Origin of the sequence: Bacillus sp. TH50 (genome assembly GCF_016650565.1) — a bacterium.
Classification (GTDB): Bacteria; Bacillota; Bacilli; order Bacillales; family Bacillaceae_G; genus Bacillus_A; species Bacillus_A mycoides.
Genome location: NZ_JAEKFM010000003.1, coordinates 2,018,506 through 2,076,176, shown reverse-complemented (window position 1 = coordinate 2,076,176; position 57,671 = coordinate 2,018,506). Strand labels below are relative to the sequence as shown.

Here is a 57,671-nt window from a genome sequence, read left to right as displayed (position 1 = left end):
GTTTTGCATTAATTGTAGGGAATGAAGGAAGCGGCGTACGCCAAGAAATTCTTGCGAAAAGTGATCAAAACTTGTATATTCCGATTTACGGCGGGGCAGAATCATTAAATGTTGCGGTTGCAGCAGGGATTTTAACGTATTATTTACAAAGCCCAGTTGCGAATCGATAAAAAACTTCTTATAATAAGTTGAAGTACATGTTCATAAAAAAGTGGTGAAATGAGTATCGAACTTTTTTGAACATATAATAAAAGTATATTAATGAAAAACGTTGATAGAGAAGAGTAGCTTACAAAATCGCCATATAGGGAGAGAGTGCCGTAGACTGAAAGCATTCTTATGGTAGATGGAAGTGAATTCACCTCTGGAGTTGGCGCCAGGACCATTTATATGTAAAGGCGTTCCGGTCAGAATTGATCGTTATAACTAATGAGTGGGCAGACTTGTTCTGTCAATTTAGGGTGGTACCGCGAATTTACCTCGTCCCTTTTTGGGAGCGGGGTTTTTTTATTTTTAAAATTAGGAGGGTTCCAAATGGAAGCACGTTTAAAAGAGCTAAAGCAAAAAGCGTTAGAGCTTATTGAAGAAGCGAAAGAGCTAAAGGGCTTAAACGACGTACGCGTAGCGTATTTAGGGAAAAAAGGTCCAATTACAGAAGTATTACGCGGCATGGGAAAATTATCAGCAGAAGAGCGTCCACGTATGGGAGCATTAGTAAATGAAGTACGTGAAGCGATTCAAACGCGTCTAGAAGACAAAATTGGTAACTTAGAAAAAGCAGTAATTGAGGCGAAATTAGCTACTGAAACAATTGATGTTACACTGCCAGGTCGTCCTGTTGAAACAGGTTGTCACCATCCGTTAACAGCAGTTGTTGAACAAATTGAAGATGTATTCATCGGTATGGGTTATGAAGTAGCTGAAGGAACAGAAGTAGAAAAAGACTACTACAACTTCGAAGCATTAAACTTACCGAAAGATCACCCAGCGCGTGATATGCAAGATACATTCTACATTACAGAAGAAACGTTACTACGTACACATACATCTTCTGTGCAAGCACGTACGATGGAAAAGAATAAAGAAAAAGGACCGATTAAAATTATTTGTCCTGGTAAAGTGTATCGCCGCGATGACGATGATGCAACGCATTCACACCAATTCATGCAAATTGAAGGTCTTGTAATTGATAAAAACATTCGCATGAGTGACTTAAAAGGTACACTGCAAGTATTCGTGAAAAAGATGTTCGGTGAAGATCGTGAAATCCGTCTTCGTCCAAGTTTCTTCCCATTCACAGAGCCGTCTGTAGAGATGGATATTTCTTGTATGATGTGTCACGGTAAAGGTTGTGGCACTTGTAAAGGGACTGGCTGGATCGAAATTTTAGGAGCAGGTATGGTTCACCCGAACGTACTTGAAATGGCTGGTTATGATTCAAAAGAATATCAAGGTTTCGCATTCGGTATGGGCGCAGAGCGTATCGCAATGTTGAAATACGGCGTAGATGACATTCGTCATTTCTATACAAATGATGTACGTTTCTTACAACAATTCAAACGAGCGTAAGGGAAGGAGAGGATAAATATGTTCGTATCATATCGTTGGTTACAAGAGTATGTAGATATTAAAGATGTAACAGCACAAGAACTAGCAGACAAAATCACGAAAAGTGGTATTGAAGTAGAAGGTGTTGAAGTATTAAATAAAGGTGTAAAAGGTGTTGTAGTTGGTCACGTATTAGAATGTGAAAAACACCCAGAAGCTGATAAATTAAGCAAATGCTTAATCGATATCGGTGAAGAAGAGCCGGTTCAAATTATTTGTGGAGCTGCTAACATTGCAAAAGGTTTAAAAGTACCAGTTGCAAAAGTTGGCGCTGTACTTCCTGGTAACTTCAAAATTAAAAAAGCAAAACTACGCGGGGAAGCTTCTCACGGTATGGTTTGTGCTCTTCAAGAGCTTGGTATTGATGGGAAATTCGTTGCGAAAGAATATGCAGACGGTATCTTCATCTTCCCAAGTGATGCTGAAGTTGGTGCAGATGCACTTGAAATTTTAAATTTACATGATGAAGTACTTGAGCTTGGTTTAACACCAAACCGTGCAGATTGCTTAAATATGTTAGGTGTTGCATATGAAGTAGCTGCTATTTACGGCCGTGAAGTAAAACTTCCAGCTATCGACTTACAAGAAACAGCAGAAAAAACTTCTGATTACATTTCTGTAAGTGTAGAAGCGAAAGAAGAAAACCCATTATATATTGCAAAAATGGTGAAGAACGTAAAGATTGGTCCATCACCAATGTGGATGCAAACTCGTCTTATGGCAGCTGGCATTCGTCCAATTAGTAATGTAGTTGATATTACAAACTACATTTTAATGGAATACGGTCAACCGTTACATGCATTCGATTACGATAAATTAGGTTCAAAAGAAATCGTTGTTCGTCTTGCAAAAGAAGGCGAAAAGATTCAAACATTAGATGCTCAAGAACGTACGTTACAAAGCCACCACCTTGTTATTACAAACGGTGAAAAAGCGTTAGCTGTTGCTGGTGTAATGGGCGGAGCGGATTCTGAAGTTGATAGCGAGACAGTAAACGTTCTAATTGAGTCTGCATACTTTGCAGGTCAAACAGTGCGTCGTACATCAAAAGACTTAGGTCTTCGTAGCGAATCAAGTGCACGTTTTGAGAAAGGAATCGACCCAACACGTACATTTGAAGCAATTCAACATGCAGCTGCTTTAATGGCAAAATACGCTGGTGGAGAAGCGCTTGAAGGTGTAGTAGAAGCTGATAACTTACAAGTACAAGAACGTACAGTATCTGTTACAGCTGAAAAAGTAAACCGTGTATTAGGTACAGATATTTCTGCGAGTGAAATGGGTACAATGTTCACAAACTTAAAATTCCCATTCACAGAAGTAGAAGGAACATTCCATGTAAATGTACCAGCACGTCGTCCTGACATTACAATTTCAGAAGACTTAGTAGAAGAAGTAGGTCGTCTGTATGGTTATGATCACATTCCAGTTACATTACCATCTGGAACAATGACACGTGGTAAATTAACATCAGCACAAACGAAACGTCGTAAAGTACGCCGCTTCCTAGAAGGTGCTGGTTTATATGAAGCAATCACATATTCATTAACAAGCGCTGACAAAGCGAAACAATATATGATTGAGCCGAACGAAAAAGCTCCTGTAAATCTTGCGCTTCCAATGAGTGAAGAGCGTAGCCAACTTCGTTTAAGCTTAGTGCCACAATTGTTAGAAGCAGTTTCATACAATGTTGCACGTAAAAACGATAGCGTTGCATTATATGAAGTAGGTTCTATCTTCTTACCAACAGAAGCAGGAGAACTTCCGAAAGAAGAACAACATCTTGCAGGTGTTATGACAGGTCTTGCTCTTCACCATGCATGGCAAGGTGAGAAGAAAGTTGTAGACTTCTTCGTTGTTAAAGGTGTATTAGAAGGATTATTCGACGTACTTGGCGTGGCAAATCAAATCACTTATGCACCAACAAAACGTGAAGGTATGCATCCAGGCCGTACAGCTGACATCGTATTAGATGGTGAAGCAATCGGATTCATCGGTCAATTGCACCCGGAAACAGAAAAACAATTAGATGTGAAAAATACATTCGTATTCGAATTATCTCTTGCAAAAATATTCGGTGCAGACGCTGAGGAAACTTACTACTCAGCAATTCCACGTTTCCCATCTATGACACGTGATATGGCTGTTGTAGTAACAACAGAAACAAAAGCTGGTGAAATGAAGCAAGTCATTGCTGAAGCTGGCGGAGAACTTCTGAAAGACGTAGCACTATTCGACTTATACGAAGGTGAAAAAATGGAAGAAGGCAAGAAATCACTTGCATTCTCTATGAACTACTTCGATGCAGAACGTACATTAACAGACGAAGAAGTAACAGAAGCACATAATCGTGTATTAACAGCGGTAGAAGAGAAATTTGGTGCGGAGTTACGTAAGTAATAAAAAATTGCCGGATTAATTCCGGCAATTTTTTTATGGCACGATTGTCGGAAAATGTCGGTAAGTCGATATATTATAAAAATCGCTGATATATTTTCTGGCATCTTGCATCTTTCTCTCGAATGTAGTACATTAATTTTAGTTTAACAAAACGAAAGACGATGATAAGGAAAAGTAGTATATACTATAATCCAAAGCGAGTCAGGGACGGTGAGAGCCTGATGAGGCGGTATATGTGAAGAACACCTTGGAGTTGCTAACCGAAATTGAAGCTTGTATTCAAGAGTAGACTTAGACGGGAATCCGGCCTGTTACAAACCGGGAAGTATGTATTACATACGAGTTAAAGTTGGTCTTTATGACAAATTGGGTGGTACCGCGAAGTTTAACCTTTCGTCCCTTTATGGATGAAAGGTTTTTTTGTATTTAAATATATGAGTAAAGGAGAATTTTACTATGGAAAACACATTAGTAAAAAGTCTGTATAGAGATACAGATAAATACGCAGATCAAACAGTACAAGTATCGGGTTGGATTCGTAACTTACGTGATTCAAAAGCATTTGGTTTCATCGAATTAAACGACGGTAGCTTCTTCAAAGGTGTTCAAATCGTTTTCGATACAGAATTAGAGAACTTCAAAGAAATTGCAAAGCTTCCACTAAGCTCTTCAGTTAAAGTAGAAGGTAAAGTAATTGCAACACCTGGAGCGAAGCAACCATTTGAAATTAAAGCAGAAAAAATTGATATCGAGGGCTTATCAGATTCTGATTACCCACTTCAAAAGAAGCGTCATACGTTTGAATACTTACGTACAATCGCTCACTTACGTCCAAGAACAAATGCATTCTCAGCAACATTCCGCGTGCGTTCTATCGCAGCATTTGCAATTCACCAATTCTTCCAAGAGCGTGGATTTGTACATGTTCACACACCAATTATTACTGGTAGTGATACAGAAGGTGCAGGCGAAATGTTCCGCGTAACAACGCAAGATTTAAACAACGTACCAAAAGGTGAAGACGGACAAGTTGACGAATCAAAAGACTTCTTCGGCAAAGAAACAAACTTAACAGTAAGTGGACAGCTGAATGCTGAAGCTTATGCATTAGCGTTCCGTGATGTGTACACATTCGGACCTACATTCCGTGCAGAAAACTCAAACACAACTCGCCACGCAGCGGAGTTCTGGATGGTTGAGCCTGAGATTGCATTCGCTGAGTTAGGCGATGTAATGGATCTTACAGAAGATATGCTGAAATATGCAATGAAATACGTACTAGAGCATGCACCAGAAGAAATGGACTTCTTCAACAGCTTCGTTGATAAAACAGTTCTAGAGCGCATGAACAACGTAATCAACTCTGACTTCGGTCGCATCACTTATACAGAAGCAATTAAAGTACTTCAAGAATCAGGTGCTGAATTCAAATACCCAGTAGAATGGGGTATTGACTTACAAACAGAGCACGAAAGATACTTATCAGAAGAAATCTTCAAACGCCCTGTATTCGTAACTGACTATCCGAAAGACATTAAAGCATTCTACATGCGTATGAACGAAGATGGTAAAACAGTAGCAGCTACTGATCTTCTAGTTCCTGGCATCGGCGAATTAATCGGCGGAAGTCAACGTGAAGAAAGAATGGACGTTTTAGTAGACAGAATTAAAGAATTAGGTATGAACGAAGAGGACTACTGGTGGTACTTAGAACTTAGAAAATACGGCGGTACAAAACACGCTGGATTCGGTCTAGGTTTCGAGCGCTTCCTAATGTACATCACTGGCATGGCTAACATCCGTGACGTAATTCCATTCCCAAGAACTCCAGGTTCTTCTGAGTTTTAAGATGAAAAAAGCGAGAGCAACTGCTCTCGCTTTTTTTGTTTGGAAAAATGTTGTTCATAGGTTCGTTCATATCTCACATATAGTAAAACGAATGAAATATTTATGGGCAAGGGAAGGGGTTTTTGTACAATGGGGGAGATTCCAAGTCATACAAAGTGGACACTGCATGACAAGTATGTGGTGATTACTGGTGCAACAAGTGGTATTGGATTAGCGGCAGCTAAGACATTTGCAGAGCGCGGTGCCAAACTAGGAATCATTGCACGTAACGAGGAAAAAGCGAATGCTGCTATTGCTCAAATTAAGGATGTAACGAATGGGGATGTGATGATAGATCTATTTTTAGCTGATATGGCTTCCCAACAATCTATACGCCGGGTAGCTACTGATATTTTGGAAAGGTGTCCGAGAATAGATATATTAGTGAATAATGCTGGTGCTTTATTTCAAACAAGGCAGCTTACAGAGGACGATTTGGAGATGACTTGGGCGGTTAACCATTTAGGTCCATTCCTAATCACTAATTTGCTGTTGGAGCGTTTAAAAGAAAGTGCTCCTGCTCGTGTTATCACCACCGCATCTCACGGTCACAAAATGGCTAAAAAGGGAATTGATTTCGGTGATTTAGATGCAGAACAACTTTATCGTGGTGTTAAGAAATTTATGGGTGGTCCTACAATGCGTTATGCTCAATCAAAACTAGCAAATATTTTATTTACCGCTGAATTGGCAAAGAGGTTGGAGGGGACGGGTGTTAGTGCATACAGCTTCGATCCAGGGCTAGTGGCTACGAATTTCAACCAGGACAATGGTCTAGTTGCTCGCTTAACTATGGCAGCAATGAAACCTTTCTCTCGTACACCCGAGAAAGGTGCTGAAACTCTAATATGGCTAGCAGAATCAACTGAATTTACTGATCATAGTGGTTATTACTATGCCGATAAGCAAATAGGAAAAATGTCTGAAGCTGCCTTGGATAAGGATGCCGCAAAACGTCTATGGGACATTAGTGAAAAACAGACAGGAGGATAAAAGAGTAGCCAGTATATGTTCAGATGGTTATGCTGAATAGTTTTTTACTCTTAAGTGAAAAGTAATCTTGGGGGTGATTGTAATGAGTAAGAAAGTGAAAACAGACCATTCTAGATCAAGCTTAGGTTCTCCGGAAGTGGAAGGACAAGGAACGACTACGCATGAAACGGGTTCTTATAAAGTACCTTCATCAAATAAGAAGCAGAAACGAAGTTAAACATAAAAAGGGAGTCATGGAGACTCTCTTTTTTAGGTGAATAGTAAATGAATATATATCAGTCTAAATTTAAATATATAGATACACAGAATGAGTGCGGCGAAAATAGGAACGTGTGAGATCCTATTTATCCATTTTTCATTCATAAAAGGCGAAAAGAATTCAATTCTTTTCGCCTTGTTTAGTTCATCCATATCCTGTCGATACTAAAAAGTAGTTATTTTTTCAGTAACCGAAACGCCTTCTCTGTATTAGCAAAATGCACTTTCACAAATTCAGGTAGTCTTTCTTTACCGACTTTTTGAATTAATTTAGCAGCGGCAATATCAACTTGTTTACCAGCACCTTTCGGAAGTTGCATACCAGCTTTTTTGCTTAGTTCGTCAAATTGTTTTACGAATGAGTAACGAGCTAAAATGGAAGCGGCGGCTACTGCTAAATGGACACTTTCACCTTTTGTAGCGAAGTAAACATTTTCACGCTGTACCTGTTTTTGTTTCGCTAAATATTTATAGTATGTATCAGGCTGTGTAAATTGGTCGATTAAGATGCCTTCTGGTTTTGTAGGCGCGATTTTAGCCAATAAGTTTGTGATGGCTTTGTTATGTAGTAAAGCTTTTAGTTTACCTTGGTTGTTTCCTTTATCAAATAGCTCGTTATATTTTTCATTATGAAGAACGAGGGAGCTGTAAGGAACAACGTGAAGGAGTTGTTTTGCAATCTCAGCAATTTGAGCATCATTTAAGTTTTTGGAGTCTTTTACACCGAGTTCTTTTAAAAGTGGAATTTGCTTCGCATCCACATATACAGCAACAACTGTCATCGGTCCAAAGAAATCTCCAGTACCTACTTCATCGGACCCTAAAATCGACATTGTACCAATAGAAGAAGGTGGTGCATATTGATGCGAATTGACCGATTTTTTTACAGCGGATTTTGGTGTTTGAGAGACAGTTTGCCAACGAGAAGCCTCTGCTTCAGCACGTCCACCTTGAAACATTACTTTCCCTGATTTATAGGCTGTAATTGTGCAAGATGGAACCTTTGCCATAAAGATACCGCCTTGCGGAATTTTGGGGCTAAGTGCTTGTTTGTATTGTTGTTTCATGTCTTCAATTACTGTAGAACTTGTTTGTATTACGATAGAATTTGACAAAATGGTCGCTCCTTTTTTATGTTGTTATTTTTATCATATCGGATTGTTCTTTCTGTTTCCATATTATGATGGTTCATGGTATGATAAACTTTAGGATTCTGTACGTGATTGGAGGCCGGTGAGTTGTCACAACAAAAGGGAAATAAAAGTCGAATTAATGTAGAAATATATGGCCAACAGTATTCAGTTGTTGGCGATGAAAGTACAAGTCATATCCGCATGGTAGCAGCGATTGTGGATGATAAAATGCGCGAACTCAATGCCAAGAATCCTTCGCTTGATACGAGTAGACTAGCGGTATTGACGGCGGTAAACGTCATACACGATTACATAAAATTAAAAGAAGAACATGAGAAGTTGAAAGAAAGTATGACACAAAAAGGAATGGAATAAACATGATTGATATTATTATCATTTTATTGCTTGTTATGGGATTTTTCCTCGGTTTACGCAGAGGATTTATTTTGCAACTTGTAAAGTTAACAAGCTTTATTATCGCATACCTCGTTGCATACTGGTACTGTAAAGATTTAGCGCCAACGCTTGCGAAATTTATTCCGTATCCATTCGATAAGAATGTATCTGTTCCAGAATGGATAGATGCGAATAATATTGAGGGTGTCTTCTATCAAGCAATTGCGTTTATTGTATTATTTATTATTACAAAAATCGCACTTTCACTACTTGGTAATTTACTGAATATGTTTGCAGAAATCCCAGTTTTAAAGCAAGTCAATGCGGTTGCTGGGGCACTTCTTGGCTTTTTAGAAGTGTATATCATTCTGTTTGTCTTAATTATTGTTGGAACAATTCTTCCAATTGAACAAATACAAACACCATTACAAAAATCATCAATTAGCAAAATAATTGTAGACGATACACCGATTCTTTCTGAAAAGGTGAAGGAACTATGGCAGACAGGTAGCAGAGTGTAACTTCTCTTTTTTCGGAAAGAGAAGTTTTTTTCTATGAAAGAAAGGCGGGGAAATGATGAAAGTGAATAAAAAACAAGTTATCAAATTACTAGAGACAATCGGCCTATTTATGGAACTAAAGGGCGCGAATCCATTTAAAATATCTGCATTCCGTAAAGCGGCGGCAGCACTAGAAAGTGATGACCGTAGTCTTTCTGAAATTGAAGATTTCACAAAGATTCCAGGTATCGGAAAAGGAACAGCAGCAGTTATTCAAGAATATATAGAATCGGGAACATCTGAAGTACTACAAGAACTTGAAAAAGAAGTACCAAGCAGTTTATTACCACTATTAAAACTACCAGGCCTTGGTGGTAAGAAGGTGGCCAAGTTATACAAAGAACTTGGTGTTGTTGATATGGAAACGTTAAAAGCTGTTTGTGAAGAAAATAAAGTACAAGCTTTAGCAGGTTTCGGTAAGAAAACAGAAGAGAAAATATTAGAAGCAATTGATCAAGTAGGCTCTCGTCCAGAGCGTTTACCAATTGCGATGGTATTGCCTATTGCCGGGGAAATAGAGGAGAAATTGTCGAATGTTGCTGAAATAATTCGTTTCTCACGCGCTGGTAGTTTACGCCGTGTTCGTGAGACAGTGAAGGACTTAGATTTCATCATTGCAACGACAGAGCCAGCAGTAGTGCGTGAACATTTACTACAATTTGATAATATGATTGAAGTGATTGCAAGTGGAGATACGAAAGTATCTGTTCGTCTTCAATATGAATATGATATTTCAATTGACTTCCGCTTAGTAAAACCAGAAGAATTTATTACAACTCTTCACCATTTCACCGGATCAAAAGACCATAACGTAAAAATGCGCCAAATTGCGAAAGATAGAGGCGAGAAAATTAGTGAATACGGTGTGGAAATCTTAGAGACCGGTGAAGTGAAAACATTCGAAACAGAAGAAGCATTCTTCGCCCACTTTGGCCTTCCATTCATCCCACCAGAAGTGCGTGAAGATGGAAAAGAAATTGAATTAATTAAAGAGTATCCGAACTTAATTCAGTTCTCTGATATACAGGGTGATTTACATATGCATACAACGTGGAGTGACGGTGCTTTTTCAATTGAAGAAATGGTACAAGCGTGCCGCGCTCGTGGATATAAATTTATGGCAATTACTGATCACTCGCAATACTTGAAAGTAGCGAACGGTTTAACGAAAGAGCGTCTTCGTGAACAAGCGAAAGAAATTGAACGTATGAATGAAAAGTATCCAGACATTACAATTTTGCGCGGGATTGAAATGGACATTTTACCAGATGCGACACTTGATTTTGACGATGAAGTATTAGCAGAACTAGATTATGTCATTGGAGCCATTCACTCTAGCTTCTCACAAGACCGTGAAACGATTATGAAGCGTCTTCGCACTGCACTTGAGAATAAGCATGTCACAATGATTGCCCATCCGACAGGACGTCTTCTTGGGCGCCGTGAGGGTTACGATGTAGATACAGATTTATTAATCCAGCTCGCAAAAGAAACAAATACAGTTTTAGAATTAAATGCAAATCCAAACCGTCTAGATTTAAGCGCGAAATTACTAAAACAAGCACAAGATGCTGGTGTAAAAGTAGCGATTAATACGGATGCCCATACACTTGAAATGTTAGAAGATATGGAAACAGGTGTAGCAGCAGCGCGTAAAGGTTGGATTCAAAAAGATAACGTGATTAACACATGGGATATTGAACGTTTATTAGACTATATTAAACGTAATAAGTAATACAGGGGGGACCTGCAACATGTTAGAACGAACGTTGCGTGTATTAGAATACAATAAAGTAAAAGAACAATTACTTGAACATACAGCATCTTCACTTGGTCGTGATAAAGTGAAGAATTTAGTGCCAAGCACAGATTTTGAAGAAATTGTGGAATTGCAAGAAACAACGGATGAGGCAGCGAAAGTCATCCGTTTAAAAGGACATGTACCACTTGGAGGGATTTCTGATATTCGTGCAAATATTAAGCGTGCGAAAATTGGAAGTATGTTAAGTCCTCATGAATTAATTGAAATCGCAAGTACGATGTACGGTAGTCGCCAAATGAAACGTTTCATTGACGATATGATTGACAACGGTGTTGAGCTTCCAATTTTAGAAACACATGTCGCACAAATTGTGTCTTTATATGATTTAGAAAAGAAGATTACAAATTGTATTGGTGACGGCGGTGAAGTAGTCGATAGCGCAAGTGACAAATTGCGTGGTATTCGTAATCAAATTCGTACTGCGGAAAGCCGTATTCGTGAGAAATTAGAAAACATGACGCGTTCTTCAAACGCGCAAAAAATGTTATCAGATGCAATTGTAACGATTCGTAACGAACGCTACGTAATCCCGGTAAAACAAGAATACCGCGGCGTATATGGTGGTATTGTTCACGATCAATCTGCTTCTGGACAAACATTATTTATCGAACCGCAAGTAATCGTGGAATTAAATAACGCACTTCAAGAAGCACGTGTGAAAGAAAAACAAGAAGTAGAACGCATTTTAATGATGTTAACGGAAGAAGTAGCAGTGGAAGCTGATATTGTTTTATCAAACGTAGAAGTAGTTGCAAATCTTGATTTTATTTTTGCGAAAGCTCTTTATGCGAAGCGAATTAAAGCGACGAAGCCAATCGTAAATAATGAACGCTACATGGATTTAAAACAAGCACGCCATCCGCTTATTGATCCGGAAATTATCGTGCCAAATAACATTATGCTTGGTAAAGACTTTACAACAATCGTTATTACAGGACCGAATACAGGTGGTAAAACAGTTACACTTAAAACAGTCGGTATTTGTGTCTTAATGGCGCAATCTGGTCTTCATATTCCAGTAATGGATGAATCAGAGATATGTGTATTTAAAAACATCTTTGCTGATATCGGTGATGAGCAATCGATTGAACAAAATTTAAGTACATTCTCTTCTCATATGGTAAACATTGTAGATATTTTAGAAAAAGCTGATTTTGAAAGTTTAGTCCTATTTGATGAATTAGGTGCTGGGACAGATCCGCAAGAAGGGGCTGCACTAGCGATTTCTATTTTAGATGAAGTATGTAACCGTGGTGCTCGCGTTGTTGCAACGACGCATTACCCAGAATTAAAAGCATATGGATACAATCGTGAGCAAGTTATTAATGCGAGCGTTGAGTTCGATGTGAATACATTAAGCCCAACGTACAAATTATTAATCGGTGTACCAGGACGTAGTAACGCCTTTGAAATTTCGAAGCGTCTTGGTTTGTCTGATCGCGTTATTGATCGCGCTCGTAACCATATTAGTACAGATACGAACAAAATCGAAAATATGATTGCAAAGCTAGAAGAAAGCCAAAAAAATGCAGAGCGCGAACGAAAAGAAGCGGAAGAGCATCGTAAGCAATCTGAAAAACTTCATCGTGAATTACAACGTCAAATTATTGAATTTAACGATGAGCGCGATGAAAAATTATTAAAAGCGCAAAAAGAAGGGGAAGAAAAAGTCGAAGCTGCAAAGCAAGAAGCAGAAGGCATTATTCAAGAACTTCGTCAATTGCGTAAAGCACAGCTTATAAACGTGAAAGACCATGAGCTTATTGAAGCGAAGAGCCGTCTAGAAGGTGCAGCGCCAGAGCTTGTGAAGAAACAAAAAGTAAACGTGAAAAACACAGCGCCAAAACAACAGTTACGATCAGGTGATGAAGTAAAAGTGTTAACGTTCGGTCAAAAAGGTCAATTGCTTGAAAAAGTAAGTGATACAGAGTGGAGCGTACAAATTGGTATTCTGAAGATGAAAGTGAAAGAATCCAATATGGAATACATTAATACACCGAAGCAAACTGAGAAAAAAGCAGTCGCAAGTGTGAAGGGTAGAGATTATCACGTGTCGTTAGAGCTAGACCTTCGCGGCGAACGTTATGAAGATGCAATGATGCGCGTTGAAAAATATTTAGACGATGCACAGCTTGCAAGCTATCCTCGTGTATCAATCATTCACGGTAAAGGAACAGGAGCGCTTCGCCAAGGTGTACAAGATTACTTGAAGAAACATCGCGGTGTGAAAACCTACCGCTACGGTGACATGGGCGAGGGAGGCCTAGGCGTAACAGTTGTCGAATTAAAATAGCAAACAACCAAACAAAAGGGGAAACCATTATATGTTTATGGACAAACTTGCAAAAGTATTGTTAGCTTGTTGCGGAATATTTTTGGTAATTGGGGTTATTTATTTAGTTGTTTTTGCGAAGTAAAGGAGCGTCAATCTTGGCATAATGATATCGCCATGGATTGACGCTTTTAATCTATAAGAAAAGGAACAAAACATGAAAATCAACCAATACATAAGCGAAGCAAAATCCTGCTCAAGACGTGAAACAGACCGTCTCATTAAAGCAGGACGTGCCTGTATTAACGGTGAAGTATGTACGCACGGTGCACTCGTTAATGAAGGTGATATTGTAACGATTGATGGGCAAGTTATTGTAAAAGAAGAGAAAGAAAAGGTGTATATTGCCTTCCATAAACCAGTCGGAATTACTTGTACAGCAGCTGAACATATTGAAGATAATATTATTGATTATATCGATCATCCAGAACGAATCTTTCCTGTTGGACGATTAGATAAAGCATCGGTAGGACTCATCTTATTAACGAATGACGGTGCGATTGCGAATCAAATTTTGCACGGTGATCATGAGCATGAGAAAGAATATGTTGTCACTGTCGATAAGCCGTTTACAGATTGGTTTATTGATGAGATGTCCAGCGGTGTAAAGATTAAAGATGGAATGACGAAGCCATGTAAAGTGACGAGAGTTAATCAGTCTACATTCCGCATCGTTTTAACGCAAGGAATGAATAGGCAAATTCGTAGAATGAGTCGTGCTTTCGGATTTACTGTAACAAAGCTAAAGCGAGTACGCATTATGAATATAGAGCTAAATGAGCTTGAAGCTGGAAAATGGCGAGACATTACACCTAAGGAATTAGAAATATTAATAGGGCAGTTATAGGGTGTAAAGTTTTCTCCCTATATTTTTTTGTCAGAAAAAATAAAACTATTGATTTTTTAAAAAATAGCCCATATAATAAAAAACAACAAGTTTCGACAACATATTTTATAAAAGTAATGATGAGGACATGAGTTGTTTTTGACGATTCTCAGAGAGGGAAGCCTTAGGCTGTGAGCTTCCTAATACGGAAAGACAAACTTACCACCTCTAAACTTCAAGAGTGAACTGCAGATGCATTGTAATTCTTGGCGGATAAAACCGTTATCAATTTACACGAGCTATAAAATGAGCTTATTTCGTTATAAATTCATTTTATTAGAATAAGGGTGGAACCACGATTTCAACACTCGTCCCTTTGTTAGGGACGGGTGTTTTTTGCGTTCTTTTACGGGGAAGTATGCTTGAAAGAGGATATGTGACGGATTTTAATTCAGAATATTTTGTCAATAAAATAATTAGGAGGTAGTAGAAATGAAGTCATCTTTAAAGTTTTCTGAGATGTTTGCAATAAGCTTAATGTTATTTGCACTGTTTTTCGGTGCCGGTAATATGATTTTTCCACCAGCGTTAGGGCAAGGTGCTGGAACAGATGTATGGATCGCGTTATTTGGCTTTATCGTAACAGGTGTAGGACTGCCTTTATTAGGAGTTATTGTTATAGCACTAAAGGGAGATATTAATGAATTAGCAAGACGTGTACATCCTGTATTCGCGCTAATTTTCATTACTGCAATTTATTTATGTTTAGGCGTATTTGTTAGTGTGCCACGTACAGGGACTGTTGCTTATGAAATGAGCATTGCACCATTTTTACCAAGTGAGGTAGCTAGTCAGGCTTATCCACTTGTCATCTTTACATTTATTTTCTTTGCGGTAACTTTCTATTTAGCATTAAACCCATCGAAATTAGTGGGGCGCATTGGTAAAGTGTTAACTCCAATTTTATTAGCTGTTATTGCAATTATTGTAGCGAAAGCAATTATGACTCCAATGGGAGAGTTTGGTGCCCCTACAGAAGCGTATAGTGCCCCGCTCTTTAAAGGTTTTATTGATGGATATTTAACTTTAGATGGACTTGCAGCACTTGTTTTCGGAAATGTTGTGATCAATGCTTTAAAAGCAAAAGGCATTACAAATAAGAACAGTATTGCGAAAGTAACAATCTTTGCAGGATTTATTGCAGCACTTGGCTTACTTCTTGTTTATTTAGCACTTGCTTACCTTGGAGCTTCAAGTGTTTCACTTGGAATGGGAGCAAACGGCGGAATTATTTTAACAAACGTCGTGAATCATTTATTTGGTAGCTACGGAACATTATTATTAGGTATCGCAATTACAGCAGCATGCTTAACAACTTCTGTCGGTATTGTAGCAGCTTGTGGAGAATATTTTTCTTCGTTATTACCAAAGCTTTCTTATCAAAAAGTCATTTTTATTTTCTCTGTATTAGCATTTATGGTAGCAAATCTTGGTTTAACTCAGTTAAACGCATTAGCATTGCCGATTTTAATTGCAATTTACCCAATTGGTATCGTACTGATCGTATTATCACTTGTTGAAAACTATATTCGTCTTCCATTAGCTATGTATGTAGGCGGTATTGTAGGCGCATTTGCAATTAGCTTCTTTGATGGATTGCATAATGCAAATCTTCAAGTAGCGGCCCTTGCTCCTATTTTAGATAAAATTCCATTATATAGTGTAGGGATTGGTTGGCTAGTTCCGGGTATCATTGGAATTGCAATTGGATATGTAGTTTCTTTATTTCAAAAGCAAGAAATTGCTGTAGAAAAATAAGGGAAAGAGGCTTTCTTTAAAAGAAAGCCTCTTTTTTTGTAGAAAAATTATATATAGAAGAATTCAGATATTAAAAATTTTATACGTAATATAGTTGACAAAAAAATTACCAGTAGGCTAAGATTGACTTAGTTGTGGAAATATTGGAAGGGAAGAGGTTTTCTATGACTATATCATTTTTGTAAGAAGAGGTGATAGAACGATAGAATTAGGCGGTTTATTTTTTTTGAAATTCGTTGAGAATGATAATCAATAAAATGATGAAAGAGTTTTATGTTTATTCTTATAGGAAAAATTGGTGGGATTATTTTTTTGTCTATCAATGAGAATGATAATCAATATATTTCTAACTACATAGTGTTACTCGTTATAAAATAGAGATAGAAAGATTATTTTTTTTCTTATATATTGAGAATAATTATCATTTTCAAAAAAAGAAAAACAAGGAGGCAGTAAGGTAAATGAGAAAGTTTTCGGTATTACCCGCTTTTATTATGACATTCGTATGTATGCTAGCTTTTCTCGTAGTGCCATTCGGACAAGCTTCGGCAAATGTAGCTGACGGTACTTACGATATTAACTATGTCATACAAAAAGCAGAAAATGATTCAGCTTCAATGGCAAATGATTATTTTGAAAAACCAGCTAAGTTAATTGTAAAAAATGGTGAGATGAGAGTACAAATTCCTATGAATCATAGTGCTTGGATTACAGAATTTAAAGCACCAGAGAACGGGAACTTTGTTGATGCAAAAGTTGTTAGTAAAGATGAATCTGCAGATAAAAGAACTGTAGAGTTTAAAATAGACGACTTATCTAAACCAGCAGCTGTAAAAATTCATGTTGTTGTACCGAACGTAAATTATGACCATAACTACACAATTCGCTTTGCGTTTGATGCAAATGTAAAAGCAGTAGGTGGAGAGAATAAGACAACTGCTGCAATAAAAAATGAAGATCAAACTCAAAAAAATACACAAGTAAAAGAAGAAGTGAAGAAAGAAGAGAGCAAAGAAACAAACAAAGAAACAAACAAAGAAACAAACAAAGATGTAAATAAAGGAACAAATGAAAGTGGGAAAGCTGAAAAAACAGATAACCCAAAAACAGGCGATGAAGCACGCATCGGATTATTTGCAGCGTTAATTCTTATTTCAGGTGTTTTCTTAATTCGTAAAGTGAAGTTAAGTAAATAAATCTTTTGAAGGGTGATGAATATATGTTTAAACAATTTAAAATGATTATTGCCGTATTTGCTGTTTTATTTACGTTTATAGCAACACTAGGTTCACAAGATACAAAGGCTGCTACAAAATTAGCTGATGGAAAATATAATATTGCTTTTACTGTATGGAAAGGCGATAAAGATGAATCATCTAGAATGAATAGTTATTTTGAAAGTCCGGCAACATTAACAGTTAAAGATGGAAAACAATATGTTTCATTCAAAGTGAAAGATAGTACTTCTATTAAAAGTTTACAAGTAGAAAAAAATGGTCAATTCGTAGAAGCTACTGTGTTAAGTGAAAATACAAAAGAGAATACTAGAGTTGTAGAATTTGAAGTTGCTGACTTGTCAAAAAAACTAAATGGCAAGGTGAAAATTAATATCCCAATTATTAATTATAACGCTTCATATGATATTCGTTTTGTATTTGATGGGAACAGCATTAAATAATTGGGAATTTTTTGAAAAGGAGAGTCATTCTATTGAACAGGTATTTTAAAATTGTTGTTGCAATGTTTCTAACGATTTTCACATTCGTATCAACGCTACAACCTCTTGCAGTTCAAGCTGCTAGTCAACTAGCTGACGGTGAATATTCAATCGGTTTCAAAGTTCTTAAAGACACATCAGATGAAGAATCTATGATGAATCAATACTCTGTAAGTCCAGGAACTTTAAAAGTGAAGAATGGGAAAAAGAAAGTATCCTTTACGTTAGAACATAGTTCATGGATTACAAAGTTTGAAACGGAAAAAAGTGGTCAGTTTGTTGCGACAAATGTAATTAGTGAAGATCAAGAAAAAGATACAAGAGTCGTAGAATTTGATGTGGACGATGTAGAGAAGGTATTAAATGCGAAAGTAAAAGTAGACATTGATTTTTTAAATTATCATCATGACTATGATGTGCGTATTGCATTTGATCAAAATAGTATTACACCGATTCATGTAGAACAACCAAATGAAAAAGAGGACCCAGCTAATAAGCCAGATCCAAATGAAAATCCGGATCCGAGTCAGAAGCCCGACCAAAAGCCTGACCCAGATCAACAACCAAATTCTAACACAATTAAAGATGGAGAGTACAGCATTCCATTTAAAGTGTTAAAAGATCAAACAGATGAAGAATCTAAGATGAATACTTACATGGTAAATCCAGGGGTATTAAAAGTAGAAAACGGTAAGAAAAAAGCAATTGTAACGTTAAAAAATAGCTCATTAATTAAAAATTTCCAAACGGAAAAAGATGGCGCATTTGCTGATGCAAAAGTAGTGAGTGAAGATAAAGAAAAAGATACAAGAGTCGTAGAATTTGAAGTAGACGATTTATCTAAAAAACTAAATACAAAAGTATTTATTGAAGTGGCATCACAAGGTTACAAGCAAACACATAATGTACAACTTTTATTTGAACAAGATAAACTTGAACAAATTAAAAATGAAGAGAAACAACCGGAAGTAGAAAAACCAGATACTGAAACAATTAAAGATGGAGAGTACAGCGTTCCGTTTAAAGTGTTAAAAGATCAAACAGATGAAGAATCTAAGATGAATACTTACATGGTAAATCCAGGGGTATTAAAAGTAGAAAATGGTAAGAAAAAAGCAATTGTAACACTAAAAAGTAGCTCATTAATTAAAAATTTCCAAACGGAAAAAGATGGTGCGTTTGTTGATGCAAAAGTAGTGAGTGAAGATAAAGAAAAAGATACAAGAGTAGTAGAGTTTGAAGTAAACGACTTATCTAAAAAACTGAATACAAAAGTATTTATCGAAATGGCATCAAGAAACTATAAGCAAACACATGATGTGCAACTTTTATTTGAACAAGATAAGCTTGAACAAATTAAAAATGAAGAGAAACCAGAAGTAGAAAAACCAGAAGTAGAGAAACCAGAAGTAGAGAAACCGGAAGTAGAAAAACCAGATGGAAACAAAAATCCAGATGCTGAAACAATTAAAGATGGTGAATACAGTATCAATTTCAAAGCTTTAAAAGATCAAACAGAAGAAATTTCAATGATGAACACGTATACAAAGAGTCCAGGCGTGTTAAAAGTGAAAGATGGTAAAAAATATGTATCATTCACATTAACGAATAGCGCTTGGATTACAAAGTTTGAATTTGATAAAAATGGTTCGTTTGTTGATGCGAGTGTATTGAGTGAAGATACGAAAGCTGATACGCGTGTAGTGGAAGTGGAAGTAGCAGATTTATCGAAAAAATTGAACGCAAAAGTAAAAGTCGATATCGATTCAATGAATTATCATCATTTCTATGATATTCAATTTGCATTTGATAAAGATAGCATTAAACCGTTAGATAACCAAGGCGGAAACGATAACCAAGGCGGAAACGACAACCAAGGTGGAAATAACAACCAAGGCGGAAACGACAACCAAGGCGGAAACGACAACCAAGGCGGAAATGATAACCAAGGTGGAAACAACAACCAAGGCGGAAACGACAACCAAGGTGGAAACAACAACCAAGGCAATAATACAACAATTGATCCAAACGCTCTTAAAGACGGTGAATACAGCATTGGCTTTAAAGTATTAAAAGATCAAACAGATGAAATATCAATGATGAATACATACACAAAAAGCCCAGGTGTATTGAAAGTAAAAGATGGTAAGAAATATGTATCGTTTACATTAACAAATAGTACATGGATTACAAAGTTTGATTTTGAGAAGAATGGCTCGTTCGTTAATGCAAAAGTATTAAGTGAAAATAAAGAGCAAAATACAAGAGTAGTAGAAGTAGAAGTAAATGATTTGTCTAAAAAATTAAATGCAAAAGTAAAAGTAGATATTGATTCAATGAATTATCACCATTTCTACGATGTTCAATTTGTATTTGATCAAGATAGTATCAAAGCTTTAGGGAACCAAGGTGGAAACGATAACCAAGGTGGAAACGATAACCAAGGCGGAAACGACAACCAAGGTGGAAACGATAACCAAGGCGGAAACGATAACCAAGGCGGAAATGACAATCAAGGTGGAAATAATACACCGAAAGTAATAGTTGATTCGAAAAATTTAGTAGATGGTCAATATGATATTACATTTAAAGTGTTAAAAAACAAAACAGAAGAACTTTCAAAGATGCATGACTATACTGTAAATCCAGCAAAATTAATCGTTAAAGATGGTAAAAAGTACATTGAGATGACGCTGAAAAATAGTGCGTGGATTACGAAATTCCAAACAGAAAACAATAGTCTTTTTGCTGATGCAAAAGTAGTAAGTGAAGATAAAAATGCAAATACGCGAGTAGTACAATTTGAAGTAGAAGATTTATTTAAAAAATTAAATGCAAAAGTGAAAGTAGACATTGATGAGATGAACTACCATCATTTCTACGATGTCCAAATTCAATTTGATACAAATAATATTGGTGCGTTAGGAACAATTAAAGAGGATCCAAAAAAAGATCCGAAAAATGATCCGAACAATCCAGTGATTACACCGAAAGTAGATAATGTAAAAAAAGTAGATAATCCTGATTTTAACCGAAATGCAGATGATAAGAAGAAAAAAGAAGATCAAAAAAATGATCCAAAAAAAGAGAAAAACTCAAAAACGGCAGATACAGCACAACTAGGTTTATACATGGTGCTATTGCTTGGGTCACTTGCTTTACTAGTTCGTAAATATAGAGCAGGAAGATTGTAATTTTTGGAGTCTTGATGCATGTTCGCATGCATCAAGACTTGTTTCATATTGTTTGGAAAGGAGTGGTGATTGAGAGTGAAGAAAATTGCTAGTGTACTAATGGCTATCATTCTATTAGTGAGTGTAGCTGGATGCTCGGCGCCCAAAAAAGAAGCAGCAAAACAGGTAAAGAGTGAGGGTAAAGAGAGAATTGTTGCAACGACAGTTGCTGTTACTGAAATTATGGATGCGTTAGAAGTAGATTTAATTGGTGTACCAACAAGTACTAAAGATTTACCAAAGAGATATAAAGGTTTATCTGAAGTTGGGAATCCGATGAGTCCTGATATGGAAAAGGTAAAATCATTAAAGCCGTCAGAAGTATTATCCGTGACAACACTTGAATATGAATTAAAGCCAGTTTTTGATGGTGTAGGTATGAAAGCAAACTTTTTAGATCTAACAAGTTTAAAAAATATGCAAAATTCCATTAGTAATTTAGGTAAGCAATATGGACGTGAAAAGCAGGCTGAAGCAGTTGTAACTAAGTTAGATAACAAGGTTGCAGAGATTCAAAAAGCAGTAAAGGGCAAGAAAGAACCGACAGTGCTTATTTTATTAGGTGTACCGGGGAGTTATTTAGTAGCAACAGAGCATTCTTATATTGGAGATTTAGTGAAACAATTAGGTGGTAAAAACATTGTACAAGGTGAACAAGTAGAGTATTTAGCTTCTAATACAGAGTATTTAAAAAAAGCTGATCCAGACATTATTTTACGAGCGGCACATGGTATGCCTGATGAAGTTGTAAAAATGTTTGATAAAGAATTTAAAACAAATGATATTTGGAAACACTTCGCTGCAGTTAAAAATAATCGTGTTTACGATTTAGAAGAGCGTTTATTTGGAACGACAGGAAATTTAGCAGCGACTGAAGCGCTAGATGAATTGAAAAAAATGATGTATCCGTGATGCATTTTAATATAAAGGAAGATTAGCATGAATAAAAAATTTTGGAGTTTCTTCATTGTTACTGTATTGCTTATTGTTATGACATCATTGTCAGCAACGAAAGGGAGTTTAGAAGTAGGTATTGTTGAGCTTGTACAAGGGATATTTACAGGGGGAAATGAAGATGTTGAAGTGATTAAAGATTTACGTTTCCCACGTATTATTATTGCACTATTTACTGGAGCAGCTCTTGCTGTTTCGGGCGTGCTCTTCCAAGCTGTCATGAAAAATCCACTTGCTGATGCTGGGGTAATCGGGATATCTTCAGGAGCAAGTTTTATGACACTTGTTATTATTACGCTATTCCCGCAATTCTTTTTCTGGACGCCGGTATTCGCCTTTCTAGGTGGTGCGTTTGCGTGTTATCTCGTTTATTCGTTTTCATGGAAATCAGGATTAAGTCCGCTTCGCATTATTTTAATTGGTATTGCCATTAATGCGATGTTCACTGGATTAAATGAATCGTTCATTACGATTTGTGGATACTTCATTAAGAGTATTAAGCAAACGACGACTTCTAATATAACGATGAAGACGTGGGGCGATGTAGAAATAATGGTTACTTATGGAACAATTGGTCTTATTCTTGCACTGTTTGTCGGAGCTTGGTGTAACTTATTATCTCTACAAGATAAGACTGCAAAAAACTTAGGCTTGCACGTGACGAGAGTTCGTCTTATTATTTCTGCCATTGCAGTACTCTTAGCGGCAGTATCAACAGCAATTGCAGGTGTTATCGCTTTCGTAGGATTACTCGTTCCGCACATTTCAAGACAACTAGTTGGTTCAGACCATAAAGCATTAATTCCATTTTCTGCTCTTGCAGGGGCGTTATTAATTTTGACGGCGGATACGATTGGAAGGTTAATTGTGCCACCTAACGAAATTCCAGCAGCGACGATTATGGCAGTTATTGGTGGCCCATTCTTAATATTCTTGCTTAGAAAGAGTGATAAAGTTCATGGAAATTAAAAATGTAACCTTTTCGTACGATAATGTAACGGATCGATTAAAGTCGGTTAGTAGTGAAATAGAGATTGGTAAAATTACAACAATTATTGGACCAAACGGTTGCGGGAAATCAACATTACTTGGTGTGATGTCAAGAAATCACGATCCTCGTAGTGGAGAGGTAATACTTGATGGGAAGGCAATTAGCCAATATAAACCGAAAGAGTTTGCTAGAAAGTTAGCCGTTGTCCATCAACAAAATGAAGCACCGGCAGATATGACGGTAGAGAAATTAACAAGCTTTGGCCGTATGCCTCATAAAAATATATTTTCTTCGCAAACTGATGAAGATAGAGAAGCAATAGAAAGGGCTTTAGCATGTACGAATTTGCTAAGTAAACGTGATAAGGAAATTCATGCTTTATCTGGTGGAGAAAGACAGCGTGTTTGGATTGCCATGACGTTAGCTCAGAAGACGCCAATGCTCTTTTTAGATGAACCGACAACATATTTAGATATTTATTATCAACTTGAAATATTAGAGTTAGTAAAAGAATTAAATGAAGCACAAGGATTGACAATCGTTATGGTATTACACGATATTAATCAGGCGATTCGCTATAGTGATCATATCATTGTTATGAAAGACGGCGAAATTGTTACAAAAGGCAAGCCGAATGATGTTGTGACAGAAAGTATGATAAAGACGATATACGGTGTAGATGTCGTTGTAAAGCAAGATGAAGATACAGGATTGTATATGGTCCCAATGGGTATTTAAACATGGGAACAATCCGTTTTGAGGTGATAATTTGAGTAGCAAAAAAGAAAGGAAGAAGAATTCTTTTTTTCAACGAATACTTACAGTTGTTTTTTTAGGTACCTTTTTCTATTCAGTATATGAATTAGGTAATATTTTCATGGATTACTATGAAAATCGTAAAGTAATGGCCGAAGCACAAAACATTTATGAAAAAAGTCCGATGGAAGAGCAATCACAAGACGGGGAAGTACGTAAACAGTTCAAAGTTCTGCAGCAAATTAACCAAGAAATAGTTGGATGGATTACGATGGATGATACACAAATTAATTATCCAATCGTTCAAGCAAAAGACAATGATTACTATTTATTTCGAAATTATAAAGGTGAAGATATGAGAGCAGGAAGCATTTTTATGGACTATCGTAATGATGTGAAATCTCAAAATCGAAATACTATTTTATATGGTCACCGTATGAAAGATGGTTCTATGTTTGGAAGTTTAAAGAAAATGTTGGATGAAGATTTCTTCATATCGCATCGTAAATTATATTACGATACATTATTTGAAGGATATGATCTTGAAGTGTTTTCGGTGTATACAACAACAACTGATTTTTATTACATTGAAACGGATTTTAGTAGTGATACGGAATACACATCATTTTTGGAGAAAATTCAAGAAAAATCGCTGTACAAAACGGATACAAAAGTGACAGAAAGTGATCAAATCGTAACACTCTCGACGTGTGACTATGCACTTGATCCAGAAGCGGGAAGATTAGTAGTACATGCGAAACTAGTAAAAAGACATTAAATAAAAAAAGTATAGAATATGAGAAGTGGTAACACTCTTCATATTCTATACTTTAAAAAAGAAATATGCTTACTGTGCTGCAGCCATTGGCATACGTACAACTTTTACATCATAGTAAGCAATTTTATTATCAAGAATATAGTCTGGCATCCCGCCTTGATGTGAGTGAGCATCTTTAAATGCTGAGCTCTTTGTCCAACCTTGGAAATCTTCTTTTGCATTCCAGCGAGTGCTAATTGTTACTTCATCATAATCAACTGTATTTTGCGTTAAAAGAACTTCTAATCCTAAAAATCCTGACATTGTTTCGACTTTACCCACTTTATTAAAACGCTCAATTAATTTATGGCCATTTCCCTTTGTAATTTTAGTTGTATTTGTAACAATAATCATGTTTATTCCTCCTATAAATGTAGCCTTTATTTTCAAGAACTCATATACATTAAATGATAATGAAAATCATTATCATTGTCAATAGTAATAATGAAATATATAATTTTTTTTCGGTTATGTGAGAGGATGAGCTAGTTGTACTAGCAAAGCAATAATATGGTATAGTGAAACGAGGCTTTTTTCAGCCTCGTTTTTTACATTGCTTCCTACTAATTAGAAAGCATTCAAATGGAAAGGAAGACATTACATGCGATCTGAAGTAACTATAAAAATAAAACCGAAGTTTATAAAAGAAATTAAAAGTGGATATCCACTTATTTTAAAAGATGCTATTCAAAATTTAAATGATGTACGTGAAGAAGGAACAATCATCAACGTAGTAGATGAGAAGAACCAATTCATCGGAAAAGGCTATTATGGAAAACAAAATAAAGGATATGGATGGATTTTAACGAGAAAAGAGAAAGAGCAAATTAATCAACCTTTCTTTGAAAGTAAAATCAAATCTGCTTTACATAAACGAAAAGATTTTTATAAATCAAATGATACAACAGCATTTCGTGCCCTGAATGGTGAGGGCGATGGCCTTGGTGGTTTAATCATCGATTATTATGACGGCTATTACGTAATAAGTTGGTATAGTGAAGGGGTTTATACTTTCCGCGATGAGATTATAGCAGCACTTCAAAAAGTAGCAAATTTCAAAGGGATTTATGAGAAAAAGCGTTTTGATACGAAAGGGAAATACATTGAAGGTGATGATTTCGTCGCAGGAGAGCGCGGTGAGTTCCCACTTATCGTAAAAGAGAACGGTGTAAACTTTGCTGTATATTTAAATGACGGGGCGATGGTTGGTGTGTTTTTAGATCAGCGTAACGTTCGAAAACAAATTCGTGATAAATATGCAAAAGGAAGAACGGTTTTAAATATGTTCTCTTATACTGGGGCTTTCTCTGTATTTGCAGCGCTTGGCGGTGCAAGTAAAACAACAAGTGTGGACCTTGCAAATCGTAGTTTAAGTAAAACGATTGAGCAGTTTAGTGTAAATGAAATTGATTATGAAGCACAAGATATTATTGTAGAAGATGTATTTCTGTATTTCAAATATGCAGCTAAGAAAAAGATGAAATTTGATATGGTTGTACTTGATCCCCCAAGCTTTGCACGCTCGAAAAAATATACGTTCAGTGCGGCGAAAGATTATAAAAACTTATTAAAAGAAACAATTGCCATTACAGAAAATAACGGTATTATCGTTGCTTCTACAAATTGTAGCGCATTCGATATGAAAAAGTTTAATGGCTTTATCGATACAGCATTTAAAGAAATGAACGGTAAATATAAAATATTAGAAGAACATTCTTTGCCGGAAGATTTCCGTACAATTGATCAATTTAAAGAGGGAGACTATTTAAAAGTAGTTTTCATCGAAAAAATTAAAGGTTAATGAAAATAAGAAAAGGAGCTCAAGTTTAAATGAGCTCCTTTTCTTATTGAATAATATTTTGTACTCTGCCAACCTGTCCGTCTTGCAATCTTACTTTAATGCCGTGCGGATGTGAAGGTGAGTTCGTTAAAATATCTTTTACAATTCCTCTTGTTAGCTTACCTGTACGTTGATCTTGTTTTAATACAATATCAACTTCAAGACCTGATGAAATGTTAGATCGTTTTTGCCCGTTCATTTATACACCTGTACGTCTACGTTGGTTGTTTGTTTTCTTCGTTTGTTGGTTTTGTAATTTTTTCGTTTCTTGACTTTGACTTCCATTATTTGAGCCGTTTCCATTTCCTTGCTTTTTCTTCGCAAGTTGTTCGCGCATTAAATCAGCTAAGCTTACTTTTTTGTTTTCTGACATGATAAGTCTCCTTTATATAAAGTTAATTATGAACAATCGTAGTGAATTTCATCATATCATTGTTAAGGAAGGAAGGGAAGTTGGTTTGAAAATTCATATAATTCTTTCCAGCATTCATTCGTTACGATACAATTAAATTGTTAATGTTTGTTAAAAAAGGGGATAGAAATATGTCACATCATATTTTATTAGTTGAAGATGATATCTCAATTCAAGAGATGGTTGAAACATATTTAGTAAAAGAAGGTTTTCAAGTTACAATCGCATCTGATGGAGAAGAAGGAGTTAACGCATTTTTAAAAGGTTCATTTGATTTGATTATCCTCGATATTATGATGCCAAAGTTAGATGGCTTAGAGGTTGTGCGAATCATTCGAGAAAAAAGTGCAGTTCCGATTTTAATGATGTCAGCAAAAGATACGGATGTTGATAAAGCGGTTGGATTAGGCCTGGGAGCAGATGATTACATTTGTAAACCATTTTCTATGATTGAATTGGCAGCACGTGTAAAAGCTGCTATTCGAAGATCTACAAAGTACTCAGCGGTGGAATCGAAAGATGAGGCCATTCAGATTGGTGATTTAACAATCGATCCAATTAATTTCACTGTGGAAAAAAACGGAAAGTCGCTCAAACTTACTTTAAAAGAATTTGAGATTTTAAAACTGTTCGTAAAGAATCAAAATCGTGTATTTACGAAAGCGCAAATATATACGTTAGTTTGGAATGACGAGTATTACGGTGACGATAACGTTATAAATGTTCATATGAGAAGATTACGTGAGAAAATTGAAAGTGATCCATCTAATCCAGAATATATTAAAACGTTATGGGGCATCGGCTATAAGTTGGAAGGGATGTAATATGGTCAATCTGTTAATTGGTATTATTTTTATATTGTTATGTGTCATTTACATACAGTATAAAATGAGAAAAACTAGCAGCAATAATTTACGGTACACATATGAAAAATTAGAAGGTATTGTAAATGAAAAAACAGGTGAGAAGTTACTCGTTATGACAGATAATCTGGAATTGCAAAAGTTATTAGTGGCGATTAATCATTTATTAGATGCAAAACAGAAAACGAATGCAGATCATGCGAAAGTGGAAATTTCGATGAGAAAAATGCTTTCAAATATTTCACATGATTTAAAAACGCCACTAACAGTTATTCTTGGATATGCAGAAATGTTAAATAAGGATAAAACGATAAATGAGGAAGAACAGCAAATATTACTTGAAAAGGTGCATGTAAAAACGCTGGAAGTTATGGGGATGATTCATAAGTTTTTTGATTTAGCAAAATTAGAATCTGGTGACAAGGCAATCGAGATGACAAAAGTAAATATGAATGAAGTTTGCCGCGAGAAGATTTTATCTTTCTATGATTTAGTGACGACGAAAGGTTTTCATGTCCATATTGATATACCAGAAAGAAATATATATGCACTTGGAAATGTAGAAGTATTAGGCAGAGTATTGAATAATTTAATATCAAATGCGATTACATATGGGGACGATGGAAAGATACTTGGTATGACTTTAAGAGATGATGAAACGAGTGTGTATATAGACGTATGGGATACAGGAAAAGGAATTGATGAATCTCATATTGATAAAGTGTTTGAGCGTATGTACACACTTGAAGATTCGAGAAATAGATTGTACCAAGGAAGCGGTTTAGGGTTAACGATTACGAAAAGGCTTGTGGAAGCGATGGACGGAGAAATACATCTTTCTAGTAAGCCGTATGAAAAAACAATTTTTACAGTTGTATTAACAAAGATGCTGTTTTAGCTTGTAGAGAAGTAGATTCTACAAGCTTTTTTTTCAGCGTAAGGAATTTGTAAGGAACGGGTAAGAAAAAAGAGATTTCCGTTGTCTATTATAGAAATATAGAGTAGTGCGAAAGGGGAAAGTGACATGACATATATATTAAAAACGAACCAGTTAACGAAAGTGTTTAAAGGGAAAGAAGTTATTTCTAGTGTTAATATGCATGTGAAAAAAGGAGAGATTTACGGCTTTTTAGGACCGAACGGCGCGGGTAAAACAACGATTATGAAAATGATTACAAATTTAATAAAACCGACGAGCGGTGATATTGAAATTTTCGGTGAGAAGTTAACAGACACATCTTATGAAGTATTAAAAAGAATGGGGACAATTATTGAATATCCAATCTTTTATGATAAATTAACGGCGAAGGAAAACTTAGAATTACATTGTGAATATATGGGATATTACGATAAAAACGCAATTGATCATGCTTTAAATTTAGTGAAACTGCACGGTATAGATAATAAAAAAGTAAAAGATTTTTCATTAGGAATGAAACAACGACTTGGTATTGCAAGGGCGATCATGACAAAGCCAGAACTACTTATTTTAGATGAGCCAATTAACGGTTTAGATCCAATTGGTATTAAAGAGTTACGAGACTTATTTAAAATGCTTTGCAAAGAATATGGCATTACGTTATTAGTTTCTAGTCACATTTTAGGTGAGATGGAACAAATGGCAGATACAATTGGTGTGATTCAAAACGGAAAACTAATAAAAGAAGTTTCAATGAAGAGTATTAACGGAAAACAAACAGAGTATATTGAAATTACTGTTCCTGATGTGAAGTGTGCAGCTTATATTTTAGAAGATAAACTTGGTATAAAAAACTACAAAATAATGAGTGGAAATATGATTCGTGTGTATGATACGGCAGCATCTCAGCAAGCCATTTCAAAAGCACTTATTATGAACGATGTGGAAATTGAAAGTATTAATAAGAAACATAGTTCCTTAGAAGAGTATTTCTTAAATGTAATGGATGGAGAGGGCATTCATGCTTAATGGATTGTTAGTGAATCTAGTAAGTGGATTGATCGTAATGTTCATAAGTGGGATTTTATATTATAGAAAACCAGAGCGGAAATGGTTGTTAATTGCACTAGTGATAGGGATAGTAAGCGTAGTTACGGCTGGAATTAGAATGTTAGTAGCATAGAGGTAGTTATGTCAGTAATGGAGGCGTGGTTTATATGTTTAAATTAATGAAACTTGAATGGAAGAAACATAAATTATCTAGTTACTTTAAAGGGGTAGCCATTTGTATTATAGCAATTTTTGCTGCGGTGAGCCTTATGGCATTGGGAATGAAAGGTGAAGGAGACGCGGCAATCACTGACTTCACAAAATATATGATTTTAGCAAATCTTATTATTAGGATAACATTCATTATTTTTAGTTCGGTCATTTTATCACGTTTAGTAATTGATGAGTACAAGAATAAAACAATGCAATTATTGTTTATGTACCCACTGCAAAGAAAAGTGGTAATGGGAGCGAAATTAGCAATTGTTTTTAGTTTTTGCTTTGTGAGCACGATTATCGCTACTTTCATTATTAGTTTGCTTCTATTCTGTATGAATCCAATGATGGGCCTACTTGAAACACCTGTTACGATGGGCGAAATAATAGCTACTGTTCCGGCTGCTTTTATAAATGCATTTATGATATCTGGTATAAGTTTAATTCCTTTATTTTTTGGGATGAGAAAGAAATCGGCACCGACAACGATTACTTCTGCAGTAATAATCGCGATGATAATTAACGGTAACGTTGGTACTGGAAACGGTCAAGTAAGTATGTTTGATTTTATATTTATCCCAATTGTGCTCTGCTTATTAGGGATTTTAATTAGTTATTTTTCATATCGTAAAATCGACAAGATCGATGTGGCGTGAAGCAAGCTTAAAACAACAACGAACTGGGGTATGAATAGTGAAAAAAATAATAGTAATTGCAATTTTATTGATTACAATTGCTAGTGTGGTTTTTGGTTTTAAGACATTGCAGGGGAAAGATTTTAAGAAAAAAAAGTCTTTTGAGATAAATAATATAAAAGAAATAGAAGTGGACAATGAAAACTGGGATATTGAATTTAAAAGTACAGACGCTAACAAAATAGTAATTTCGGCTCAAGGCCAACGATTAGATAAAGAGATAGATCCCGTTAAAATAGAAAATGACGGAAATAAAATGATGATTAAGCAAGAACAGAAGATGAACGGATTCGTTAATGGTTTTACGTTTAGGAAGAAGAATATCATTTCTATATTTATTCCGAAGAAAGAAATAGATAAAATTGTATTAAATAATAAATCTGGTGATGTGAAAATAAGCGATATAGCAGTGAAACATATCGTCACAAAAAGCAAGTCTGGAGATGAAATGATTGTAGGACTATCCGCAGAGAAAGGTGAATTCATATCGCAAAGTGGAGAGTTAGTTCTAAAAGATAGTTCAGTACAAGAGTTAAATATAAAGTCTACGACTGGTGATAACTATATAACAAATGTAAGTAACTCAAATATGAACATCACTTCAACATCTGGGGAAGTATTACTGAAAGATATGAAAGAAGGAAAATCATTATTTGTAGAAACAAAATCAGGAGATATTGGCGTAAGGTATAAAGGTGTTCCGGCTTCTTTAAAGCTTACGGCTAAAAGTAATTCGGCTGACATAATGGTGAATGTAAACGGACTTAAGAAAGATAAAAATACAGAAAAGATAAAAGAAGGAACTATTGGTGATGCAAAAAACAAAGTGGAGATTTTAAGTGAAACAGGGGTAATTTATATCGATTAAAATTTAAATGAAAGGAGGACTATCATGCTACGTCTTATGAAGCTAGAACTGAAGAAGTTTAAACTCGGATGGTATGTGAAAGGAGCAGTTATTGCAAATATCGCTATACTAGCATTAATGATCTCTACGAGCATCGTTGCTCCAGTAGAAGCTGATCCAGAAATAAGGGATCCACAGATAATTTTGTTGATGGCTAGTGCGTTAGTAAGAGCGACATTTGTTGTTTTTGGTGGTGTGCTAATAGCAAAGTTGATAATTGATGAATATAAAAACAAAACAATATTACTCATGTTTTCTTATCCAATTAACCGCAAGAAAATGATGGTTAGTAAGTTGGCTATTACAGCGATAGTAACATTTATAACAGTTATTTTATCTAACATTTTAGTAGTAGGAGTTTTCTTTGGGATAGATAGCTATTTTTCAATTCTTCCTAATTCATTCACAGTAGATCAATTGACGCAAGAAGGGATAAACCTTGTTCCTTTAGCCATTGCCACTGCTGGAATGAGTTTAATCCCTCTATATTTTGGAATGCGTAAACGTTCGGTACCAACTACAATCGTTGCATCTCTTATCGTTGTGTCAATTGCACTTAATAACCAGCCAATATTTCCTATAGCGACGTTTCTCCCCCTTCAATTCACATTTGCAGTGATCGGTATGGCGATTGCTTATTACGGAATTAAAAACATTGAAAGAGAAGACGTAACAGTGTGAAAAGAATAAGTAAAAAAGAGTTGGCGTTACACCAACTCTTTTTTGTATATGTATGCTTCATTACTACTCTGTATATTTGTAGTGTTTACTTAAATATTCTTGAACTCCTGGAGAAATGTTAAAGTTATTTGGACCTTTATATTCGATAGTAAACTCTCCATCTTCATTTGTTTCAAAGGAGATTGCATAGCTATCTATTTTAGAATCGTAAGAAGTATTTTTGACTTTTGCATCTAGATTAAAGTATTTTGTAATATACTCTTTTGATTCAGCAATTGCTGTTTGTTTTCCCCAAGGGGTACCATAACTTGTGAAATAAAGAGATACACCGATAACTCCAATGATAGAAGTTAGTAAGAGAGTTCTTATTGTTATTTTTTTGTTTTTTGTATTCAATTTAGTTCCCTCCAATTAATATGAATTTATCTTAACGTATTTTCTCATAAAATACCATTTAGTAGAAAATAGTTTCACATGAAACAAGTTGCAGAAAAAGACAAGGTGCATAAACACCTTGTCTTTTTCTGTCGTTACATTTTGGGAGCTTCCATTCCAGTAGCAGCCCATTCTTCTTTTGCAGGACCATATACACCAGGGACTGTTAAGCCAGCTTGACGCATTAAAACAGTCATCTGTCCGCGGTGGTGATTTTGATGATTGATGAGTGTCATTAAAAATATAGAATTCGGCATAGGACGACCAAAGAAGTTATTAATAGTAGTTAAGTCTTCATCAGTCCACTCACTTTGAAGTGCTTCAATAAAAGCCGTATTCACTTTGCGATACCCATCTGCAATTGTTTTTGCTGAAGTTGGTACAGGATAATCTTTCGTTTCTCCTTCAAACTTAAGCCCTGTCCCTGATAGCATAACAGGAAGTGCTGTAACGATATGCCAAGCGACTCTCCCTAAAGTCCAGTGCCCAGGTGCAATTTCCTGTGATAAAGATTCATCAGTTAATACATCGAGCATCTTTTGAGTAGACTCAGCCTCGTATGTCCATGATTGTAGAAAACCTTCAATAGTTTGGTACATATTTATCCCTCCTAGTTATGTTTATAGGTTACATTCGTGAAAAAAAGATAGTTTCCTTTTAACCTATCAGAACGAATAAAAAAGAGGCTTCTCATATTAAGAAGCCTCTTTTTTTAACCAACCTTCTTCCCACTCTTCCTCATCAACCATAAGAAATAAGGTGCTCCAAGTACAGCAACGACAAGGCCAGAAGGGATTTCTTTCGGATATGCAATTGTTCGTCCGAGTAAATCAGCAATGGAAAGAAGGATTGCTCCAAATAGTGCTGAACAAACGAATAGTCTTTGATGATTCATACCAACGACGATTCGTGCTAAGTGAGGTGCAACAAGACCTAGAAAGGCAATCGTACCGACAGCTGCGATATTTACAGATGCAAGTAGTGTCGCTAACACAATTAGAGCAAGACGCGTTTTATTTACAGGCTGCCCGAGTCCGGTTGCTAAATCATCTCCAAGTACAAGAACGTCAAGTTGTTTCATTAAGAAAAAGATAATTGGTATAAGAATAAGAGATGGATATAGAATGATATTTTCTAAGTGATTCCATCCTCTTGCATACGTACTGCCTGACAACCATGTTAAGGCCGCAGCAACATTCAAATTTGCTCTAACGATAAAGATTTGAATAATCGCTGAGCCGAGCGCTGAAATGCCAATTCCTATTAAAGCAAGAGCTGTTGGACTAAATCCTGATTTCCATGAGAAGAAGAGGACAATTCCAACTGCAAGTAGTCCACCAATAAACGCACCAATTGGTAGGAAGAAACCAGGAAGTGCAGGGAAGACATACATAATAGTTAAAGCGCCAACACCTGCTCCCGATGAAATACCAATAATAGAAGGATCGGCAAGTGGGTTTCGTAATATACCTTGGAAAACAAGTCCGCTTATCGCAAGGCATGCTCCAGCGATAGCAGCAACGAGCATTCTTGGTAAACGAAGGTTCATCATCATATTTTTATCAAATTGTGTTAATTGTCCTGATATAACATTTGTAATACTTTCGATATAAGCGTTACTACCGATTGTAACACCAAGAGCAATCGTCACAATGCAAAGTGTGATAGAGATAATGATTACCTTTTTATAAGAGTAATAGCGAGAACTAGCTCCAGCTGCATTTGCGCCGTTATCATTCATATATTGTTTCGATTTCATCATTCGATACACTAAATAAATAAGCCAAGGTGATCCAATCATTGCTGTGACTGCTCCGACAGGAAGTTCAGCCCCAGTTGGATCTATTAGTCTACCAACGACATCAGCTCCAAGTAATAGTACAGCTCCCCATAAGAAAGAAGAGAGAAGGAGAGTAAAGTGTTGACGGTAGCCAATAAGACGCATTAAATGTGGTGCAACTAAGCCGACAAATCCAATTGGTCCAACAACAGTTACAATTACTGCTGTTAAAAAGATCGCAGCAATGAAGGCGATAAGACGTGTTACTGCTGTTTTTTCACCAAGAGAAACAGCAACATCATCACCAAGTAAGAGGATGTTGAGTTTACGAGACATAAATAGTAAAACTAGGAAAGAAATAATGATAAATGGAAAAGCAAATTGAACGCCATCCCAGTTATTTTGAATAAGAGATCCAGCTCCCCATAAAAATAAACCAGCTGTTTCATTTTCATAGAAAAGCTGCATCGTTCCGGTAAAGGCAGAAAGCATTAATGTAACGACCATACCAGCTAGTGCCATTCTAAGTGGGGTTCCCTTTTTCCCACCAGAAATACGGTATACAAATAAAGCAGTAATAGCACCGCCGATAAATGTGAAAAGAAGTGAATTAATTTGCAGACCTTTCGGTAAGAAAATTGTAGCCGCTACTAGAAAGAAATATGCGCCAGAGTGAATACCCATTGTACTGGATTCAGCAAGTGGATTTTTCGTTAATGTTTGTAAAATAACCCCAGATGCAGCAAGAGCACCTCCAGCTAAAATGGCAATTACAGCTCTAGGTAATCGAAGCATGATTAAAGTTTGATGCTCTAGTGATTGGTTCGGTGAGATAAGAGCATCAATAATCATACTATAGGAAATGTTTGCTTGCCCTTGTCCGATATGAATAAAGAAAAGGAGGAGCAAGAGAGCTGCTCCTCCTCCGAATACAAGACTTGCTCGAAGTGTATGTTGTAAGCTATTCATCGTGTAATCACTTCTTCGCTGTCATTACATCTGCTACTTGTGTTGCTAAAGATTTTGCAGACTCAGGACCACCGAAAATCCAAGTGTCGCCTTTTAATTTATACATTTTGTCTTCTTTTTTGAAATTTAACCCTTCCCAAGCAGGGTTACCTTTTAGTTGCGTGTCAAAAATGTTATCATCATCCGCTACAATGTAAATGAAGTTTGAATTTTGTACACTTTGTAATGATTCTACAGTTGTTTGTTTGAAACCATCTGCCTCTGATTTCCCAGCTTCAAAAGTGTTTGTTAAACCTAATTTTTTTGTAACTTGTAAAGCTGTAGAATTGTCAGTCAATATACGGAATGTTGGTACGTTTTTAGCTGTAAATGCTTGTACCATTGCGATGTTTTTATCTTTTAAGTCTGCTTTGTCAATTTTCGCTTTTGCATCTGCAAATGTTTTATCCATATCAGCTAATACTTTTTTACCTTCTTCTTCTTTTCCAACTGCTTTTGCAATTTGTTTAAATGTCTCTGTCATTTCAGCAAAGTGATCGTTATTGCTTGTTGATGGATCGAACATAACTGTAGGAGCGATTTGCTCTAATTCGTTTTTAATAGCTTTACTACGGAATGAAGCTGTGATAATTAAATCTGGTTTTAGACGGCTAATTTCTTCTAAGTTTGGTTGTTGACGTGTTCCTACATCGACAACATCTTTACCTGGTTTTGTTGCTGTATTTACCCATTTATTATAATTCTTAATGTCTGCCATCCCTACTGGCTGAACACCAAGCGCTAATAAGTCTTCTGAATATACCCACTCAAGTACAACAACTTTTTTCGCTGGTTTATCTAACTTCGTTTCCCCTTCAGCGTGTTTAATTGTTATAGCTTGATTTTTATTGTCCGCTTTTGTTTCTTTTTTCTCCTCTTTTTGCTGCCCGCATCCAACAGCGAATAGAAGAACTACTATAAAAATACTGAAAATTTTCTTCATCTTCTGCCCCCAAATAAAATGTTTTATTTGCAATATGTACGATATTGAAAATCGTTATCAATTACAACACCAAAATCATACTATGAGGGCGTTTTAAGTGTCAATATTTTTTTAAAATTTTGACTAAAAATAATGATTTATACGGATTTTAATATATCGTATTGAAATGCATACGTGTATCAAGGTTGAAGGAGCTGAAATTCCTTTAATGAGGAAGGCAAAAGTACAAGCGAAAGGAGAGCGTATTGCATGTAATATTTATTAGAATGTAAGGAAAAAAACTTTGTTTATAAAAGGTTTGTTCCAGAGCGGGTAGTCGATAAGGAAAATAAAAACTGATTTTTATTAGAAAGATATTTTTAATTAGTGGGCTTACTTAAAAGATCGAACACGAAGGAGGGTCAACATGTCTTTATGGAGTAATAATGCAAATGGATATTGTGGATGTAATAATCAAAATGGTTTACATGTTGATTCGTGCTGTTTTAGTTGCGATGGGACAGTTCCTAAGCTCGGTCCAACAGGTCTAACAGGAGCGACAGGTGATACAGGAGCGACAGGTTCAACGGGAGCAACGGGAGCAACGGGAGCAACGGGAGCAACGGGAGCAACGGGAGCAACGGGAGCAACGGGAGCAACGGGAGCAACGGGAGCAACGGGAGCAACGGGAGCAACGGGAGCAACGGGAGCAACGGGAGCAACGGGAGCAACGGGAGCAACGGGAGCAACGGGAGCAACAGGAGCAACAGGAGCAACGGGAGCAACAGGAGCAACAGGAGCAACGGGAATAACGGGAGCAACGGGAGCAACGGGAGCAACGGGAGCAACGGGAGCAACGGGAGCAACGGGAGCAACGGGAGCAACGGGAGCAACGGGAGCAACGGGAGCAACGGGAGCAACGGGAGCAACGGGAGCAACAGGAGCAACGGGAGTAACGGGAGCAACGGGAGCGACAGGAGTAACGGGAGCAACAGGAGCGACAGGTCCAACAGGCTCAACAGGCCCAACAGGCCCAACAGGAGCAACAGGAGCAACAGGAGCAACAGGAGCAACAGGAGCAACAGGAGCAACGGGAGCAACGGGAGCAACAGGAGCAACAGGAGCAACAGGAGCAACGGGAGCAACAGGTGAAACAGGAGCGACGGGAGTAACAGGTACAAGTATCACGGCAACGTATGTATTTGCGAATAATACATCAGGAGCGGCAATATCAGTGCTTCTTGGTGGAACAAATGTCCCACTTCCAAATAATCAGAATATCGGTCCGGGAATTACAGTGTCGGGGGGGAACACTGTATTTACGGCCGCAAATGCGGGGAATTATTATATTTCATATACAATTAATATAACGGCTTCATTATTAGTTAGTTCGCGAATTACAATTAATGGTGCACCGCTTGCTGGGACTATCAATTCTCCCGCATTAGCAACGACTTCATTTAGTGCGACAATTATTACAACTTTGGCAGCGGGTAGTGCAATTAGTTTGCAGTTGTTTGGATTGTTAGCTGTTGCCACATTATCAACGACTACACCTGGTGCAGTTTTAACGATTATAAGATTAAGCTAAGTAACGTGAACTCTCTTATTCTTTTAAAATTAGGAGAGTTTCTACATATAATAAGAAGTTAAGGAAGTAAAGCATAGTTATAAAAAAGTCAGAATATTATGATTGTAACGATGTTACGACTATAATATAATGAAAACAACCATCATGAATGAACATTCATTTATTTTCACAAGTATTGGAAGGGGGAATGAGAGTGGAAAAACCTTGGTTGCAGAGCTATCCAGATGAAATTCCAGGTACGATTTCATATGATATTCAGCCACTTCATGGATATTTAGAGAAAGTGGCTGCTCGTTATCCAGAAAAGAAAGCGCTTCAATTTTTAGGGAAAGATGTTACATTTTCAGATTTCCATGACAAGGTAAAGAAATTTGCGAATTACCTTCAAAGGCTTGGTATTGAAAAAGGCGATAGAGTTGCGATTATGTTACCGAATTGTCCGCAATCTGTAATTGGTTATTATGGTACTTTGCTTGCGGGGGGGATTGTTGTACAAACGAATCCTCTTTATACAGAAAGAGAGCTTGAGTACCAACTTCATGACTCAGGGGCAAAAGCTATTCTTTGTCTGGATTTAGTGTTTCCGAGAGTTACTAATGTTCAAACTGCAACAAAGCTTGAGCATATTATCGTAACCCGTATTGCAGATTTTTTACCATTCCCTAAAAATTTACTTTATCCATTTGTACAAAAAAAGCAGGCAAATCTTGTTGTGAATGTGTCGGAAAGCGAAACGATTCATCTTTGGAAATCGGTAGAAAGAGAAAGTAATGCTGATGTTGAAGTTCCATGTGATCCTGAAAATGATCTAGCCCTTTTGCAGTATACAGGGGGAACGACAGGGTTTCCAAAAGGGGTTATGTTAACGCATAAAAACCTCGTTTCGAACACTTTAATGGGAGCGCATTGGTTATATAATTGTAAAGAAGGAGAAGAGGTAATTCTTGGTGTTCTTCCGTTTTTTCATGTGTACGGGATGACAGCCGTAATGAATTTAAGTATTATGCAAGGATATAAAATGGTGCTTATTCCGAAGTTTGATATGAAAATGGTTTTTGAAGCAATTAAGAAACATAAAGTTACACTATTTCCAGGAGCACCAACCATTTATATTGCTCTATTAAATAGTCCTCTTTTAAAAGAATATGATATTTCTTCAATTCAGGCTTGTATTAGTGGTTCTGCACCGCTTCCTGTAGAAGTGCAGGAGGAGTTTGAGAGAGTTACAGGTGGTAAATTAGTAGAGGGTTATGGATTAACGGAGTCATCACCAGTTACACATGGGAATTTTTTGTGGGAAAAGCGTGTGCCGGGAAGTATTGGGGTACCGTGGCCGGATACAGAGGCAATCATCATGTCACTTGAAACAGGAGAGTCATTACCTCCAGGTGAAATTGGTGAAATTGTTGTAAAGGGCCCACAAATTATGAAAGGGTATTGGAATAAGCCAGAAGAAACGGCAGCTGTACTGCAAGATGGCTGGCTCCATACAGGTGATGTAGGATACATGGATGAGGATGGCTTTTTCTATGTGAAAGATCGTAAGAAAGATATGATCGTTGCTAGTGGCTTTAACGTATATCCTCGTGAAATAGAAGAAGTTTTATATGAACACGAAAAGGTGCAAGAAGTGGTAACAATCGGTGTTCCTGATCCGTATCGAGGGGAAACTGTAAAAGCGTTTGTTGTTTTGAAAGAAGGAACTGAGTGTTCTGAAGAAGAATTAGATCAGTTTGCACGTAAATATTTAGCAGCTTACAAAGTTCCGAAGGTATATGAGTTTAGAAGTGAGTTGCCGAAGACGACAGTCGGAAAAATTTTACGCCGTGTCCTAATAGATGAAGAGAAGAGAAAGAATGAGGATGAGCAAACGGGCTAAGGCCCTTTCTTTTTGAAAAAATAGGATTGACACTTTTCTAAATAGTCAGTATTATAAGAATATGAATGACTATTCATTCAGTCATCTTCTTGAAGGGGACAGTAAAGTGAAGAAAAATAGACCGAAATACAATCAGATTATTGATGCTGCAGTCATTGTGATTGCGGAGAATGGATACCATCAAGCGCAAGTTTCTAAAATTGCAAAGCAAGCTGGGGTAGCTGATGGCACGATTTATTTATATTTTAAAAATAAAGAAGATATATTAATATCCTTATTCCAAGAGAAGATGGGAGAATTTGTTGAAACAATTCGTCAAAAAATAGCAGGAATTGAAAGCGCTGTAGCGAAGTTATTCATGTTGGTAGAAACGCACTTCTTGCTGTTGTCACAAAATGATCCTCTTGCTATCGTTACGCAATTAGAGCTAAGGCAGTCCAATCAAGACTTGCGCCTTAAAATAAATGAAGTATTAAAAGGCTACTTACAAGTTATGGATGAGATTTTAGAGACAGGTATAAAGCAAGGTGAATTTCAGGCGGATTTAAACGTTCGCGTGGCAAGACAAATGATCTTTGGAACAGTAGATGAAGTTGTGACCAATTGGGTAATGAGCGATCATAAGTATGATCTGGTCGCACTTTCAAAAACGGTACATGGGCTACTTATTGCAGCTTGTGGTTATCGTCAATAATGGGAGGGATCATGTTGAAATTCCTATCTGTAAAAGTTGAAGATCATATCGCGGTGGCGACGTTAAATCATGCGCCAGCTAATGCGATGTCTTCACAAGTTATGCATGACGTTACTGAATTAATCGATCAAGTGGAAAAGGATGATAACATTCGTGTTGTTGTTTTACATGGTGAAGGACGCTTCTTCTCAGCAGGGGCAGATATTAAAGAATTTACATCTGTTACTGAAGCGAAGCAAGCAACAGAGTTAGCACAGCTTGGACAAGTTACGTTTGAGCGTGTTGAAAAATGCTCAAAACCAGTTATTGCGGCAATTCATGGAGCGGCACTTGGCGGCGGCCTTGAGTTTGCTATGTCTTGCCACATGCGCTTTGTAACTGAAAGTACAAAGCTTGGTTTACCTGAATTAACACTTGGATTAATTCCTGGTTTTGCAGGTACACAGCGCTTACCACGTTATGTTGGTAAAGCGAAAGCTTGTGAAATGATGTTAACAAGTACACCAATTACTGGTGCAGAAGCATTACAATGGGGACTTGTTAACGGAGTGTTTTCTGAAGAATCCATTTTAGAAGATACGCTTAAAATTGCAAAACAGATTGCTGGAAAAAGCCCAGCAACAACTCGTGCTGTGCTAGAGTTATTACAAACGACAAAATCGTCTCATTATTATGAAGGTGTACAGCGTGAATCACAGATTTTTGGTGAAGTATTTACGAGTGAAGATGGAAGAGAAGGCGTAGCAGCGTTTTTAGAAAAGCGTAAGCCTTCATTTAGTGGTAGGTAGTCTAATTATTTTTTTAATAAAAATTAACAGAATTTTAAAATTGATAGAATCTTTCTGAAAAATAAGGGGGTAAATGGAATGAACATCTACGTACTCATGAAACGAACATTTGATACAGAAGAAAAAATCGTAATTAAAAACGGTGCAATTTACGATGGCGAAGCGGAATTCATCATCAACCCTTACGATGAATATGCGATTGAAGAAGCGATTCAAGTAAGAGATGCACAAGGTGGAGAAGTTACTGTTATAACAGTTGGTGGCGAGGATAGTGAAAAAGAACTTCGCACAGCATTAGCGATGGGCTGCGATAAAGCGGTACTAATTAACATTGAAGATGATGTTGAGAATGGTGACCAATTTACAACAGCAAAAGTGCTCGCTGAATATTTAAAAGATAAAGAAATCGATTTAATTTTAGGCGGGAACGTTGCGATTGACGGTGCATCTGGACAAGTTGGTCCACGAGTAGCTGAAGCGTTAAATATCCCATACGTAACGACGATTACGAAGCTTGAAATTGATGGTACAAATGTGAAGATTGAGCGTGATGTTGAAGGGGATACAGAAGTAATTGAATCATCATTACCTCTTCTAGTAACAGCGCAACAAGGTTTAAATGAACCGCGTTATCCATCACTTCCAGGTATTATGAAAGCGAAGAAGAAGCCACTAGAAGAAGTAGAATTAGATGATTTAGATTTAGAAGAAGATGATGTGGAAGCAAAAACAAAAACAATTGAAATCTATTTGCCTCCTAAGAAAGATGCAGGAAAAGTGTTACAAGGCGAGCTGCAAGATCAAGTAAAAGAACTTGTATCGTTGCTCCATACAGAAGCGAAAGTAATCTAATAAAATACGAAATTATATATGCAGGAGGGAAAATCTATGGCTCGTAAAGTATTAGTAATGGGTGAAGTTCGTGATGGATCGCTACGTAACGTTTCGTTTGAAGCGGTAGCAGCAGCAAAAACAATTGCAGAAGGCGGTGAAGTGGTAGGTCTTCTAGTTGGAGACAGCGTTGCCTCTTTTGCAAATGAATTGATTCATTACGGTGCAGATCGCGTTGTGACAGTTGAAAATGATAAATTAAAATCATATACATCTGATGGATATGCACAAGCGTTTTTAGCTGTATATGCTGAAGAAAAGCCAGAAGGCATTGTATTTGGACATACGGCACTTGGTAAAGATTTATCACCAAAATTAGCAGCGAAATTAGAAGCTGGTTTAATTTCTGACGTAACGGCTTTAGAAGTTGAAGGTGGAAATGTTATCTTCACTCGTCCGATTTACTCTGGTAAAGCATTTGAGAAGAAGATTGTAACAGATGGTATATTATTTGCGACAGTGCGTCCAAATAATATTGCAACTCTTGAAAAAGACGAGTCTCGCACAGCTGACGTGTCTTCTATTACAGTTGATGTGAAAGATTTACGTACAATCATTCAAGATGTTGTCCGTAAAACTGCAGAAGGTGTTGATCTTTCTGAAGCGAAAGTTATTATAGCTGGTGGACGTGGTGTGAAGAGTGAAGAAGGATTTAAACCGTTAAAAGAATTAGCTGACGTACTAGGCGGCGCTGTTGGAGCATCTCGTGGTGCTTGTGATGCAGAGTACTGTGATTATTCATTACAAATTGGTCAAACAGGTAAAGTTGTTACACCAGACCTATACATTGCATGCGGGATTTCTGGTGCAATTCAGCATTTAGCTGGTATGTCTAATTCAAAAATAATCGTTGCGATTAATAAAGATCCAGAAGCTAGTATCTTCAAAGTAGCTGACTATGGTATTGTCGGTGATCTGTTTGAAGTATTACCTCTTTTAACAGAAGAGTTTAAAAAGTTAAAAGTACATTCATGATTTGAGTACCCTTGAGTTCCAAGTGAAGTACCCCTATATATAGAAAAAGGTGAGAGATCCCCTGTCTCTCATCTTTTTAGTATTTCATCCATATTTTTATATAGTATAAAGGAACATTTTTTTGTTACAATACATAACGATACATAATATTCGCCACGTATAAAAGTTAATGATATACTCTTGGTAGAATATACTTGAAGGAGGAAATAAAATGGCAATTATAAATGCAAATGACCAAAGCTTCGCAGCTGAAACTAGCGAAGGTGTTGTACTATTAGATTTCTGGGCGCCTTGGTGCGGACCTTGTAAAATGATCGCTCCTGTATTAGAGGAAATCGATTCAGAGTTAGGCGAGAAAGTAAAAGTAGTAAAAGTGGACGTTGATGAAAACCAAGAAACTGCTCGTCAATTCGAAGTAATGAGCATTCCAGCTCTTTTCGTATTAAAAGACGGTAAAGTGGTTGATCAAGCGTTAGGATATAAACCGAAAGAAGCGTTAGTAGAATTAGTTTCTAAACACTTCTAAAATAAAGAAGCTACCATTTGGTAGCTTTTTTTATTTTCTTTTTTACAACCTTTCCGTTACAATAAAAGAACGTATGTTGGGTGTTTTGGCATAGTATGTTTTTATGTGAAAATAAAAATGATAAGCATAAGCATGTAGAAATGGAGGGAGACGAGTGCACGAGCATTTAAAAGAGAAGTTAGCAATTTTGCCCGATCAACCTGGTTGTTATTTAATGAAGGATAAGCAGGGAACGGTTATATATGTCGGAAAAGCAAAGGTACTCAAAAATCGTGTGCGCTCGTACTTTACTGGTTCGCATGATGGGAAAACACTTCGGCTTGTTGGAGAAATTGTTGATTTTGAATATATTGTGACTTCCTCAAATTTGGAGGCTCTTATTTTAGAGTTAAATTTAATAAAAAAATATGATCCAAAATATAATATTCAATTAAAAGATGATAAAACATATCCTTTCATTAAAATTACAGCTGAAAAACAGCCGCGCTTACTCATTACGCGCAATGTAAAAAAGGATAAAGGAAAGTACTTTGGGCCTTATCCAAATGCGCAATCGGCACATGAAACAAAGAAATTATTAGATCGTATGTATCCACTTCGTAAATGTTCAAATATGCCAGATAAAGTTTGCTTGTATTATCATATGGGTCAATGTTTAGCACCTTGTGTGAAAGAAGTAACGGATGAGCAAAACAAAGAAATTGTTGATGAAATTATTAAATTCTTAAACGGTGGGCATAAAGAAATTCGTTCAGAATTAGAAACGAAGATGTATGAGGCTTCAGAAAAGCTAGAATTTGAACGGGCGAAAGAGTTGCGAGATCAAATTGCTCATATTGATGCAATTATGGAAAAGCAAAAGATGATTATGAGTGATTTAGTGGATCGTGATGTGTTTGGATATGCAGTTGATAAAGGGTGGATGTGTGTTCAAGTTTTCTTCGTTCGAAAAGGAAAGCTAATTGAACGTGATGTTTCTATGTTCCCGATTTATGATGAACCAGAAGAGGGATTTTTAACTTTTATCGGTCAATTTTATGAAAACAGTAGTCATTTCAAGCCGAAGGAAATTGTTGTTCCAGGAAGTATAGATTCAGAATTAGTAGAGCGCTTTTTAGAAGTTGAAGCGACACAGCCGAAGCGTGGGAAGAAAAAAGATCTTGTAGAATTAGCAAATAAAAATGCAAAAATTGCACTAGAAGAGAAATTTCACTTAATTGAACGTGATGAAGAACGGACGATTAAAGCTGTTGATAATCTAGGGAAGCAACTAGGGATTGAAACACCATATCGTATTGAAGCGTTTGATAATTCAAATATTCAAGGAACAAATCCTGTTTCAGCAATGATTGCTTTTATCGATGGGAAACCAGCGAAGAAAGAATATCGGAAATATAAAATTAAAACGGTTCAAGGTCCTGATGATTACGAATCTATGAGGGAAGTTGTAAGACGCCGTTATACGAGGGCGCTTAAAGAGAATTTACCTTTACCAGATTTAATCATTATTGATGGTGGAAAAGGCCATCTGGCCGCTACAAGTGATGTTCTGGAGAACGAACTCGGTTTATATATTCCGATGGCAGGGCTTGTAAAAGATGACAAACATAAAACCTCCCATTTAATTATTGGAGATCCACCTGAACCTGTGATGCTTGAGAGGAATAGCCAAGAATTTTATTTATTGCAACGCATTCAAGATGAAGTGCATAGATTTGCAATTACATTCCATCGCCAGTTGCACGGGAAATCGGTCATTCAATCAGCATTGGATGATATTCCAGGAATCGGCGATAAACGAAAAAAGGTATTGTTAAAACATTTTGGCTCGTTAAAAAAGATGAAAGAAGCTTCCATAGCTGAATTTGTCGAAGCAGGTATGCCGAAAAATGTTGCAGAGATGATATATACTTATTTAACAGATAAGAAGACGTTGTAGTTTACAACGTCTTCTGTTTTTTGGTATAATTTCTGAAGATTTAAAATAAACTCATCTGAATGAATATACAAAAAAGTCAACTAAACTTATATGTCTAGTTGACTGTAAGTAGATGCTACACTTCAATGAGATCTTTTATATCCCATTTAACAAGAAATGTAATAGAGTCTGAACGCTTTTTCTGTTCCTCATAGGACTCTGCAACGACGTTTCTTTGTCTTTGAATTTGCTCGGCGATAAATCCAGCTTCTAATTGATAAGATGAATGTCTTTTTTGTTTTTGACGCTCAGTAATAAGTGTACCTTTAAGTTGAAACTGCATTTCACGACGTTTATGTTCAATGATACTTAAAGTGCCCCAACCAGCTTTTTCAAAAAACTGAATGACTTCTTCAATTGTTTCTAGCGGATATTTTCTCGCAAGGTTTCTACCAGCCCAGTATAAAATACCATCTAAATCGTTACCAATTAAATCAGGTAGTAATTCTTCACGTAGCAATTCATAAGCGAAGGCGTTCAATGAAACATCTTCTAAAGATGTTATATCGATTGTATTTTTGCTCACAATATTCCCCTCTTTCTATAGGGATTATTATATAACATTTTTCATTTATAAAAATAGATTTTTCTTTTGGGAAATCTGAATATATAAGAAAAAAAGAATTGGCAAATTATATGCAAATTATGTGCAAATTATGTATACGTTTTCTTGACGCTTCGACAAAAATAGGGGTAAAATGAACTTGTTATCAAATTATGCTGAAATATTTCGAATAATTTTTTCAGTTTTTCTTATGCCAATAGTGAAAAAACATTATTGTTGTAAATTAATCTGAAAACAGCAGTCAAACATTCAAGGGGGTAATGGGGACATGAAAGGCCGCGAGTATACGTTTCGTAAGTGGCACTCATTAATGGGGGTCATTCCGGTTGGTGTCTTTTTGACGCAACATTTAATTGTAAACAACTTTGCAACAAGGGGAGCAGAGGCTTTTAACAAAGCTGCAGGCTTTATGGAGCTCCTTCCATTCCGGTATGCGCTAGAAATTTTCATCATCTTTTTACCTATACTGTACCATGCTATATATGGCTTATATATTGCATTTACAGCTAAGAACAATGCGGTATCTTACGGCTATTTCCGTAACTGGATGTTCGTCTTCCAACGAATTTCAGGTATCGTTACGCTGATCTTCATTTCTTGGCACGTCTGGGAAACTCGTATTCAAGCATTGTTAGGTAAAGAGGTAAACTATGATATGATGGCAGATATTTTAAACAACCCATTTATGTTTGGTTTCTATTTAGTTGGTGTTGTTTCAACAATTTTCCACTTTGCAAATGGACTATGGACATTCTGTATAAGCTGGGGAATTACAGTATCTCCACGTTCACAAAGAATCTCTACTTATGTAACATTAGCTATTTTCTTAGGTCTATCTTATGTAGGTGTGAGTGCATTATTAGCGTTCATCGATCCACAGCTAGCAAACCAGTAAGGAGTGGGAGAGCATGAAAGGGAAACTTATAGTAGTCGGCGGTGGCTTGGCCGGCTTAATGGCAACGATTAAAGCGGCAGAAGCAGGAGTAAATGTTGAACTATTTTCTTTAGTACCAGTAAAACGTTCACATTCTGTATGTGCCCAAGGTGGAATTAACGGTGCCGTAAATACAAAAGGTGAAGGGGATTCTCCATGGATCCACTTTGACGATACAATTTATGGTGGGGACTTCTTAGCGAACCAACCACCAGTTAAAGCGATGTGTGATGCAGCACCTGGTATTATTCATTTAATGGATCGCATGGGTGTTATGTTCAACCGTACGGAAGAAGGACTTCTGGATTTCCGTCGTTTCGGTGGAACACAACATCACCGTACAGCATTTGCTGGCGCAACAACTGGTCAACAATTACTATATGCATTAGATGAGCAAGTACGTCGTCATGAAGTAGCAGGACTTGTAACGAAATATGAAGGTTGGGATTTCTTACGAGCTGTTGTAGATGATGAAGGTGTGTGCCGAGGAATCGTCGCGCAAGACTTACAAACTATGGAGATAAAAAGTTTCCAAGCTGATGCCGTGATTATGGCAACAGGGGGCCCTGGTATCATCTTTGGAAAATCAACAAACTCTATTATTAATACAGGTACAGCAGCGTCTGCTGTATATCAACAAGGTGCATATTATGCGAACGGTGAGTTCATTCAAATTCATCCAACGGCAATTCCTGGAGACGATAAGTTACGTCTTATGAGTGAATCTGCACGTGGTGAAGGTGGACGTGTTTGGACGTATAAAGATGGTAAGCCATGGTACTTCTTAGAAGAAAAATATCCAGCTTACGGAAACCTTGTACCTCGTGATATTGCAACGCGTGAAATCTTTGATGTTTGCGTAGAGCAAAAACTAGGTATTAACGGTGAAAACATGGTGTACTTAGATCTTTCTCATAAAAATCCGAAAGAACTAGATATTAAACTTGGTGGAATTATTGAAATCTATGAGAAATTTACAGGTGATGATCCTCGTAAACTACCAATGAAAATCTTCCCAGCAGTTCACTATTCAATGGGCGGATTATGGGTTGATTATAAGCAAATGACAAGTATTCCAGGTTTATTTGCAGCAGGTGAGTGTGATTATTCTATGCACGGTGGTAACCGCCTTGGTGCGAACTCATTATTATCAGCAATTTACGGTGGTATGGTAGCAGGACCGAACGCAATTGAGTATATGAAAGGTCTTTCTAAATCATCTGATGCTGTTTCATCTACTGTATATGAGCAAAATGAATTAATCGAAACAGAGAAATTTAACAATATTTTAATGCTTGATGGTAACGAAAATGCATATGTTCTTCATAAAGAGCTTGGAGAATGGATGACAGATAACGTTACAGTAGTTCGTGAAAATAAAAAGTTACTAGAAACTGATGCGAAAATTGAAGAGTTAATGGCGCGTTACAAACGCATTAACATTAACGATACAGCTAGATGGAGTAACCAGGGTGCTTCATTTACACGCCAACTTGCAAATATGTTCGAGTTAGCACGTGTTATTACAATTGGCGCATATAACCGTAATGAAAGCCGCGGAGCGCATTACAAACCAGAATTCCCAAATCGTGATGATGCAAACTTCTTAAAAACTACGATGGCGAAATTTGAGGGAGAAGGAAAGGCACCAGCATTCCATTACGAAGAAGTGGATGTTTCATTAATTAAACCACGTAAACGTGATTATTCCTCAAAACACGATGTAGCTGCTAAGGGTGAAGAGAAGGGGGATAAGCAACATGTCTGAGAAAACAATCCGCCTCATCATTACGAGACAAGATGGACCAGATGCACAAGAGTTTGACCAAGAGTTTGAAATTCCATATCGTCCTAATATGAATATTATTTCGGCGCTTATGGAAATTCGCCGTAATCCTGTCGATTCAAAAGGAAACCAGACGACTCCGATTGCATGGGATATGAACTGTTTAGAAGAAGTATGTGGTGCTTGTTCGATGGTGATTAACGGAAAACCACGTCAATCATGTACAGCTCTTATTGACCAGTTAGAGCAACCAATTCGCTTAAAGCCGATGAAGACATTCCCGATTGTACGTGATTTACAAGTTGACCGTAGCCGTATGTTTAACGCGTTAAAACGGGTTAAAGCTTGGATTCCAATCGACGGTACGTACGACCTAGGGCCAGGTCCAAGAATGCCAGAGAAAAAGCGTCAATGGGCATATGAACTTTCGAAATGTATGACATGTGGTGTTTGCTTAGAGTCATGTCCGAACGTAAACAGTAAGTCTGACTTTATTGGACCAGCACCGCTTTCACAAGCGCGTTTATTTAACTCGCATCCAACTGGTGAAATGCATAAAGCAGATCGCTTACGTGCAATTATGGGTGATGGAGGACTTGCAAACTGTGGTAACTCTCAAAACTGTGTGCAATCATGTCCGAAAGGTATTCCATTAACAACTTCAATTGCAGCATTAAACCGTGATACAACAATTCAATCGTTCAAAGATTTCTTTGGTAGCGATAATAACTATTAATAAATATTGCCTCTTCATGTTGAAGAGGCAATATTTATAACTTTATATTTCTGTTTATCCCGCATTAACGGGCAGTAAAACTCCCACCTCAAAATTCAGGTGGAGCAAAGAAGCTAGGTGGGAGATCAACTGCCCGTAAACGCCCGATTGGTGGAGGCTAATAATCAGTGGGGGATGAACAAAACCCCCACTGATTAAAGTTTCACTTTATTTTAAGGGCGAAAAGGAGAGGGAACGATGAAGAGAATTTCTTATATTGAAGACTTTGAGCAATGGGAAAGTGGTTTTTCATTTTATAATCCTGTCAAAGTTCGTTTTGGTGAAGTAGATATGTTTGGACATGTAAATAATGTCGTTGCTTTTACATATTTTGAAGAAGCGCGTATCGCATTGTTTAAAGAACTCGGATTTATGCAAGAATGGACACATGAATCATCAGAAACGATGATAGTCGTCGCAGATCTACAATGCAATTTTATTAAACAAATTTATTTTGATGAGCAGTTGAAAGTATATGTAAAGGCGGGAGCGGTTGGGAATTCCTCTTTAGATTTACACTATATGGTCAAAAATGCAGAAGGAGAAGTTTGCTTAGTTGGACGCGGTATGATGGTCCAAGCATCGAAAAAAACTGGAAGAGGCGAACCGTGGCCTGAGGAATGGAAGGAATTGCTATTATAATAGAATAAAAGAAAAATAAGAGAGCGATTGGCTCTCTTATTTTTTGTCCTCCATCGCCTCTTCTAATGTTAGATGGTGCTTATATATGTATGTGGCATATGGATTGCCGACGTAGCGTAAGTGCCACGGTTCATATGCATACTCTGTTGTTTTTGTTTTATCCTCTAAATAACGAATGACAAATCCGAACTCATGGGCATGTTCTGCAACCCATTTTCCTTCTGCTGTCTCTCCGAAGATTGGTTCTAATTGGAATTTAGCAGATTTTGAGCTAATATCCATTGCTAGACCGGTTTGATGCTCACTTGTTCCAGGAATTGCACTTACCGAATCAGCCTCAGCTTTTCCTTGGCGTTTAATATATGTAGTATGTAATGACTGTTGGCGTTTGTAAGAACGGTAACCTGAAACTGCTGTAAGTTCTAAACCTTCTTCTTTCGCTGCTTGGAACATTTTTTCAAGAGCGTCTGCAGCATCTTTGCGAAGTAATGTTTTCTCTTTATCTTTTGGACTAGTAAATGGTACGTTCGGTTTCGTCAAATCTTCTGGAATGTACCCATCTGGTAATTTACGATGTTTATTGACTAATACAAGAGCAGAATCTGGATTTGTTACAACGGAAAAATTATCATCTAGTTTCTTTGCATTATGATCAGCTTTTTGAAAAGCAGGAATCTCTTCTTTTTGGTGGTTATTATGTTTTTGATTTTCGACAGCTTTCGCTTCGTTTTGTAGTGGTGATTTAGAACCAAAGTAAACGAAAGATGTGATACCGATTACAATAGTAGCGGCAGAAATAATTATTATTTTTTTCATGATGCCCTGTAATCACAGTCCTTTCTTAATAAAGTATGTATCGTTTTTATTATAAGTCTAGTTTGTTGAAAAAGAAATATAAGAGTCGTAACGTAATAGAAATGCAAAGAAAATGTCAGAAAATGTGTGAAAATGTAGTATTTTTTCATATAATTCATTTCTTATCTTTCATGAAGTGCATTTTTTATGTAATATATGTATATAAGAAGATGTAGCGATTATTGAGAATAAAAGACCTCTTGTATAGACTAGGAGTGATTGGGAATGGATTTTGCAACAATTATTGGAATCATTTTAGGAGTATTAGCGGTAGTCGTAGGGATGGTCGTCAAGGGCGCTGACATAACAGCCTTACTAAATCCTGCCGCAGCACTAATTATTTTCGTCGGTACATTTGCTGCAGTGTGTATTGCATTTCCGATGAATCAACTAAAAAAAGTTCCAAAATTATTTAAAGTTCTTTTTGGTTCAAATAAAAAAGATTTAAGTTATGAACAATTGCTAGAATTATTTGTTCATTGGACATCTGAGAGTAGAAAATACGGTATTTTGTCTTTAGAGCAACAATTAGATGAAATTGAAGATGAATTTCTTTTGCGTGGTATGAAATTTGTTATTGATGGTGTATCTGCAGAGGATTTAGAACAAATTTTAGAAGCCGAATTAGAAGCGATTGAAGAGAGACATGCAAAAGGGGCTGCTATTTTTTCGCAAGCTGGTACATATGCACCTACACTAGGGGTTTTAGGTGCTGTTATTGGTCTTGTAGCTGCACTTGGAAATTTAACTGATATTGAAAAGCTAGGGCATGCTATTTCAGGTGCGTTTATTGCAACGATTTTCGGTATTTTTTCAGGTTACGTATTATGGCATCCATTTGCAAACAAATTGAAGCAAAAGTCTGCTGCTGAATTAGAGAAGAAACGTTTAATTATTGATTGTTTATTAATGTTACAAGAAGGTACATATCCGTTTATTATGAAAAACCGCATTTTAGGTGCGCTTTCTGCAACTGAGCGTAAGAAGCTAGAAAAAGGAGCGGAAAAAAATGCGGAGTAAGAAAAATAGAAGAGGCAAAAAGAAAAAACATGAAGAGCATATTGATGAAACTTGGTTAATTCCGTATTCTGATATGTTAACGTTGTTATTTGCATTGTTCATCGTATTATTCGCAATGAGTAGTATAGATGCTGCGAAGTTTAAACAGATGGCAGTTGCTTTTCGAAGTGAGTTAGCCGGTGGAACAGGAAATAAAGAATTTTTAAGCGATCAAAAACCAAATGAGGAAAAAGAATTATCAGCAAATAGCCTTGAGGCAGAACAAGCAAAAAAACAAGCGGAAGATAGAGCTAAAGAAAAAAAAGAAATGGATGAGTTGAAAGCATTACAAAAAAAGATTGATCAATATATTAATGAGACACAACTATCCTCTTCTTTTCAAACTAAGTTAACTGAAAAAGGATTAATGTTAACGATATTAGAAAATGTACTATTTGATTCAGGGAAAGCAGATGTGAAGTTGGAATCGTTAGGGATTGCAAAAGAGATGTCTAACCTACTTGTTTCAGCATCACCTCGTGAAATTACCGTATCGGGCCATACAGACAATGTTCCTATTTCAAACGCACAGTTTGCATCGAATTGGGAATTAAGTACGCAGCGTGCAGTTAATTTTATGCAGGTGTTACTTCAAAATAAAGAATTGCAACCAGAAAAATTTAGTGCAGTTGGTTATGGAGAATACCGTTCAATTGCACCAAATGATACGCCAGAAGGAAAAGCGAAAAATAGACGTGTTGAAGTGTTTATCTTGCCTTTAACAAGAAATATGCAATAAAAGAGGATGGCGCAAGCCATCCTCTTTGTTATTTTGCATCAAATGATTTTAAGTTTTCATGACGGATTTTGTCTTTTTCTGCATCTGATTTTTTGAAATTATAATCGTATAAAGCACCTTCCCAGTCACCGTACATTGGGTTAGGGAAAATGATGAATTTTTCACCAAATTGTGCTTTTGATTCTGCCACTGTTTCATTGCGATCTTTTACAGATTTCCCATCAAAACCAGTGAAATCAGATAAGTTGTCACCGAAGAATAGGACGATGTCATGTGTTTGAGAAACAAGTTCACGACGTTTTTCTTTCCCTTTTTCTTTCGGATCTTGTAATAAGATATGCTCTTTTGTTGCTTGTGGAGCACCAACGCGCTCAAGGTTTTTAATAGTTGCATCTAGTTGATTCGTTTTGCGATTTGAGATGTAGTAAATATCTACACCTTTAGACTCTGTATATTTTAAGAAATCAATCGCGCCTGGAAGAGCGTCAGCTTCAGCTTTATTAATCCAATCGTCCCATTTATAAGGATAGCCTTTTCCTGTTTTTACGCTCATTGCTTGATGGGGACTGTTATCTAAAACAGTTTCATCTAAATCAAGTACGATAGCAGGTTTTTTGCCTGTCCCTTTTGCAAGAGCTGCATCAAGCTTCAATTGACCAAGATTATATCCTTGGTAGTATAGTGCTTTCGTTTCACCAGCTGTTTGATACCATAAATCAGCCATCAATTGCTGGTCTGTTAATTGTACTTTTTCTTCTTTCGCCACTGTTTTCTCAGCTATTCCTGAACATGCTACAAGCGATGTGGAAAGAACGGCTACAGATAATAAAGTGGTAATACCCCTCTTCATCTTCATATGTATCCTCCTTGATGTTAGTAAATCATTTAATATTATATATTAAAATATAATGCTTTTTATATTTTTTTTTATGAACATTTGCATATTGTCTTTTGTATATGTAGTAGTTTGTCCTATATTAGAAAGATGGGTTAAATAATAATAATTATTTTGACAAGTTTTATTGTCGTAATGACAATTATAATTGACAAAAACGGGATTTTTATTTACAATTTTAACTAAATGAAACAAATGATGGGTTAGGTGTAGTGATACATATAAGAGAATGAAATATAGTACTATATTTCATTCTGAACAATCATAGGCTTTAACAGAGGGTACGAATGATACTAAAGGGGAGGCTTTATACATTGAGTTTACAAATTCAAAACTTAACAAAAATATTCGGAGAATCTAAAGCAGTTAATGGTTTGCAAATCTCTTTACCGAAAGGTGAAGTGTTAGGGTTACTTGGCCGAAATGGTGCAGGGAAAACAACGACAATTAAAATGTTACTAGGTTTATTAACGCCAAATGAAGGTTCTATTACGTGGGATGGAAAATCATTTGGTGATAGCGGGGTAACAATTGGATATTTACCAGAAGAAAGAGGCTTATATACAAAAAGTAGAGTAATAGATCAGTTGCGATATTTTGGCAGATTAGAAGGAATGACGAAAAAAGAAGTGGATCTTGCAATTGATTACTGGTTAGAGCGCTTAGCAATCCCAGAATATAAATTCAAAACAGCAGGAGAACTTTCGAAAGGGAACCAGCAAAAAATTCAATTGATTGCTGCTCTTCTTCATGATCCAGAACTTCTTATTTTGGATGAACCATTTAGCGGACTTGATCCAGTTAATGCTGGAATGTTGGCTAGTATTATTGGAGAACAAGTACAGAGCGGAAAGACAATTATTTTATCTAGTCACCGTATGGAGCAAGTAGAGGCTTTTTGCCAACATGTATGTATTTTGAAAAAAGGTGAAGCGGTCGTAGAAGGACAATTAAGTGATATTAAGAAAGAATACGGTTTTCGTAATTTAACAATCGAAGATACAAAAGAGAATGAAAAAGGATTAGAAGCTATACATGTTTCATATGAAAAACAACAAGGCCTTCTTTATGTGAAAGTACAAGATGATGCAGAAGCTCTAAAGATTTTGCAACAATTGCAAGAACAAGGTGTTGGTTTACGACAATTTAAAATGTTAGAGCCGACGTTAAACGAAATCTTTGTAGAGAGGGCGAAATAAAGATGCGTAAATTTTCTCATGTATTTTCATTTTATTTTAAAGAAGCATTTTTATCTAAAAAATCATTAATTACGAGTGCGATTTTATTTTTGGTTGTGTTTGGGATTTTTGCATTTAATCATTTTACTTCAGGCGATGATAAAAATAAGGATAAAGATAAAATTGCAGTTGTAGTAGAGAGTTCCACATACAAAGTACAAAAAGAAGAGCTAAATAAGCTATTGCCATCAGCAAAAATAACGGTCGGTTCAAAAGATGATTTTGATAAACTGCATAAGCAAGTAGAAGAGGGAGATTTAGATGGTCTATTCCATGTGACGGAAAAGGATGGGACTCCAGCAGTTACATATATGTATAATGGATTTCCAAGCCAAGCGACTTCTGCGATTATGGCGGGTTATTTAAAACAACAATATACGAAGGTGACGATTGCAAAAAATAATGTTTCACCAGAAATTGCGCAGCAATTACAAGCAGAAATTCAAGTGAAGCAAGAAGCGATAAAAGATCGTACATCTTCTTTCGGAATTGCATATTTCTTTACATTTGCTTTGTATATGTTTATTGTAGCTTTCGGAAATACAATCGCAATGAATATTGCATCTGAAAAGGCGTCACGTGTAATGGAAGTAATGCTTCCGAAAGTAAAGCCTCTTACGATGATGTATGCGAAAATTTTGGCGGTTGTTTCAACGGCGTTATTACAACTTGTAATATTGGCGTGTGGTTATCTTATTCCTTATTTGTTAGGTTGGGTCGATTTAGAAAGTGCTTCATTACTTGGTGTTCCAATTGACTTTACAAAATTAGATGCAAAGGTTATAAGTATGTTTCTTGTTTATTTCATTACGGGGTATTTACTTTATGCGATGATGTACGCTGCGGCTGGAGCTGTTGTGTCTAAGACAGAGGATTTACAAGCTGTATCTTTCCCGATAATGATTTTGATCATGGCTGCATTCTTCATTAGTATTAAATCATTAAGTGATCCAAATAGTACTATTGTTGTTGTAAGTTCGTATGTTCCGTTTTTCACACCGATGGTTACCTTCTCGCGGATTGTAGCCGGTGAAGCAGGTATGCTAGAGATTACGATAACATTAGTAGTTTTATTGGCGACAATTGGTATATTAAATGCTGTTACAAGTCGTATCTATGTAAATGGTGTAATGAATTACTCTGATAAAGTGAAGTTTAAAGATTTAGCGAAATTTATAAAGCGTCAATAATAGAGGGAAAGCATGATTTTCTAATGGAATCATGCTTTTTCTTTACCCCGCATTAACGGGCAGTAAAACTCCCATCTCAAAATTCAGCTGGAGCAAAGAAGTTAGATGGGAGATCAACTGCCCGTAAACGCCCGATTGGTTCAACTAATAATCAGTGGGGGATGAACAAAACCCCCACTGATTAAAGTTTCACTTTATGTATAAATTAAAAATAGTATATAATAATAAGAGTTGTCTTTTAATAGAATGAATAAAAAGGAGGGTGTGCAGATGGGAATTAGTAGTCGTTTTACAGTAGGTGTTCATATGTTAACGTTACTTGCAATAGATCGAAACTCTCGCTGTACCTCTGAATGGATTGCTGGTAGTGTGAATACAAATCCAGTTGTGATTCGTCGCATTACAGGAATGTTGAAGAGAGCAGGACTTGTTGATGTACAAGCTGGTAAAGGTGGTACGACACTTGCTCGTGATTTAGATGAAATTACATTACTTGATGTATATAAAGCTGTGGAAGTTGTAGAAGAAGGACATCTATTTTCTTTCCATGAAAATCCCAACATTGAATGTCCAGTAGGAGCTAATATTCAATCGGTATTAGAGATTATTTTAATACAATCGCAAGAAGCGATGGAAAACGTACTTGCAAATGTAACGGTGCAGCAATTAGTTACAAATTTAAAGTCGAAAATTAAAGAATAAAAAAAAGCGAGCTTCCTCATGATGAGGGCTCGCTTTTTTTTATTCGGAAATATTGAAAGTTCTATTTTTCCGTATTTAAAATAAACTTTCCTACAACAGCTGCTACGATACCACCAAAAATTGGGGCAACGATGAACACCCATAGTTGAGAAATTGCTTCTCCGCCAGCGAATAGAGCTGGTGCGATACTACGAGCTGGGTTAACAGATGTTCCAGTTAACGGAATACCTAATAAGTGAATTAATACTAATGTGAAACCAATTACTAGTCCAGCTAAAGAAGAACTTCCCTTTTTACCTGTTACAGCAACGATAACTAAAACAAATACGAAAGTTAAAATGAATTCAACTAAAAATGCTCCAGATAAACCAAGAGTTCCAAAACTATTTTGTCCTAAATTATCTAAAGGTAATTTAGCAGATCGTAAAATTGTTACTAACGTTGCAGTTCCTAATAAACCACCTAAAATTTGAGCTAATAAATAATAGCTAAGTTCCATAGCGTTCATTCTTTTGTTGATGAACATAGCGATTGATACTGCTGGGTTAATATGACATCCAGAAATTGTTCCAATGCTATATGCCATAGCCACGATAGATAATCCGAAAGCCATAGCGATACCTAATGTTCCAATTCCTTCAATTCCGCCACCAATGACAGCTACTCCAGTTCCGAATAATACAAGTACAAATGTACCAATAAATTCAGCAATTGCTTTTTTTAACATAATTTACCTCCTA

The 57,671-nt window shown here is 36.5% G+C and carries 56 protein-coding genes and 3 other annotated features (1 of these 59 running past the window's edge); of the genes, 44 read left to right on the top strand and 12 right to left on the bottom strand.

What is annotated here, in order from left to right:
• The 6 genes from JFU23_RS10740 to JFU23_RS10715 all read left to right on the top strand — a co-directional run.
• Positions 1-170, top strand: partial view of a TrmH family RNA methyltransferase gene (locus JFU23_RS10740; RefSeq protein WP_201031873.1) — the 3' end only. It extends 628 nt beyond the left edge of the window; 170 of the gene's 798 nt are visible here — the last part of the coding sequence; the start codon falls outside the window, past its left edge; it ends in the stop codon at positions 168-170.
• A 92-nt stretch (positions 171-262) separates the two neighbouring features.
• Positions 263-491, top strand: a binding site (T-box leader).
• 43 nt (positions 492-534) lie between these two features.
• On the top strand, positions 535-1,569 hold the full coding sequence (gene pheS / locus JFU23_RS10735) for a phenylalanine--tRNA ligase subunit alpha (protein ID WP_002015457.1): 1,035 nt from the start codon (positions 535-537) through the stop codon (positions 1,567-1,569).
• Between the two features lie 18 nt (positions 1,570-1,587).
• A complete protein-coding gene (pheT, locus tag JFU23_RS10730) occupies positions 1,588-4,008 on the top strand; it encodes a phenylalanine--tRNA ligase subunit beta (RefSeq protein ID WP_201031872.1) in 2,421 nt (806 codons plus the stop codon).
• Between the two features lie 152 nt (positions 4,009-4,160).
• Positions 4,161-4,412, top strand: a binding site (T-box leader).
• Positions 4,413-4,464: 52 nt separating this feature from the next.
• Positions 4,465-5,856, top strand: a complete 1,392-nt coding sequence (asnS, locus tag JFU23_RS10725) for an asparagine--tRNA ligase (protein ID WP_002034242.1) — start codon at positions 4,465-4,467, stop codon at positions 5,854-5,856.
• 129 nt (positions 5,857-5,985) lie between these two features.
• Positions 5,986-6,888, top strand: a complete 903-nt coding sequence (locus JFU23_RS10720) for an SDR family oxidoreductase (RefSeq protein ID WP_002129335.1) — start codon at positions 5,986-5,988, stop codon at positions 6,886-6,888.
• Positions 6,889-6,970: 82 nt separating this feature from the next.
• Positions 6,971-7,105, top strand: coding sequence for a YuzL family protein (locus tag JFU23_RS10715; RefSeq protein ID WP_002112167.1), 135 nt, complete (start codon positions 6,971-6,973; stop codon positions 7,103-7,105).
• A gap of 217 nt (positions 7,106-7,322) precedes the next feature.
• On the opposite strand, the gene rnhC is transcribed toward JFU23_RS10715, so the two are convergent.
• A complete protein-coding gene (gene rnhC, locus JFU23_RS10710) occupies positions 7,323-8,261 on the bottom strand; it encodes a ribonuclease HIII (protein WP_098635294.1) in 939 nt (312 codons plus the stop codon).
• Between the two features lie 123 nt (positions 8,262-8,384).
• Here rnhC and zapA point away from each other — a divergent pair, with 123 nt between their 5' ends.
• From zapA to srtB, 13 genes are all read left to right on the top strand, one after another.
• Positions 8,385-8,654: a cell division protein ZapA gene (gene zapA / locus JFU23_RS10705; RefSeq protein WP_002088902.1), complete on the top strand. Its 270-nt coding sequence runs from the start codon at positions 8,385-8,387 to the stop codon at positions 8,652-8,654.
• A 2-nt stretch (positions 8,655-8,656) separates the two neighbouring features.
• Entirely contained in the window at positions 8,657-9,196 is a 540-nt protein-coding gene (locus JFU23_RS10700) for a CvpA family protein (RefSeq protein WP_002034246.1), read from the top strand.
• 55 nt (positions 9,197-9,251) lie between these two features.
• Complete coding sequence (gene polX / locus JFU23_RS10695) at positions 9,252-10,970, top strand: DNA polymerase/3'-5' exonuclease PolX (protein ID WP_002088901.1); 1,719 nt, start codon at positions 9,252-9,254, stop codon at positions 10,968-10,970.
• A 19-nt stretch (positions 10,971-10,989) separates the two neighbouring features.
• On the top strand, positions 10,990-13,350 hold the full coding sequence (locus tag JFU23_RS10690) for an endonuclease MutS2 (RefSeq protein WP_012261787.1): 2,361 nt from the start codon (positions 10,990-10,992) through the stop codon (positions 13,348-13,350).
• A gap of 196 nt (positions 13,351-13,546) precedes the next feature.
• A complete protein-coding gene (locus tag JFU23_RS10685) occupies positions 13,547-14,236 on the top strand; it encodes a 23S rRNA pseudouridine(2604) synthase RluF (RefSeq protein WP_201031870.1) in 690 nt (229 codons plus the stop codon).
• A 107-nt stretch (positions 14,237-14,343) separates the two neighbouring features.
• Positions 14,344-14,594 (top strand) — a binding site (T-box leader).
• A 113-nt stretch (positions 14,595-14,707) separates the two neighbouring features.
• Entirely contained in the window at positions 14,708-16,033 is a 1,326-nt protein-coding gene (gene brnQ6 / locus JFU23_RS10680) for a branched-chain amino acid transport system II carrier protein BrnQ6 (RefSeq protein ID WP_061673924.1), read from the top strand.
• Positions 16,034-16,494: 461 nt separating this feature from the next.
• Positions 16,495-17,229 (top strand): heme uptake protein IsdC, encoded by a 735-nt coding sequence (isdC, locus tag JFU23_RS10675; RefSeq protein WP_201031868.1) that lies wholly within the window; start codon positions 16,495-16,497, stop codon positions 17,227-17,229.
• Positions 17,230-17,252: 23 nt separating this feature from the next.
• Positions 17,253-17,711 (top strand): NEAT domain-containing protein, encoded by a 459-nt coding sequence (locus JFU23_RS10670; RefSeq protein WP_012261783.1) that lies wholly within the window; start codon positions 17,253-17,255, stop codon positions 17,709-17,711.
• Between the two features lie 32 nt (positions 17,712-17,743).
• On the top strand, positions 17,744-20,944 hold the full coding sequence (locus JFU23_RS10665; RefSeq protein ID WP_201031867.1) for an NEAT domain-containing protein: 3,201 nt from the start codon (positions 17,744-17,746) through the stop codon (positions 20,942-20,944).
• Positions 20,945-21,013: 69 nt separating this feature from the next.
• Positions 21,014-21,895: a heme ABC transporter substrate-binding protein IsdE gene (gene isdE, locus JFU23_RS10660; protein WP_201031866.1), complete on the top strand. Its 882-nt coding sequence runs from the start codon at positions 21,014-21,016 to the stop codon at positions 21,893-21,895.
• Positions 21,896-21,922: 27 nt separating this feature from the next.
• Positions 21,923-22,906 (top strand): FecCD family ABC transporter permease, encoded by a 984-nt coding sequence (locus JFU23_RS10655; RefSeq protein WP_016096039.1) that lies wholly within the window; start codon positions 21,923-21,925, stop codon positions 22,904-22,906.
• Positions 22,896-23,666, top strand: coding sequence for an ABC transporter ATP-binding protein (locus JFU23_RS10650; RefSeq protein ID WP_002088890.1), 771 nt, complete (start codon positions 22,896-22,898; stop codon positions 23,664-23,666). Before JFU23_RS10655 ends, JFU23_RS10650 begins: the two co-directional genes overlap by 11 nt.
• A gap of 31 nt (positions 23,667-23,697) precedes the next feature.
• Positions 23,698-24,462: a class B sortase gene (gene srtB, locus JFU23_RS10645; RefSeq protein ID WP_201031865.1), complete on the top strand. Its 765-nt coding sequence runs from the start codon at positions 23,698-23,700 to the stop codon at positions 24,460-24,462.
• A 69-nt stretch (positions 24,463-24,531) separates the two neighbouring features.
• Here srtB and isdG read toward each other — a convergent pair whose 3' ends face one another.
• A complete protein-coding gene (gene isdG, locus JFU23_RS10640; protein WP_002015426.1) occupies positions 24,532-24,855 on the bottom strand; it encodes a heme oxygenase in 324 nt (107 codons plus the stop codon).
• A 247-nt stretch (positions 24,856-25,102) separates the two neighbouring features.
• On the opposite strand from isdG, the gene JFU23_RS10635 reads away from it, so the two are divergent.
• Positions 25,103-26,302 (top strand): class I SAM-dependent rRNA methyltransferase, encoded by a 1,200-nt coding sequence (locus JFU23_RS10635; RefSeq protein WP_002067464.1) that lies wholly within the window; start codon positions 25,103-25,105, stop codon positions 26,300-26,302.
• Positions 26,303-26,345: 43 nt separating this feature from the next.
• Here the strand turns inward: JFU23_RS10635 and JFU23_RS10630 are convergent, their stop codons facing one another.
• Positions 26,346-26,540 carry a YwbE family protein gene (locus JFU23_RS10630; protein ID WP_001014315.1) on the bottom strand — a complete coding sequence of 65 codons (195 nt, stop codon included), beginning with the start codon at positions 26,538-26,540 and terminating at the stop codon, positions 26,346-26,348.
• A complete protein-coding gene (locus JFU23_RS10625) occupies positions 26,541-26,714 on the bottom strand; it encodes a hypothetical protein (protein WP_002015431.1) in 174 nt (57 codons plus the stop codon). It abuts the gene before it with no gap.
• 170 nt (positions 26,715-26,884) lie between these two features.
• On the opposite strand from JFU23_RS10625, the gene JFU23_RS10620 reads away from it, so the two are divergent.
• The 7 genes from JFU23_RS10620 (at position 26,885) to JFU23_RS10590 (ending at position 32,084) form a co-directional block, all read left to right on the top strand.
• Entirely contained in the window at positions 26,885-27,577 is a 693-nt protein-coding gene (locus JFU23_RS10620; protein ID WP_201031864.1) for a response regulator transcription factor, read from the top strand.
• Between the two features lies 1 nt (position 27,578).
• The gene (locus JFU23_RS10615; RefSeq protein ID WP_201031863.1) at positions 27,579-28,514 is read left to right on the top strand and encodes a HAMP domain-containing histidine kinase; all 936 of its coding nucleotides are present in this window, start codon (positions 27,579-27,581) and stop codon (positions 28,512-28,514) included.
• A 126-nt stretch (positions 28,515-28,640) separates the two neighbouring features.
• Complete coding sequence (locus JFU23_RS10610; RefSeq protein ID WP_201031862.1) at positions 28,641-29,564, top strand: ABC transporter ATP-binding protein; 924 nt, start codon at positions 28,641-28,643, stop codon at positions 29,562-29,564.
• Entirely contained in the window at positions 29,557-29,718 is a 162-nt protein-coding gene (locus tag JFU23_RS10605) for a hypothetical protein (RefSeq protein ID WP_201031861.1), read from the top strand. Before JFU23_RS10610 ends, JFU23_RS10605 begins: the two co-directional genes overlap by 8 nt.
• A gap of 34 nt (positions 29,719-29,752) precedes the next feature.
• On the top strand, positions 29,753-30,457 hold the full coding sequence (locus JFU23_RS10600; RefSeq protein WP_201031860.1) for an ABC transporter permease: 705 nt from the start codon (positions 29,753-29,755) through the stop codon (positions 30,455-30,457).
• A 37-nt stretch (positions 30,458-30,494) separates the two neighbouring features.
• Positions 30,495-31,364, top strand: a complete 870-nt coding sequence (locus JFU23_RS10595) for a DUF4097 family beta strand repeat-containing protein (RefSeq protein ID WP_201031859.1) — start codon at positions 30,495-30,497, stop codon at positions 31,362-31,364.
• A gap of 24 nt (positions 31,365-31,388) precedes the next feature.
• Positions 31,389-32,084, top strand: coding sequence for an ABC transporter permease (locus JFU23_RS10590; protein WP_137056845.1), 696 nt, complete (start codon positions 31,389-31,391; stop codon positions 32,082-32,084).
• Between the two features lie 63 nt (positions 32,085-32,147).
• On the opposite strand, the gene JFU23_RS10585 is transcribed toward JFU23_RS10590, so the two are convergent.
• The 4 genes from JFU23_RS10585 to JFU23_RS10570 all read right to left on the bottom strand — a co-directional run bounded on the left by JFU23_RS10585 (position 32,148) and on the right by JFU23_RS10570 (position 36,250).
• Positions 32,148-32,480, bottom strand: a complete 333-nt coding sequence (locus tag JFU23_RS10585; protein ID WP_003191665.1) for a YfjL-like protein — start codon at positions 32,478-32,480, stop codon at positions 32,148-32,150.
• 134 nt (positions 32,481-32,614) lie between these two features.
• Positions 32,615-33,118: a DinB family protein gene (locus tag JFU23_RS10580; RefSeq protein ID WP_201031858.1), complete on the bottom strand. Its 504-nt coding sequence runs from the start codon at positions 33,116-33,118 to the stop codon at positions 32,615-32,617.
• A gap of 113 nt (positions 33,119-33,231) precedes the next feature.
• The gene (gene fhuB, locus JFU23_RS10575) at positions 33,232-35,268 is read right to left on the bottom strand and encodes a Fe(3+)-hydroxamate ABC transporter permease FhuB (RefSeq protein ID WP_088293454.1); all 2,037 of its coding nucleotides are present in this window, start codon (positions 35,266-35,268) and stop codon (positions 33,232-33,234) included.
• 7 nt (positions 35,269-35,275) lie between these two features.
• Entirely contained in the window at positions 35,276-36,250 is a 975-nt protein-coding gene (locus JFU23_RS10570) for an ABC transporter substrate-binding protein (protein ID WP_002143295.1), read from the bottom strand.
• A 406-nt stretch (positions 36,251-36,656) separates the two neighbouring features.
• On the opposite strand from JFU23_RS10570, the gene JFU23_RS10565 reads away from it, so the two are divergent.
• The 8 genes from JFU23_RS10565 to uvrC all read left to right on the top strand — a co-directional run bounded on the left by JFU23_RS10565 (position 36,657) and on the right by uvrC (position 45,512).
• Positions 36,657-37,820: a BclA C-terminal domain-containing protein gene (locus JFU23_RS10565; RefSeq protein ID WP_201031857.1), complete on the top strand. Its 1,164-nt coding sequence runs from the start codon at positions 36,657-36,659 to the stop codon at positions 37,818-37,820.
• A 193-nt stretch (positions 37,821-38,013) separates the two neighbouring features.
• A complete protein-coding gene (locus JFU23_RS10560) occupies positions 38,014-39,699 on the top strand; it encodes a long-chain-fatty-acid--CoA ligase (RefSeq protein WP_201031856.1) in 1,686 nt (561 codons plus the stop codon).
• 106 nt (positions 39,700-39,805) lie between these two features.
• Positions 39,806-40,393: a fatty acid metabolism transcriptional regulator FadR gene (locus JFU23_RS10555; RefSeq protein ID WP_012261773.1), complete on the top strand. Its 588-nt coding sequence runs from the start codon at positions 39,806-39,808 to the stop codon at positions 40,391-40,393.
• Positions 40,394-40,404: 11 nt separating this feature from the next.
• Positions 40,405-41,181 carry an enoyl-CoA hydratase gene (locus tag JFU23_RS10550; protein WP_002088868.1) on the top strand — a complete coding sequence of 259 codons (777 nt, stop codon included), beginning with the start codon at positions 40,405-40,407 and terminating at the stop codon, positions 41,179-41,181.
• 78 nt (positions 41,182-41,259) lie between these two features.
• On the top strand, positions 41,260-42,033 hold the full coding sequence (gene etfB, locus JFU23_RS10545) for an electron transfer flavoprotein subunit beta (RefSeq protein WP_002088867.1): 774 nt from the start codon (positions 41,260-41,262) through the stop codon (positions 42,031-42,033).
• A 36-nt stretch (positions 42,034-42,069) separates the two neighbouring features.
• Positions 42,070-43,047: an electron transfer flavoprotein subunit alpha gene (etfA, locus tag JFU23_RS10540; protein ID WP_002015402.1), complete on the top strand. Its 978-nt coding sequence runs from the start codon at positions 42,070-42,072 to the stop codon at positions 43,045-43,047.
• Positions 43,048-43,258: 211 nt separating this feature from the next.
• Positions 43,259-43,573: a thioredoxin gene (gene trxA / locus JFU23_RS10535; RefSeq protein ID WP_000974757.1), complete on the top strand. Its 315-nt coding sequence runs from the start codon at positions 43,259-43,261 to the stop codon at positions 43,571-43,573.
• Positions 43,574-43,727: 154 nt separating this feature from the next.
• Complete coding sequence (uvrC, locus tag JFU23_RS10530; protein ID WP_002088863.1) at positions 43,728-45,512, top strand: excinuclease ABC subunit C; 1,785 nt, start codon at positions 43,728-43,730, stop codon at positions 45,510-45,512.
• Positions 45,513-45,627: 115 nt separating this feature from the next.
• Here uvrC and JFU23_RS10525 read toward each other — a convergent pair whose 3' ends face one another.
• The gene (locus tag JFU23_RS10525) at positions 45,628-46,077 is read right to left on the bottom strand and encodes a YslB family protein (protein ID WP_002015405.1); all 450 of its coding nucleotides are present in this window, start codon (positions 46,075-46,077) and stop codon (positions 45,628-45,630) included.
• A 307-nt stretch (positions 46,078-46,384) separates the two neighbouring features.
• On the opposite strand from JFU23_RS10525, the gene sdhC reads away from it, so the two are divergent.
• From sdhC to JFU23_RS10505, 4 genes are all read left to right on the top strand, one after another.
• Positions 46,385-47,011: a succinate dehydrogenase cytochrome B558 gene (sdhC, locus tag JFU23_RS10520; protein ID WP_002015407.1), complete on the top strand. Its 627-nt coding sequence runs from the start codon at positions 46,385-46,387 to the stop codon at positions 47,009-47,011.
• A 13-nt stretch (positions 47,012-47,024) separates the two neighbouring features.
• Positions 47,025-48,818 carry a succinate dehydrogenase flavoprotein subunit gene (gene sdhA, locus JFU23_RS10515; RefSeq protein ID WP_201031855.1) on the top strand — a complete coding sequence of 598 codons (1,794 nt, stop codon included), beginning with the start codon at positions 47,025-47,027 and terminating at the stop codon, positions 48,816-48,818.
• Positions 48,811-49,572, top strand: a complete 762-nt coding sequence (gene sdhB, locus JFU23_RS10510; RefSeq protein WP_002088861.1) for a succinate dehydrogenase iron-sulfur subunit — start codon at positions 48,811-48,813, stop codon at positions 49,570-49,572. The genes sdhA and sdhB overlap by 8 nt, the downstream gene beginning before the upstream one ends.
• Before the next feature lie 237 nt (positions 49,573-49,809).
• Complete coding sequence (locus tag JFU23_RS10505) at positions 49,810-50,253, top strand: acyl-CoA thioesterase (RefSeq protein WP_002088859.1); 444 nt, start codon at positions 49,810-49,812, stop codon at positions 50,251-50,253.
• 36 nt (positions 50,254-50,289) lie between these two features.
• Here JFU23_RS10505 and JFU23_RS10500 read toward each other — a convergent pair whose 3' ends face one another.
• On the bottom strand, positions 50,290-51,069 hold the full coding sequence (locus JFU23_RS10500) for a M15 family metallopeptidase (protein ID WP_201031854.1): 780 nt from the start codon (positions 51,067-51,069) through the stop codon (positions 50,290-50,292).
• 264 nt (positions 51,070-51,333) lie between these two features.
• Between JFU23_RS10500 and motA the strand changes: the two genes are divergently transcribed.
• Together motA and motB are read left to right on the top strand one after the other, a co-directional pair.
• Positions 51,334-52,128, top strand: coding sequence for a flagellar motor stator protein MotA (motA, locus tag JFU23_RS10495; RefSeq protein WP_002088856.1), 795 nt, complete (start codon positions 51,334-51,336; stop codon positions 52,126-52,128).
• Positions 52,118-52,906 (top strand): flagellar motor protein MotB, encoded by a 789-nt coding sequence (gene motB / locus JFU23_RS10490; protein WP_085312453.1) that lies wholly within the window; start codon positions 52,118-52,120, stop codon positions 52,904-52,906. The genes motA and motB overlap by 11 nt, the downstream gene beginning before the upstream one ends.
• Before the next feature lie 28 nt (positions 52,907-52,934).
• Here motB and JFU23_RS10485 read toward each other — a convergent pair whose 3' ends face one another.
• Entirely contained in the window at positions 52,935-53,762 is an 828-nt protein-coding gene (locus tag JFU23_RS10485) for a 5'-nucleotidase, lipoprotein e(P4) family (protein WP_085312452.1), read from the bottom strand.
• 353 nt (positions 53,763-54,115) lie between these two features.
• Between JFU23_RS10485 and JFU23_RS10480 the strand changes: the two genes are divergently transcribed.
• The 3 genes from JFU23_RS10480 to JFU23_RS10470 all read left to right on the top strand — a co-directional run bounded on the left by JFU23_RS10480 (position 54,116) and on the right by JFU23_RS10470 (position 56,931).
• Positions 54,116-55,000: an ABC transporter ATP-binding protein gene (locus JFU23_RS10480; RefSeq protein WP_016120853.1), complete on the top strand. Its 885-nt coding sequence runs from the start codon at positions 54,116-54,118 to the stop codon at positions 54,998-55,000.
• Positions 55,001-55,002: 2 nt separating this feature from the next.
• A complete protein-coding gene (locus JFU23_RS10475; protein WP_002167617.1) occupies positions 55,003-56,229 on the top strand; it encodes an ABC transporter permease in 1,227 nt (408 codons plus the stop codon).
• A gap of 270 nt (positions 56,230-56,499) precedes the next feature.
• Positions 56,500-56,931, top strand: a complete 432-nt coding sequence (locus JFU23_RS10470; RefSeq protein WP_002088848.1) for an Rrf2 family transcriptional regulator — start codon at positions 56,500-56,502, stop codon at positions 56,929-56,931.
• 61 nt (positions 56,932-56,992) lie between these two features.
• On the opposite strand, the gene JFU23_RS10465 is transcribed toward JFU23_RS10470, so the two are convergent.
• A complete protein-coding gene (locus tag JFU23_RS10465; RefSeq protein WP_002067333.1) occupies positions 56,993-57,658 on the bottom strand; it encodes an aquaporin in 666 nt (221 codons plus the stop codon).
• Positions 57,659-57,671: the final 13 nt, after the last annotated feature.

What these genes read in the sequence shown, in the direction of transcription:
- motB (WP_085312453.1), top strand. Translation starts at nt 52,118, where the DNA reads ATGCGGAGTAAGAAAAATAGAAGAGGCAAAAAGAAAAAACATGAAGAG.
- JFU23_RS10475 (WP_002167617.1), top strand. Translation starts at nt 55,003, where the DNA reads ATGCGTAAATTTTCTCATGTATTTTCATTTTATTTTAAAGAAGCATTT.
- JFU23_RS10700 (WP_002034246.1), top strand. Translation starts at nt 8,657, where the DNA reads ATGATTGATATTATTATCATTTTATTGCTTGTTATGGGATTTTTCCTC.
- JFU23_RS10635 (WP_002067464.1), top strand. Translation starts at nt 25,103, where the DNA reads ATGCGATCTGAAGTAACTATAAAAATAAAACCGAAGTTTATAAAAGAA.
- asnS (WP_002034242.1), top strand. Translation starts at nt 4,465, where the DNA reads ATGGAAAACACATTAGTAAAAAGTCTGTATAGAGATACAGATAAATAC.
- sdhA (WP_201031855.1), top strand. Translation starts at nt 47,025, where the DNA reads ATGAAAGGGAAACTTATAGTAGTCGGCGGTGGCTTGGCCGGCTTAATG.
- isdG (WP_002015426.1), bottom strand. Translation starts at nt 24,855, where the DNA reads ATGATTATTGTTACAAATACAACTAAAATTACAAAGGGAAATGGCCAT.
- JFU23_RS10500 (WP_201031854.1), bottom strand. Translation starts at nt 51,069, where the DNA reads ATGAAAAAAATAATAATTATTTCTGCCGCTACTATTGTAATCGGTATC.
- brnQ6 (WP_061673924.1), top strand. Translation starts at nt 14,708, where the DNA reads ATGAAGTCATCTTTAAAGTTTTCTGAGATGTTTGCAATAAGCTTAATG.
- JFU23_RS10600 (WP_201031860.1), top strand. Translation starts at nt 29,753, where the DNA reads ATGTTTAAATTAATGAAACTTGAATGGAAGAAACATAAATTATCTAGT.
- pheS (WP_002015457.1), top strand. Translation starts at nt 535, where the DNA reads ATGGAAGCACGTTTAAAAGAGCTAAAGCAAAAAGCGTTAGAGCTTATT.
- JFU23_RS10620 (WP_201031864.1), top strand. Translation starts at nt 26,885, where the DNA reads ATGTCACATCATATTTTATTAGTTGAAGATGATATCTCAATTCAAGAG.
- etfA (WP_002015402.1), top strand. Translation starts at nt 42,070, where the DNA reads ATGGCTCGTAAAGTATTAGTAATGGGTGAAGTTCGTGATGGATCGCTA.
- JFU23_RS10465 (WP_002067333.1), bottom strand. Translation starts at nt 57,658, where the DNA reads ATGTTAAAAAAAGCAATTGCTGAATTTATTGGTACATTTGTACTTGTA.
- fhuB (WP_088293454.1), bottom strand. Translation starts at nt 35,268, where the DNA reads ATGAATAGCTTACAACATACACTTCGAGCAAGTCTTGTATTCGGAGGA.
- motA (WP_002088856.1), top strand. Translation starts at nt 51,334, where the DNA reads ATGGATTTTGCAACAATTATTGGAATCATTTTAGGAGTATTAGCGGTA.
- JFU23_RS10505 (WP_002088859.1), top strand. Translation starts at nt 49,810, where the DNA reads ATGAAGAGAATTTCTTATATTGAAGACTTTGAGCAATGGGAAAGTGGT.
- isdC (WP_201031868.1), top strand. Translation starts at nt 16,495, where the DNA reads ATGAGAAAGTTTTCGGTATTACCCGCTTTTATTATGACATTCGTATGT.
- JFU23_RS10570 (WP_002143295.1), bottom strand. Translation starts at nt 36,250, where the DNA reads ATGAAGAAAATTTTCAGTATTTTTATAGTAGTTCTTCTATTCGCTGTT.
- JFU23_RS10715 (WP_002112167.1), top strand. Translation starts at nt 6,971, where the DNA reads ATGAGTAAGAAAGTGAAAACAGACCATTCTAGATCAAGCTTAGGTTCT.
- JFU23_RS10720 (WP_002129335.1), top strand. Translation starts at nt 5,986, where the DNA reads ATGGGGGAGATTCCAAGTCATACAAAGTGGACACTGCATGACAAGTAT.
- polX (WP_002088901.1), top strand. Translation starts at nt 9,252, where the DNA reads ATGAAAGTGAATAAAAAACAAGTTATCAAATTACTAGAGACAATCGGC.
- JFU23_RS10470 (WP_002088848.1), top strand. Translation starts at nt 56,500, where the DNA reads ATGGGAATTAGTAGTCGTTTTACAGTAGGTGTTCATATGTTAACGTTA.
- etfB (WP_002088867.1), top strand. Translation starts at nt 41,260, where the DNA reads ATGAACATCTACGTACTCATGAAACGAACATTTGATACAGAAGAAAAA.
- sdhC (WP_002015407.1), top strand. Translation starts at nt 46,385, where the DNA reads ATGAAAGGCCGCGAGTATACGTTTCGTAAGTGGCACTCATTAATGGGG.
- JFU23_RS10690 (WP_012261787.1), top strand. Translation starts at nt 10,990, where the DNA reads ATGTTAGAACGAACGTTGCGTGTATTAGAATACAATAAAGTAAAAGAA.
- JFU23_RS10630 (WP_001014315.1), bottom strand. Translation starts at nt 26,540, where the DNA reads ATGAACGGGCAAAAACGATCTAACATTTCATCAGGTCTTGAAGTTGAT.
- sdhB (WP_002088861.1), top strand. Translation starts at nt 48,811, where the DNA reads ATGTCTGAGAAAACAATCCGCCTCATCATTACGAGACAAGATGGACCA.
- JFU23_RS10615 (WP_201031863.1), top strand. Translation starts at nt 27,579, where the DNA reads ATGGTCAATCTGTTAATTGGTATTATTTTTATATTGTTATGTGTCATT.
- JFU23_RS10580 (WP_201031858.1), bottom strand. Translation starts at nt 33,118, where the DNA reads ATGTACCAAACTATTGAAGGTTTTCTACAATCATGGACATACGAGGCT.
- JFU23_RS10655 (WP_016096039.1), top strand. Translation starts at nt 21,923, where the DNA reads ATGAATAAAAAATTTTGGAGTTTCTTCATTGTTACTGTATTGCTTATT.
- trxA (WP_000974757.1), top strand. Translation starts at nt 43,259, where the DNA reads ATGGCAATTATAAATGCAAATGACCAAAGCTTCGCAGCTGAAACTAGC.
- JFU23_RS10670 (WP_012261783.1), top strand. Translation starts at nt 17,253, where the DNA reads ATGTTTAAACAATTTAAAATGATTATTGCCGTATTTGCTGTTTTATTT.
- JFU23_RS10650 (WP_002088890.1), top strand. Translation starts at nt 22,896, where the DNA reads ATGGAAATTAAAAATGTAACCTTTTCGTACGATAATGTAACGGATCGA.
- JFU23_RS10610 (WP_201031862.1), top strand. Translation starts at nt 28,641, where the DNA reads ATGACATATATATTAAAAACGAACCAGTTAACGAAAGTGTTTAAAGGG.
- JFU23_RS10590 (WP_137056845.1), top strand. Translation starts at nt 31,389, where the DNA reads ATGCTACGTCTTATGAAGCTAGAACTGAAGAAGTTTAAACTCGGATGG.
- JFU23_RS10485 (WP_085312452.1), bottom strand. Translation starts at nt 53,762, where the DNA reads ATGAAGATGAAGAGGGGTATTACCACTTTATTATCTGTAGCCGTTCTT.
- JFU23_RS10605 (WP_201031861.1), top strand. Translation starts at nt 29,557, where the DNA reads ATGCTTAATGGATTGTTAGTGAATCTAGTAAGTGGATTGATCGTAATG.
- pheT (WP_201031872.1), top strand. Translation starts at nt 1,588, where the DNA reads ATGTTCGTATCATATCGTTGGTTACAAGAGTATGTAGATATTAAAGAT.
- JFU23_RS10685 (WP_201031870.1), top strand. Translation starts at nt 13,547, where the DNA reads ATGAAAATCAACCAATACATAAGCGAAGCAAAATCCTGCTCAAGACGT.
- JFU23_RS10550 (WP_002088868.1), top strand. Translation starts at nt 40,405, where the DNA reads ATGTTGAAATTCCTATCTGTAAAAGTTGAAGATCATATCGCGGTGGCG.
- JFU23_RS10625 (WP_002015431.1), bottom strand. Translation starts at nt 26,714, where the DNA reads ATGTCAGAAAACAAAAAAGTAAGCTTAGCTGATTTAATGCGCGAACAA.
- JFU23_RS10565 (WP_201031857.1), top strand. Translation starts at nt 36,657, where the DNA reads ATGTCTTTATGGAGTAATAATGCAAATGGATATTGTGGATGTAATAAT.